The sequence below is a fragment of the Robinsoniella peoriensis genome (assembly GCF_000797495.1).
GTDB classification, from domain to species: domain Bacteria; phylum Bacillota; class Clostridia; order Lachnospirales; family Lachnospiraceae; genus Robinsoniella; species Robinsoniella peoriensis.
In genome coordinates this window covers 461,038-518,708 of the sequence record NZ_JTGN01000004.1, presented here as the reverse complement: position 1 = coordinate 518,708, position 57,671 = coordinate 461,038, and the positions used below count along the sequence as shown (strand labels likewise).

49 protein-coding genes (2 of these 49 only partly in view) are annotated in these 57,671 nt (G+C 40.6%); 12 read left to right on the top strand and 37 right to left on the bottom strand.

What is annotated here, in order from left to right; genetic code table 11:
- The 3 genes from QR40_RS10885 to QR40_RS10875 form a co-directional block, all read left to right on the top strand.
- Positions 1-367 carry the final stretch of a MerR family transcriptional regulator gene (locus QR40_RS10885; protein ID WP_242858485.1) on the top strand. 455 nt of this gene lie to the left of the window's left edge, so only the last 367 of its 822 coding nucleotides appear in the window; the start codon falls outside the window, past its left edge; the stop codon is at positions 365-367.
- Between the two features lie 74 nt (positions 368-441).
- A complete protein-coding gene (locus QR40_RS10880) occupies positions 442-1,773 on the top strand; it encodes an MATE family efflux transporter (protein WP_044294898.1) in 1,332 nt (443 codons plus the stop codon).
- A 173-nt stretch (positions 1,774-1,946) separates the two neighbouring features.
- Complete coding sequence (locus QR40_RS10875) at positions 1,947-2,441, top strand: DUF2798 domain-containing protein (RefSeq protein ID WP_044294896.1); 495 nt, start codon at positions 1,947-1,949, stop codon at positions 2,439-2,441.
- A gap of 180 nt (positions 2,442-2,621) precedes the next feature.
- On the opposite strand, the gene QR40_RS10870 is transcribed toward QR40_RS10875, so the two are convergent.
- From QR40_RS10870 to QR40_RS10815, 13 genes are all read right to left on the bottom strand, one after another.
- Positions 2,622-4,640, bottom strand: a complete 2,019-nt coding sequence (locus tag QR40_RS10870) for an ABC transporter permease (protein WP_044294894.1) — start codon at positions 4,638-4,640, stop codon at positions 2,622-2,624.
- Entirely contained in the window at positions 4,630-5,397 is a 768-nt protein-coding gene (locus QR40_RS10865) for an ABC transporter ATP-binding protein (RefSeq protein ID WP_027292900.1), read from the bottom strand. Before QR40_RS10865 ends, QR40_RS10870 begins: the two co-directional genes overlap by 11 nt.
- 91 nt (positions 5,398-5,488) lie before the next feature.
- Positions 5,489-6,487: a sensor histidine kinase gene (locus tag QR40_RS10860; protein ID WP_044294892.1), complete on the bottom strand. Its 999-nt coding sequence runs from the start codon at positions 6,485-6,487 to the stop codon at positions 5,489-5,491.
- Positions 6,484-7,149: a response regulator transcription factor gene (locus tag QR40_RS10855; protein WP_044294890.1), complete on the bottom strand. Its 666-nt coding sequence runs from the start codon at positions 7,147-7,149 to the stop codon at positions 6,484-6,486. The genes QR40_RS10860 and QR40_RS10855 overlap by 4 nt, the downstream gene beginning before the upstream one ends.
- Positions 7,150-7,154: 5 nt before the next feature.
- Positions 7,155-7,385, bottom strand: coding sequence for a DUF6783 domain-containing protein (locus QR40_RS33640; RefSeq protein WP_081998860.1), 231 nt, complete (start codon positions 7,383-7,385; stop codon positions 7,155-7,157).
- Positions 7,386-7,484: 99 nt separating this feature from the next.
- Complete coding sequence (locus QR40_RS10850; protein ID WP_242858483.1) at positions 7,485-8,753, bottom strand: alkaline ceramidase; 1,269 nt, start codon at positions 8,751-8,753, stop codon at positions 7,485-7,487.
- 309 nt (positions 8,754-9,062) lie between these two features.
- On the bottom strand, positions 9,063-9,656 hold the full coding sequence (locus tag QR40_RS10845; protein ID WP_044294885.1) for a uracil-DNA glycosylase family protein: 594 nt from the start codon (positions 9,654-9,656) through the stop codon (positions 9,063-9,065).
- Between the two features lie 3 nt (positions 9,657-9,659).
- The gene (locus tag QR40_RS10840) at positions 9,660-10,574 is read right to left on the bottom strand and encodes a helix-turn-helix transcriptional regulator (RefSeq protein ID WP_044294883.1); all 915 of its coding nucleotides are present in this window, start codon (positions 10,572-10,574) and stop codon (positions 9,660-9,662) included.
- 474 nt (positions 10,575-11,048) lie between these two features.
- On the bottom strand, positions 11,049-12,191 hold the full coding sequence (locus QR40_RS10835) for an aldo/keto reductase (protein WP_027292894.1): 1,143 nt from the start codon (positions 12,189-12,191) through the stop codon (positions 11,049-11,051).
- A gap of 228 nt (positions 12,192-12,419) precedes the next feature.
- Positions 12,420-13,463: an NAD(P)-dependent alcohol dehydrogenase gene (locus QR40_RS10830; RefSeq protein ID WP_044294877.1), complete on the bottom strand. Its 1,044-nt coding sequence runs from the start codon at positions 13,461-13,463 to the stop codon at positions 12,420-12,422.
- A 419-nt stretch (positions 13,464-13,882) separates the two neighbouring features.
- Positions 13,883-14,920, bottom strand: a complete 1,038-nt coding sequence (locus QR40_RS10825; RefSeq protein ID WP_044294875.1) for a LacI family DNA-binding transcriptional regulator — start codon at positions 14,918-14,920, stop codon at positions 13,883-13,885.
- 74 nt (positions 14,921-14,994) lie between these two features.
- On the bottom strand, positions 14,995-15,474 hold the full coding sequence (locus QR40_RS10820) for a helix-turn-helix domain-containing protein (RefSeq protein WP_044294873.1): 480 nt from the start codon (positions 15,472-15,474) through the stop codon (positions 14,995-14,997).
- 82 nt (positions 15,475-15,556) lie between these two features.
- Positions 15,557-16,357 carry a MerR family transcriptional regulator gene (locus QR40_RS10815; protein ID WP_044294871.1) on the bottom strand — a complete coding sequence of 267 codons (801 nt, stop codon included), beginning with the start codon at positions 16,355-16,357 and terminating at the stop codon, positions 15,557-15,559.
- Positions 16,358-16,572: 215 nt separating this feature from the next.
- On the opposite strand from QR40_RS10815, the gene QR40_RS10810 reads away from it, so the two are divergent.
- Positions 16,573-18,309, top strand: coding sequence for an ABC transporter ATP-binding protein (locus QR40_RS10810; protein WP_044294869.1), 1,737 nt, complete (start codon positions 16,573-16,575; stop codon positions 18,307-18,309).
- Positions 18,306-20,138 carry an ABC transporter ATP-binding protein gene (locus tag QR40_RS10805; RefSeq protein WP_027292888.1) on the top strand — a complete coding sequence of 611 codons (1,833 nt, stop codon included), beginning with the start codon at positions 18,306-18,308 and terminating at the stop codon, positions 20,136-20,138. The genes QR40_RS10810 and QR40_RS10805 overlap by 4 nt, the downstream gene beginning before the upstream one ends.
- Positions 20,139-20,229: 91 nt before the next feature.
- Here the strand turns inward: QR40_RS10805 and QR40_RS10800 are convergent, their stop codons facing one another.
- The 3 genes from QR40_RS10800 to QR40_RS10790 form a co-directional block, all read right to left on the bottom strand.
- Positions 20,230-20,919, bottom strand: a complete 690-nt coding sequence (locus QR40_RS10800) for an AlkZ-related protein (protein WP_044294868.1) — start codon at positions 20,917-20,919, stop codon at positions 20,230-20,232.
- A gap of 223 nt (positions 20,920-21,142) precedes the next feature.
- Positions 21,143-23,518: a glycosyl hydrolase gene (locus QR40_RS10795; RefSeq protein ID WP_044294867.1), complete on the bottom strand. Its 2,376-nt coding sequence runs from the start codon at positions 23,516-23,518 to the stop codon at positions 21,143-21,145.
- A gap of 200 nt (positions 23,519-23,718) precedes the next feature.
- Positions 23,719-26,526: a glycoside hydrolase family 3 protein gene (locus QR40_RS10790; protein ID WP_044294866.1), complete on the bottom strand. Its 2,808-nt coding sequence runs from the start codon at positions 26,524-26,526 to the stop codon at positions 23,719-23,721.
- Between the two features lie 153 nt (positions 26,527-26,679).
- Here QR40_RS10790 and QR40_RS10785 point away from each other — a divergent pair, with 153 nt between their 5' ends.
- A complete protein-coding gene (locus QR40_RS10785; protein WP_138003843.1) occupies positions 26,680-27,567 on the top strand; it encodes an AraC family transcriptional regulator in 888 nt (295 codons plus the stop codon).
- Positions 27,568-27,845: 278 nt separating this feature from the next.
- Here the strand turns inward: QR40_RS10785 and QR40_RS10780 are convergent, their stop codons facing one another.
- Positions 27,846-29,633, bottom strand: coding sequence for an ABC transporter ATP-binding protein (locus tag QR40_RS10780; RefSeq protein ID WP_044294864.1), 1,788 nt, complete (start codon positions 29,631-29,633; stop codon positions 27,846-27,848).
- Positions 29,630-31,369, bottom strand: coding sequence for an ABC transporter ATP-binding protein (locus tag QR40_RS10775; protein ID WP_044294862.1), 1,740 nt, complete (start codon positions 31,367-31,369; stop codon positions 29,630-29,632). The genes QR40_RS10780 and QR40_RS10775 overlap by 4 nt, the downstream gene beginning before the upstream one ends.
- Before the next feature lie 311 nt (positions 31,370-31,680).
- On the opposite strand from QR40_RS10775, the gene QR40_RS10770 reads away from it, so the two are divergent.
- The 4 genes from QR40_RS10770 to QR40_RS33635 all read left to right on the top strand — a co-directional run bounded on the left by QR40_RS10770 (position 31,681) and on the right by QR40_RS33635 (position 33,231).
- Positions 31,681-32,007, top strand: coding sequence for a hypothetical protein (locus QR40_RS10770; protein ID WP_044294861.1), 327 nt, complete (start codon positions 31,681-31,683; stop codon positions 32,005-32,007).
- 109 nt (positions 32,008-32,116) lie between these two features.
- Positions 32,117-32,311 (top strand): hypothetical protein, encoded by a 195-nt coding sequence (locus QR40_RS10765; RefSeq protein WP_044294859.1) that lies wholly within the window; start codon positions 32,117-32,119, stop codon positions 32,309-32,311.
- Between the two features lie 170 nt (positions 32,312-32,481).
- Entirely contained in the window at positions 32,482-33,093 is a 612-nt protein-coding gene (locus tag QR40_RS10760) for a TetR/AcrR family transcriptional regulator (protein ID WP_044294857.1), read from the top strand.
- Between the two features lie 48 nt (positions 33,094-33,141).
- Positions 33,142-33,231, top strand: a complete 90-nt coding sequence (locus QR40_RS33635) for an FMN-binding protein (RefSeq protein WP_081998859.1) — start codon at positions 33,142-33,144, stop codon at positions 33,229-33,231.
- Positions 33,232-33,376: 145 nt separating this feature from the next.
- On the opposite strand, the gene QR40_RS10755 is transcribed toward QR40_RS33635, so the two are convergent.
- From QR40_RS10755 to QR40_RS10730, 6 genes are all read right to left on the bottom strand, one after another.
- Complete coding sequence (locus QR40_RS10755; protein ID WP_081998858.1) at positions 33,377-34,933, bottom strand: alpha-L-fucosidase; 1,557 nt, start codon at positions 34,931-34,933, stop codon at positions 33,377-33,379.
- 188 nt (positions 34,934-35,121) lie between these two features.
- Positions 35,122-36,192, bottom strand: a complete 1,071-nt coding sequence (locus QR40_RS29745) for a response regulator transcription factor (RefSeq protein ID WP_052430795.1) — start codon at positions 36,190-36,192, stop codon at positions 35,122-35,124.
- 74 nt (positions 36,193-36,266) lie between these two features.
- The gene (locus QR40_RS10745; RefSeq protein WP_044294855.1) at positions 36,267-38,057 is read right to left on the bottom strand and encodes a sensor histidine kinase; all 1,791 of its coding nucleotides are present in this window, start codon (positions 38,055-38,057) and stop codon (positions 36,267-36,269) included.
- A gap of 40 nt (positions 38,058-38,097) precedes the next feature.
- Positions 38,098-38,922, bottom strand: coding sequence for a carbohydrate ABC transporter permease (locus tag QR40_RS10740; protein WP_052377697.1), 825 nt, complete (start codon positions 38,920-38,922; stop codon positions 38,098-38,100).
- A gap of 13 nt (positions 38,923-38,935) precedes the next feature.
- Positions 38,936-39,808: a carbohydrate ABC transporter permease gene (locus tag QR40_RS10735; protein ID WP_160295798.1), complete on the bottom strand. Its 873-nt coding sequence runs from the start codon at positions 39,806-39,808 to the stop codon at positions 38,936-38,938.
- Between the two features lie 56 nt (positions 39,809-39,864).
- A complete protein-coding gene (locus QR40_RS10730; protein ID WP_027292876.1) occupies positions 39,865-41,274 on the bottom strand; it encodes an ABC transporter substrate-binding protein in 1,410 nt (469 codons plus the stop codon).
- 426 nt (positions 41,275-41,700) lie between these two features.
- On the opposite strand from QR40_RS10730, the gene QR40_RS10725 reads away from it, so the two are divergent.
- Positions 41,701-42,453, top strand: a complete 753-nt coding sequence (locus QR40_RS10725; protein ID WP_027292875.1) for an AraC family transcriptional regulator — start codon at positions 41,701-41,703, stop codon at positions 42,451-42,453.
- A gap of 75 nt (positions 42,454-42,528) precedes the next feature.
- Complete coding sequence (locus QR40_RS10720) at positions 42,529-43,821, top strand: hypothetical protein (protein WP_052377695.1); 1,293 nt, start codon at positions 42,529-42,531, stop codon at positions 43,819-43,821.
- Between the two features lie 60 nt (positions 43,822-43,881).
- Here the strand turns inward: QR40_RS10720 and QR40_RS10715 are convergent, their stop codons facing one another.
- The 13 genes from QR40_RS10715 to QR40_RS10655 form a co-directional block, all read right to left on the bottom strand.
- Positions 43,882-45,384 (bottom strand): sulfatase family protein, encoded by a 1,503-nt coding sequence (locus tag QR40_RS10715; protein ID WP_052430793.1) that lies wholly within the window; start codon positions 45,382-45,384, stop codon positions 43,882-43,884.
- Positions 45,385-45,415: 31 nt separating this feature from the next.
- Complete coding sequence (locus tag QR40_RS10710) at positions 45,416-46,942, bottom strand: ABC transporter substrate-binding protein (RefSeq protein ID WP_044294852.1); 1,527 nt, start codon at positions 46,940-46,942, stop codon at positions 45,416-45,418.
- Between the two features lie 101 nt (positions 46,943-47,043).
- A complete protein-coding gene (locus QR40_RS10705; RefSeq protein ID WP_044294850.1) occupies positions 47,044-47,859 on the bottom strand; it encodes a carbohydrate ABC transporter permease in 816 nt (271 codons plus the stop codon).
- 12 nt (positions 47,860-47,871) lie between these two features.
- Positions 47,872-48,780 carry a carbohydrate ABC transporter permease gene (locus QR40_RS10700; protein WP_027292871.1) on the bottom strand — a complete coding sequence of 303 codons (909 nt, stop codon included), beginning with the start codon at positions 48,778-48,780 and terminating at the stop codon, positions 47,872-47,874.
- 180 nt (positions 48,781-48,960) lie between these two features.
- Positions 48,961-50,775 (bottom strand): sensor histidine kinase, encoded by a 1,815-nt coding sequence (locus QR40_RS10695; protein ID WP_044294848.1) that lies wholly within the window; start codon positions 50,773-50,775, stop codon positions 48,961-48,963.
- Entirely contained in the window at positions 50,768-51,571 is an 804-nt protein-coding gene (locus QR40_RS10690) for a response regulator transcription factor (protein WP_044294847.1), read from the bottom strand. Before QR40_RS10690 ends, QR40_RS10695 begins: the two co-directional genes overlap by 8 nt.
- A gap of 154 nt (positions 51,572-51,725) precedes the next feature.
- Positions 51,726-52,283: a GNAT family N-acetyltransferase gene (locus QR40_RS10685; RefSeq protein WP_044294846.1), complete on the bottom strand. Its 558-nt coding sequence runs from the start codon at positions 52,281-52,283 to the stop codon at positions 51,726-51,728.
- A gap of 333 nt (positions 52,284-52,616) precedes the next feature.
- Positions 52,617-53,675 carry a GGDEF domain-containing protein gene (locus QR40_RS10680; RefSeq protein ID WP_044294845.1) on the bottom strand — a complete coding sequence of 353 codons (1,059 nt, stop codon included), beginning with the start codon at positions 53,673-53,675 and terminating at the stop codon, positions 52,617-52,619.
- 164 nt (positions 53,676-53,839) lie between these two features.
- Entirely contained in the window at positions 53,840-54,589 is a 750-nt protein-coding gene (locus QR40_RS10675; protein WP_044294844.1) for an ABC transporter permease, read from the bottom strand.
- On the bottom strand, positions 54,583-55,542 hold the full coding sequence (locus QR40_RS10670) for an ABC transporter ATP-binding protein (protein WP_044294842.1): 960 nt from the start codon (positions 55,540-55,542) through the stop codon (positions 54,583-54,585). Before QR40_RS10670 ends, QR40_RS10675 begins: the two co-directional genes overlap by 7 nt.
- A 1-nt stretch (position 55,543) precedes the next feature.
- Positions 55,544-56,002, bottom strand: a complete 459-nt coding sequence (locus QR40_RS10665) for a GyrI-like domain-containing protein (protein WP_044294841.1) — start codon at positions 56,000-56,002, stop codon at positions 55,544-55,546.
- The gene (locus QR40_RS10660; protein WP_027292863.1) at positions 55,999-56,883 is read right to left on the bottom strand and encodes an AraC family transcriptional regulator; all 885 of its coding nucleotides are present in this window, start codon (positions 56,881-56,883) and stop codon (positions 55,999-56,001) included. The genes QR40_RS10665 and QR40_RS10660 overlap by 4 nt, the downstream gene beginning before the upstream one ends.
- A 164-nt stretch (positions 56,884-57,047) precedes the next feature.
- Positions 57,048-57,671, bottom strand: the 3' portion of a protein-coding gene (locus QR40_RS10655) for an ABC transporter ATP-binding protein (RefSeq protein WP_044294840.1). The gene runs 144 nt beyond the window's last position; 624 of the gene's 768 nt are visible here — the last part of the coding sequence; its start codon lies off the right edge, out of view; its stop codon occupies positions 57,048-57,050.

Genomic DNA, 57,671 nt, shown 5'->3' with positions numbered 1-57,671 from the left:
TCTGCAGGAAGCCGCCAAAGATGAGCTGCAGTATGTAAGTACCATTCAGAGAAAATATGGCTATCTCATTGACCAGGATCAAATGGTAGATGGGAGGGTATGTAAGTACAGGGAATATTTAAAGATTGCGGATTCCGGTTATGCACATGTCCAATCCGAAAATCTCTATGTGCTGCCCGCGGGATACTATGCGGTCTGTATTGTGCGTATCATAAAGGATACTGCAGATTTCCAGCCGCTGATACAATGGATGAATGTCAATGGATACACAACAGACGAAGTATACGCAGAAGAATTGGGGCTGCAGTTATTCGATTACATAGACGATTACTACTGCGAAATAAAAGCCCATTTAGTAAAAAAATAACATAAAAAAAAATACTTGACAATGTAGTTACTCCATCCTTTATCCTTTGCAAAAAAGAAAGAGGATGAGTTACTATGAAACAGACACCCATATGGAAAATATTATTAAAATTGTGCCCACCGGTTATGCTTGCCTTATTGATTCAGTCTGTCTACAATATTGTGGACAGTTATTTTGTAGCACAGCATTCAGCGGAAGGATTGACAGCGCTATCGATCATCTTTCCGATCCAGCTTTTGATGACCGCCATTGCAACGGGTACCGGAACCGGCATTAACATTCTGATATCCAGAATGGACGGAGCAGGTGATTTGAAATACCAGAATAATATTATTAAGAGCGGATTATTTTTAGGACTATTTAACTTTCTGGTATTTACTATACTAGGATTATTATGCATGAATACCTATTGTCAATTTTCTTCAGATCAGCTTATTGTTCGGGAATTGGGAATTCAGTACTGCCAAATTATCTTTGCTTTTTCCCTGGGAATGTTTGTAGAAGCTAACTGCACGAAGATACTGCAGGCAAAAGGAAATATGCTTCTCCCTATGTATGCCCAAATTGTCGGAGCCTTTATCAACGTGGTTTTAGATCCCCTTTTAATTTTCGGGCGTTTGGGGTTTCCGGAAATGGGGATACAGGGGGCTGCCATCGCAACGGTCATTGGACAATGGTGTGCCATGATGATTGTTCTTATTTCAGTAATGCATAAATGTTCGTTAAAGGGAAAATTAAGTCTGCAAAACTGTATTTTAATATATAAAACAGGACTTCCTTCGATCATTATGCAATCCCTGTACACACTTTATATAGTGGGGCTGAATCTGATATTAAAACAATTTACGGAAAGTGCCGTGACGGTGCTGGGAATTTATTATAAATTGCAGACATTCTTTTTTATTCCTCTTATGGGATTACAGCAGGTAATCCTGCCTATAATCAGTTTCAACTATGGAGCAAAAGATCATGACCGTGTGAAGCAGACGCTTCGCTGTTCTATCGTTGTTTCATGCATCGTGATGCTGGCAGGATGTATTATATTTATAACCGTGCCAGAACAGCTGATACTGATTTTTTCTAATAACAAAGAGATTTTGGAAATCGGGCGTTCAGCACTTCGTATTATCTCTGTAAGTTTTATTCCGGCTGCCTTTGTAATCATGTTTACCGTTTACTTCCAGGGGGTCAATAAAGGAAATGCCAGTATCAGTGTTACGATTCTCCGCCAGATTATTCTTCTGGTACCGTTGGCTTGGCTGTTTCATTTTAAAGGTCTTTTCTTTGTATGGTTCACTTTTCCGGTTACTGAGATTCTGGCACTGCTATTTTGCACATGGCTCTATAAGAGAGGGCCCGCCGATGTAAAAGTACATCACGAGTCTTTTGAACTTCCATTAATTTAAAAAAATACTTACAAAAATCTAATTTGTATGTTATACTTACTTCCGTTAAAAATTCATATGACAAAAATACTTTGGTTTTAATTGGAAACGATACATGTGTGCATTACGCTCGCCTGATTAACGAACAACACACGTGTATTTTTGCACCCATTTTTAGAAAAGGAGATTCAAAAATGCCAAAAACCAAAGCACAAAATATTATTTTCACAATTCTCATGGCCTTCGCCATGGTCTATGCTATGATCTGTTATAACATAGCAATCAATCGGGGGGGAATGACAAACGAGGTATTCCTTCTGGCGTTTCATGAACTGGTCATTATGTGGCCGCTTGCATTTATACTGGAATTTTTTGCAGTCGAAAAACTGTCCCACATGCTTGCATTTCGTATTGTAACCCCAAAAGACCGCCCGATTTTTATATTGCTGGCAATTTCCTCCATGATCGTATGCCTGATGTGCCCCCTTATGAGTCTGGCAGCAACCATTCTATTTAAAAATCCCGGCAAAGATATTGTTGCAGTCTGGTTTCAGACAACAGCCATGAACTTTCCAATGGCACTGTGCTGGCAGATTTTCTTTGCAGGTCCGCTTGTGAGACTGGTTTTCCGGTCTTTATTCAAAAAGCAGCTTGAAAATTTCGTACCACAAACGGAACCTGAATGTTAATTCAAAGTGAATGATATCTTTTTTATACCACTGCCGGTACCGGCACCAACAATCCCCTGCTGGAACAACGCAAGGGGATGATGTGCCCTGTACAAGTTTCTATCGGGCATCTGCCTTGTACAGCGTAAAACACTCATATTGATGATTCGAGGGATCAGCACTGAAGGTTAAAGTATTATACTATAATAAATTCCGCAGATGCAGCTTCTTCTGCTGCTGCAAGACATTTTTCTGGTATTGCAGACAAGTGATGATAAAATAACAGCCATATATAAACAGGAAGATTCCATTTGCCCCGGCAAATGATAATAGCAGTGTTTTGCTTACTACAGGGCTGAAGTAACTGATCCCCGCTACATATATAATTACAAAAAGAAACGGGAGCATGATTGGAACTGCAAAATAGACAAGAGTCTGTTTCCAAATCAGCCTGCGTATTTCCACGTCACCCGCACCCATTCGCTGGAGCTGCTCATACTGGTAGCGGTACTTTTTACTGCTGCTCAGAAGCTGGACGGCAAGAATCGTCGCACAGATAAAAATACAGATAAAAGCTGCATAACAACAGATAAATGCCAGCATCATATAGATTGCCTGAAGTTCTGATTTTTCTCCTGCATAAGTGTATACTGCAATAAAACTGGCACCTTCACTTACTTTCTTTTCCTCTAAAAATTGCCTGAGTTCATATTTGTATTCCGTTTGTTCACGATCTGCTGTCATGGCAAAATAGCACTGCCGTTCTCCGGTCAGTGTATTGAGTGTTTCATCCGGCAAAACTAAGATAGAACCCGTGTTAGTACCGCTTTCATTAATCATATTTTGTGCAAAATCACTCTTCTGAACAGCCTTCAATTTATACTCTTTTCCTTCGGTTATCAGAGTAGGAAGTGCTTTTTCAAATTTTCCTGCATAATATTCTTCATCTGTCTGAATGTAATATTCATCTGTTTTCAAAGAAACTGTTTCCCTGCCCAGCATTTTCAGCAGTGCATTATAGTCAGAAAGCCGTATGGCACGGTCTTTATTCTGGCTGTCTGCCAAATCTTCAAATTCATTTTCTTCGGACCGTTTCTTTTTCAGAAGCGTAGCGATAATTTCACTGTCATTTAACCGATAGATATGATAAGAATGCTCTGTTGTTACCGTACTTCGCTGTCTGACAAAATCTCTGCAGGATTCTATATCCAAAGTCCCGTAGCGTTCGGAAACCTCTATATCGAAAGGGACTGATTTTGCCAGACTAGTCTCATACGAATTTGCCATAAAGGCAGCTCCCCCAAGTCCCAGCAGGGTCAGAAGTAACAGAATGGAAATGACGCCCATCTGTTTTCCGTTCGTCTTCAGCCTTCCGGTTAGCTGTCTGTAAAAAAAGATATTAAGATGATGCAGGCGGCGTTTTTCATTTTTCTTATAGCGAATCAGAATATTTTCAGACAGGTGCCTGTAAAATAGCAGCAGGCTGATGCCTTGCAGGAGTACACCCGAAACCATTAAAAAGATTCCGAAAAAGCCGGATAACTTCTGGACAAATGCAGTACCAAGGCATAGGATTCCAAAAATACCTGACAAAACTGCGAGAATAAGCTTTGCTTTTATATGTTTCCCTTTATTTGTAGAGGATTTTTCATTTTTCCTTTCATAATGCATCAGTTCTTTAATACGAATCTTCTTTAAGATTTTGTTCTGACGCAGCAGTGAAAGGGCAAACATAATAAAAAAGCAGAGAACGGTCAAGCCAACAGCCGGTAATTGAAACGATAAATCCATATAATAACTCTTATCAAACATCCGGAAAATCACCTGGCTTAAAACAAGATAAAAGAAATTACCCAATACAATTCCAACAAACAGAGTGGAAATACCGATTATCAGCTGTTCCGTCAGAAAAAGACGGCTCATGGTTCTGCGTTCCATTCCCATTGTCATATAGCAGGCAAATTCCCGGCTGCGCTGTTCAAAAATAAAACGGGTTATGTAGGAAATCAGCCACCCCAGAATTAGTACAACCATTATCGTTACGCATAACAGGATACTCATCATTTGCCCCATCAGTTTGTTAAATGAAGCTATTGCATCGGAAAACAGCAGGGAATTGTATGCGAATATTAACGTAATGCTTAAAATAAGTGTAAGAACATAAACGGCATAATCACCCAGGCTTCTTTTTACATTACGCAAGGCAAGTTTAGCGTACATGAGCAACATCACCGCCTAACATGGACATCACATCCAGGATTTCCTGGAAGAACTTCTTTCTGTCTTTATTTCCTCTGAGCATTTCCGTAAAGATTTTGCCGTCACGCAGAAACAGGATCCGGCTGCAGTGGCTGGCGGTAAAAGCGTCATGGGTAACCATTAGAATTGTAATCCCAAGAGATTTATTCAGATCCTTCATAGCATCCAAGAGCATGGCACTGGATGCGGAGTCCAGTGCGCCGGTAGGTTCATCGGCAAGCAGCAGGTCCGGTTCATTCACCAGCGCTCTTGCACAGGCACAGCGCTGTTTCTGCCCTCCGGATACTTCGTATGGAAATTTATGAAGTTCACTACGAATGCCCAGCTTTTCCGCAATGGCATTTACCTTTGGCGTTATTTCCTCCTGGGGCAGTTTGCGTATGGTAAGAGCCAGTTCAATATTTTCTCCCAGGGTAAGGGTATCGAGCAGATTATATTCCTGAAAGACAAATCCCAGATGCTCACTCCGGAAACGTGCAATCTCCTGTTCCGTCAGCTGTGTGATCTCCCGATCCCTTAAAAATATTTTCCCTGCGGAGGGATCATCCAAAGTAGAAACACACTGAAGCAGCGTTGTTTTCCCGGAACCGCTGGCACCCATAATTCCCACAAATTCTCCTCCTTCGACCGAAAAGTCCACATCATTCAGAGCCTTTGTTACATTTGCATTTTCTCCATAATATTTAGAGATATGTTCTATTTTTAATAAAGTTTTCATGTTTATCACCTCAGATATAGCATACCGCCTGTGCACTTTGGAACATAGCATATTTTCTTACAGAAATCTTTCCTTTTCGTAAGAATTGTCTCTACAGGCGCAAAGGTAATGCCATGCAGACTTCCGTATAGATATTTTCCTCTGACTTTATGCTTAATCCAATGCCCATATCCTCTGCATGCTTTTTACAGAGATAGAGCCCCATTCCGGTAGAACACAGATTTTTTCTGCCATTCTTTCCGGTGAAACCTTTTTCGAAAACTCTCGGTAAATCTTCCGCTGTAATGCCGCATCCATTATCCCGTATGAAAAAATGCAGAATATCCATTTGAATGCTATAAGTAAACTGAATGACCGGATCCTGGTCTCTCCGATAAACAGCGGCATTATATACCAGCTGGTTCAGTAAAAATAAAATACCTTTCTCGTCTCCATATACTTCCGGAAAAAACTCCGGGATTTCTATCCGCACCCGGTTTTGAATCAACATTTGCTTATTCATGGATAAACACTCATTTAAAACATCCAGGAAATTCACCTTTTTAAATATAAAATCGGTATGGGGACTTTCGCTTCTCCCATAGTAGAGAACCTGTTCTAAATGGTGGTTCATGGTTTCCAACTCCAACAGAATATCCCTGCTGTCTTCGGTCCGCATCCGTTCTGCAATTAATTTAATAGCGGAGATGGGCTGCTTCATATCATGAACATAAGTTTCCAGCCATTCCTGATAATCCCTGCCCTCACGCCTACTAAGCTCTATCTGCTCCAGCATAGATTTTGTACATTCCCGAAGCAGGCACAGATAACCCGTTTCTTCATAGGATTTCGCATCTTTCCATATCTGGGGGAAGAGGTACTTTTCATCCAGCTGGTCAACCAAAACTGCCATTTTACGAAAATATGCCCGCTGTTTCCGGTAACGCAGCAGATTATAACAGAAAATCACCGCCAGACATACAAAAAACAGCGGCAAAATCTGCCACCATCCCCGCTTCAACGCTCTTAAGTAGATACATGCACCAGACAGACCGATCAGCTGAATCAGAATATAGGTCAGACGCTGCTGCCAGTATAACCGCCCGTTCAAAGCTGATACCCCTGACCGTATCGTGTCTGGATGAGATCACCGGCATCCAGCTCTTTTAACTTACTTCTGAGCCGCGTCATATGGACGCTTAAGGTATTGTCATCTATATACACCTGATTATCCCAGAGTTCCTCTATCAAATCCACTCTTTTAACAATTTCCTGTGGATGGGAAAACAGATACGACAAAAGGAGGGTTTCCTGCCTGGTGAGGATAATTTCGCGCTCCCCTCTGCACAGCTTCCCTTTGGACGGCCACAGGGTAAAATCCTCCCAGAGCAGCCTGCGGTCCTCAGATAACCCAAAACCGCTTCTGCGGAGCAATGCCGCAATGCGTGCCAGCAGGATCGGCATATTGTAAGGTTTGCGGATAAAGTCGTCTCCTCCAAGAGTCATCCCGTACAACTCATCCATGTCAGAATCCCTGCTGGTCAGAAACATAATAGGGATTTTTGAAAAATGGCGGATGCTTCTGCAGATTTCATAGCCATCCCTGCCAGGAAGGGATATATCCAGCAGTATAAGCTTAAAATCACCTTTTTTCACTAAATCCTCTATCCGGTCATAATCATCTGCCAGTTTAACTTCATACCCATTGCTGCCCAGTTCCCGCGCAAGCTCCCGGCACAGGATCCGGTCATCTTCTATTAATAACAATTTCATATGTATTAGCTCCTATCACATGCTCTAGAGCGTTTTTTAAAATTGCTTTCTGGCAGCTGTGCGTCACAGTTTGTGGGAGATTTGTCCCGGATGAAGGGCGCGTAGCGGGCTACGTAACCTGAATTCGGGGCAAATCTGCCGCAAAGTGGGGCGTACAGATGGCAGGAATGAATTTTCAAACACGCTCTAGTATTTTTTTGCGGCACGCGGGCATTCGCTGCGAAATCCTGATGCATTTCGCAGCTCTCCAAAAAGTTTGAGATATAAGTATTTATCGGTAATTCAAGCTTTATGGAATACTACTCTTCTGTAATGATAGTATCATAATGAAAACTTTATGACAATGGGAATTTTATACCTCTGGCATTATCAGCAATAAATCGGATTAATTCTGCTGCGGAGTTCCGCTGCAGCGGAAAGACACGGCCATGGTACCTAAAATAAAAAAGCATGGACCAATAAACTTCATAACCGCCCTTATCGAATTCTTCTTCCGTTGGGAAATAGCCGGTGCACCCATTGGTATATCCGCCAAAATAGAAGTACTCATTTAGAAGCATTTCGGAAACTCGCAGTGCAAATTCACACATAATTTCATTCGCCACACCACAAAGGCAAAATGTGTCCAGGAAAAAATACTGAACTTCTATTTCCTCCTCCTGTACAGTAATCTGGTTTTGTAAAAGACGCTCTACTTCCATAAGCCATGCTGTTCCATCTATGCCACAGGCTTTTGCTGCTTCTTTTGCAATTGCAAGTGCCCGGTCATAGGATGGAACATCTGAAAAAAGAGTGATTTTTTCGGAATACATGGAGATAGATTCCAAATTCCTGGGAATGAGAGATGCTATGACCGGTTCTGTTTCCTGAAGCACAGTCTGCGCCATCTCGTTTAATGCCGCATCAGAGCGGATAAATCGGCTGTCATTGGCATCCGGAGGCAGAATCTTTGATTTAAAATACTTTGGCGCCACATTTCCGGAAGCACCCTGAGTTACCATGACCGGGCACCCGTATTGGGACTGTAATTCATCCCGGACAGTTCCGAAAAAGTCCGGTGAAATCAGATAATTATCAGCTTTCAGCACATTATTGTGAACGGTAAGGCGAAGAAGAATTAATTTCAATGCCCCTTCTTTTGCATCACAGATTTTTAAAATACCAATTCTTCTGTCTAATGCCTCACAACTGCTGCGTCGGTTCACACCAATGTCCGTATAAGCGTTGCCCCAGGCAGCATATACAGGTGTCAAATCCCGGATTGCCTCTGATACTCCGGATTTTACCTGTTTGCAGAGGAATTTAAAATATTCCGGAGCACTGCTATCGTTAGGAGCTGCATGCGTATGGGAAAAGCAAAGCATTACCTTTTCTCTGGAAACAGATAATAGATTCCCAATTTCATCCCGCAAAAAGTCGGCATGCTGTTTTGAAAAACCGATATGGTCGATCGCGGCAAGGCAGCATATTCCGTTATCTGATTCCCAGATAGTGATCTGTGCATACAGTGGCTGTAAAATACCTTTTGACCATTCATCCGTTCGTCCAAATCCAACGGTTTGAATCGAATTTGAAGGGGTGATGTTTTTTTGTGAAAAGCCCATTTTTATGGTGTGCATTTTGGATACCTCGTGTCTTTCTATGCTTTTAGTATTATGTTTTTGGATAATATATGATTTTTTTGTACTGATTCTTTCGTACTGTATCTATTAATTTTAGTATTCTTCAGCACATTACCAATTGATTTTTATTATACCGTTAAGAAACGTTGATGTGCAATACACAGAATATTTAGGTAATGTTTTTTATCATTCCAAGCCTGCTTTATAATGTTTATTATCCTATTTTTTTGAGGAAAGAGTTTTTTCGTTTCGCTGTGATCCTGTTCAAATGGCTTTATTTATATTAAATTATTACCGAATCATTTGAATCATGTTTCCAATATCTTCTGCTGCCATCTGAAATTTAGACTTTTCTATCAAAATATTCTGTCCGGTCATGATATAGGATGGCATTAAACGGATCCCTTTGTAGAAGAATTCACTATTTCGCATTTTATAAGTGGAGATAGCAGGAATTGCATTTTTCCCTGTCTCCTTTTTACTTATTAGATTGAATGCTTTTTTTGCAACATCCCCCATAAGCATAATTACTTTTACATTAGGAAAGAATGATAGTTCTTTTTCCAGAAACGGAAGGCTTTTTTCGATATCTTCCCGGCTGACTGCGTATTCTGATTTTGGGATTTTCACTGCATTGGTGATATAAACCCCCAAATCAACAATATCGTCTATGTTGTGTACATCAGCACCTGCCTTCTGGAATAAGGGGATTGCCGTTTCCAAATAAGCGGTTATCCCACCGCCATAAAAATCCTGTCCGGGATCGGCAGGAACCACTTCATTAATCATAATCGCCCTTATTTTTTCAGGCTGAATATCAGCATTACTAAACTGCATATTTACACTTTTACCCGGCAAACGTTCCAATTCATTTTTTATATTCATGTATTATAGCTCCTTCCTGTGATGCTGTAATGCATTTGCACAGCGCTTTATGATGTTTTCTCTTAACTGTCTCGGTGATACGATATCCACTTTGTCCCCGAAAGACATAATAAACTCATACAGCCATTGGGTCTCCGGCACGGCGGCCGTCACCTTATATCCGCTTTTAAGCTTTGTAATATCCTGATCATCAAAAATATCATAGATACGGTAAGCCATTTCATCCGGAAAATGCAATTCTATTTCCATAACCTGCCCCATAACTGCCGACTTGGGGAATACCGGATCATCGGTTCCAATCTTCCTGCAGAACTGCTCTTTTGTAAGTGTGATTTTCTTCATTCTGGAAACCCGAAAAAGCCTCTTCTCTAACCGATAGCGGCAAAATGCATAAATATACCAGGCTTTATCTTTATAGACTAGTTTCAATGGCTCGGCTTCTCTTTGCAGGTGTTCGCCGGAGGAAGCATAATAAGTAAATGAAAGAACTCTGCTTTCCAAAATAGACTGTTTTAAAATACTAAATATTTTTTGTTCATTTTCTCTGGAAATTCCCCAACGTGAGAAATCTGCCTCGATCCATTTTGTCTGAGCCGTCTGGAAAACAGCACCCATTTTTGTCAGAATATCTTCCGCGTCCTGATATTGTATTGCACAAAGGCTTTGCAGTCCCATCAGAATTTCCTGTTTTTCCCTATCAGATAAAATAGATTTATTCAGGACAAAATGATCCATCAACTGAATGCCGCCCTTTCTGCCTTTTGTGACATAAACAGGTATTCCGGCACTGCTGAGCATGTCCACATCCCGGTAAATAGTCCGAATGGACACTTCATACTTTTCGGCAAGTTCCGGAGCAGTTGCCCGCCCTTTCTCTAAAAGATAATAGATAATTTTAAATAAACGGCCCTCGGACATCCAATTCACCTCTTTCGTTATAGATAAGTTCTATCATATCATGAAAACCCTGACGATGTGTGTCAATATTTACTGTAAACTTTTTGCAAATTTTTCCTTCGAAAAGTGATTTGATATTATTATTCTAAAATCACCTTGGAAGTCGCAGTTCTGATCTACGCTTCAGACGTCCATGCAATTACTCCACACCTCATCTTTCCAATACTCATTTTCCGATACAAAACTGTATTTATCTTTATCAGAATGGTGGAACCCGGGAGTTATGGTTAATCGTACTGTGATGAGGATTCAAACTTTCCATACATATCAAAAAAGAACAGCATCACAATCTGTAATTGTAAGCTGTTCTTTTGAAACGTAGTTCTTAAAAAAATTCAAATAAATTAATATCCATCTCAACATCTGAAATAACTGCCGACAGCGTACAGCCTGGCGTCCTTTCTCATCTAAACCCAAATATTAGACAGCATCAATTTAATGAAATAATAATTTTGCCTCTTCCATATGTTTGATAACCGGAACACCAAATGGACATCGTTCTTCACAACCGCCACAGGCAATACAGTCCTCTGCATTTGCAGATAAACCGAAATAGTGAGCTTTTATGGTATCCGGAAGTTCTTTTTGCATTTCAGCTAAATCATAAAGCTTATGTACCATTGCGATATCAATGCCGCTAGGACATGGCAAACAGTGACCGCAATAGGTACATTGTCCGGAATATGCATGGCTTGGTGCCCCTGCAAGAACGGTTGCATAGTCTTTTTCTTCTTCTGAAGCTGTCTCATAAGCTACTGCCTGGTCTACGTGGTCAGTAGTATCATATCCAACGAGTACACTGGCTACAGCCGGTCTGGTTAATGCATAATGCAGACACTGGACCGGTGTAAGTGCTACACCAAAAGGTGAAGCTTCTGCCGAAAACAGCCTTCCTCCCGCATAACCTTTCATGACATTGATGCCAACATTTTCACGCTCACAGATCTGATATAACTCTGCACGCTCGGGAGCTATTCCTCCTAATTCATCTGCATATGACTCACTGAAATACTGTGTCATATCCTCTGTGGCGGGGAGCATATCAAATGCGGGATTGATACTAAATAATATCATCTCAATTTCGCCTTGTAATGCAGCAAGTTTTGCAACATCCGGATTGTGAGTGCTCAACCCAATATGGTGTATGACGCCCTGATCCCGCAGTTCCCTGACATACTCCATAAACTCACCTTGTACAATTTGATGAAACTCAGCCGTTTCATCTACAAAATGGATCATTCCCAGATCAATATAACTTGTGTCAAGTCTGATCAGTAAATCCTGAAAAGCTTCTTTTACTTTTGCCATATCCCGTGTTCTGAGATATTGGCCGTCCTGCCACGTAGAGCCCAGATGTCCTTGAATAATCCAGTTGTCACGATGGCCTTTGATCGCGGTTCCTATATTGGAACGTACATTTGGTTCCGCCATCCAGCAGTCTAAAATATTGATACCGCTCTCTTCACATCGCTTGATAACTTCCTTAATTTCTTCTAACGTATGCCGCTCTAACCATTCTGCACCCAGACCAATTTCACTGACACGAAGACCTGTTTTTCCCAAAGTTCTGTATTGCATTTTTTAACCTCACTTTCCTGTATTACCGTATTTTTATTTTAAGTCCAGTATAGCATAAAAACGAGCTTTTTCATATCATTTATATAGGCAGTTCTGTTGATTAATTTTAAATTTTGCACTGGTGATTATTATGTGGTGTTCTAACATAAGTCTACAAAGCGACTTACCGGATATGGTTCTCAAGATATAAAACAGCAGATAAGATCGAATGATCTCACCTGCTGTTTGTTACATTTTTATCACTGCTTTTATCACATCGTCTTTGTGATTCAGATTATAATCAACACCTTTTATAACGTCTTTAAAGTCATATGTATGGGATACAATCGCTTTTAGAGGTATGAGTCCATTGCTCACTGCGCTAATTGCAGCGGGATAAAGATTCCGGTAACGATATACTGAATAAATGGTGCCTTCCATTGCATTTAAAGTGGCAATATCCAGTTCCAGCACAGGTTCCGGAGACACACCTACTAAGGTTACTTTCCCCGCTCTTTTAATCAAACGGCATGTTTGAAGGGTTGTAATCCTGTTTCCGGCACATTCATATACCTGATCCACCCCTCCGCCTGGAAGAGTCTTTACGAACTCTTCGATATTTTCTGTCTTGCTGTTAAATACTCTGGACGCCCCAAGTTCTTTTGCTTTAGACAGACGTTTATCCAGAATATCCGCTACATAAATTTCACTGACCCCCCTGGCTTTTAAAGACATCAGTGTAACCAATCCAATACAGCCTGCACCCAGTACTACCGCTGTCTCACCCAGCTTTGCATTGGAAAGTCCACAGGCGTGCATTCCAACCGCCAGCGGTTCCATCAGCGCTCCTTCTAATGTTGATACATGGTCAGGCAGTTTAAAGGTCATGCTTGCAGAATGTGTACAATATTCGGAAAAGACTCCGTCTTTTTCTTTAGGTATAGCCATAAATTTTACTTCTTTGCATAGATTATAATGTCCCTTCAGGCAGTCTTCGCAATGACCGCAGGGAACCCCCGGTTCTAATGCAACCCGGTCTCCCACCATAAATCCGGTAACCCCTTCCCCTATTGCAGTTACTACTCCTCCTGGTTCATGTCCTAAAACCAATGGTCCATCAGGTACCCAGTTCGCAAGCCTTCCTTCAGAGTAAAAATGCAGATCCGACCCGCATACGCCCACATATTCTAACTTAATCTGCAGTTCTCCCCTTTTCGGCTGAGGAATAGGTCTTTCCTCCCATTCCATTTGTAACGGACCGGTCATAACTGCTACTTTCATTGTTCCTTCCATTTTAAACCCCTTCTTTCTGGATGTGATAGTATTTCTTTACATAAATACCTATTTGCAGGATGTGAATGTATTTTTTTACATATATACTAATTTACTAAATTTAATTAAGTATTGTTTGATTTACAAAAAAGTAATATAGATACTATATGTTTAATCTGCTGGCCATGTTTATTAAAAGTATTATAGCAATGTATATTTTATCTGTCAAGAATATGTTTTAATTTAATTAAGTAAAATTTATTAATAAATATCTTTTTTGCTCTTATTTAGTAAATAATATTTAGCAAAGATTGTTTAGCAAAGAATAGTTACAGCACTACAGTCAATTAAGTTTATGGCCAGCGGACGGAGTCCATACTGTGAACAGGCATAAAAAAAGAAGCAGATGTTTACATCTCCATCTGCCTCTTGCCAGGTATCTATTCTGTTTTCTCCTCCGGATGGTTTTCTAACTTTTTTACACTTTCCCTTATAATTAAATTGGTTCCGACTTCAATTTTTATAGATTGTTCCCTTGCTTTTTCCATCTTCGATATAAGCAGATCTACAGCAGCAGGTCCAAATATATTTTTAGGAACATTAATTGTGGTGAGTCCGGGTTTCACTACTTCACTGATGGGACGGTCATCGAAACCGACAACCGATATATCATCCGGCACGCTGAGTCCTGCTTCCTGAATGCCATGGATTGCACTGCAGCCTATCAGATCGTTTTCAGCAAAAAATGCAGTCGGATGCTTCGAATTACTTTTGAGATAATTTAATATTCCCTGCTTTACTTCATTTTCCGAGTACCCTACATCTACGACATATTCTCGGTTAAATGCCAGTCCCAGCCGTTTTAACTGGTTCTTATATACCATATACCGTTCATCAAAACTGTTGATCCGCACCTTGCTGCGAAGATAGCCGATATCCCTGTGCCCCATTTCATAGAGGTGCAAAAGTGCCTTACTCGTACCCTGGGTATTGTTAATTGCTACGGCATCTATATCATTTTCCTGAAAAGAATTATCCAGTACCACAAAGGGCAGCCCGGATTCTTTGAAAACCGCAAGATCTTCATATTGCATTTCCACTGCAAATATAATCAGCCCTTTACAATGAGCATTCCCCAGTAAGCATTCCTGTTCTTCTGCGGACATTTTTTTATCCAGATAAATAAAATTTAAGTGATAGCCGTATTTACTGACACTATAATTTATTCCTTCCAGAATACAGGTAAAAAATGGAGATTCATTGACGATATTCCCTCTTCTTTTATACACTACAAAGCCAATACTCCCGCTATTCACCACATTTTCTTTCAACATGTATTCACAGCCGAGTTCTTTTATTTTCCGGATAATTTCCTGTCGCCGCAGCTCTCCCACACCAGGTTTATTATTCAGGACAAGAGAAACCGTTGCCGTAGAAACTCCGATCATCTCAGCAATATCTTTTGCTTTTAGTGCCATAATTCACCTCCATTGCAATTTAATTAATATTACTAAATATTTTACTAAATTGCAAGAGGGAATGTTTCGTTTTTTTATTCTTTATTCGTTTTTCCCATCTGCACTAAAGCATAGGCAAACCATCCGAGACCTATCAGAGTTATCCCAACTGACAGCCCAACCGAAAGGCCCGCAAAAAATCGCTGCACATCGCCTGCGTTATTTCCTGCTTCAAAAACCGGTATACGCCCAACCATTACAAGAAATAAACCGATAAATAAATTTTTTTGTGAATTAAGCTTTTCTAATAATTTTAAAAGTTTTAATGCATTTTCATCTGCTATATGGTTCAGATTTTCTTCATTGATTGCTTCTCCGGATAGCAATTCATTCATGGAAATATTCAGTATTTCACACAAGCGCATATGTAAAGACCAGTCCGGCATGCACTTTCCCGTTTCCCATTTGGAAACAGACTTATTGGATACGCCTAACATCTCAGCAAGTTTTTCTTGTGTGAGATTTTGTTCCTTTCTTTTGGCAGAAATAAATTTTCCGATTTTTAACTGCTCCATTTAAACACCGCCTTTCCATATAAATATATCCCTTATTTGCTAAAATTCCAATCCCCTGGAGGTAGAATTCAGGTGGAATCAGCTATTTTCCCACCAAAATTTCTACTTTCACAAGATATTCTTCTTCGTCCTGCATAGCTATTTCATTTAGCGGATATTCTTCATAAGCATCTCCGTAAATCTCTATATTTTCACTTTTCAGATATTGAAATAACCTTTCGTAAACCTTATGTGATTGTCCGTAACTGCAGCGGCCATAAGCGGTAGCATATAAGCCTGCGGGTTTGTAGCCGTTGGCGCCCTGCGTTACTTTCAGATAATACCGGTAGACCGGGTCGATGGATCTATTTTCCAGAATGTGTTTTGCAATCACCACCCCTATCGGATATCCCAGCTCCATCCCGTGCTCTTCAGCATAGTTATAGAAAGATATCATTTCCTCATCCCCAATCTGGCTCTTTTCAATCGGACACCCCAGAAAAACAGGTTCCCTCTTCTTCTTCAGAATCACAATCTGATCAGTATCTACGGAAAGTGCTTCGTTTGCCATGTTCGTATATAATCTCATGATTTCCTGCATCCGGCTGAGTTTTGTGATTTCTGCCTGAATTTTTTCTTCCTGTGCCTGAAACAAATTTATCATCTGCTCGGGTGTCCGCCCTCTGGCGTAATGTTTGATTTCCTCAATTCCAATTCCCAGTTCCCGAAGGGCTGCGATCAGGTAAGCAGAACCCAGCTGACGACGGGTATAATACCGGTATTCATTCATTCCACGGTGTTCGGGAATTAACAGGCCAATCTTATCGTAGAAAATCAGATTCGCACGTTTTATTCCCGTAAGACGTGCAAATTCACTGATCGTCATATATTGTTTATTCTTCATTTTTATACCCCTTAATAGCGCATGCTGGCTTGTGCCATCCCTGAATTAGTAGTTATGTTTTTTCATTCTTTCTCTCTGGATCCAGTCCAAATAAAAATATTGACCTCTTCTAAAAAAACTTCAAAAAAAATACTTGACTGTAAAGTAACTTCATAGTTTATAGTACCATTTAGTGGCAAAATTAGCAACTTATTTATTACATGATGGAGGTATTTATGACATTTTTAAAATCTTTTTTTCTAAAAAACAAAGGAAAATCAGCCATTATGCTGCTCCTTCTTCTGGGGCAGGTGGCAGGCACTCTGTATATACCGTTTTTAATCGCAGGAATCGTAGATAAAGGCATTATGAAGGAAGATATGAATGCCATTCTATCAATAGGCATACAGATGCTGATCGCTGCAGTTATAACTACAGCGGTTGCGGTACTTGGCAGCTTTTATTCTGCAGATCTGGCGGCTGCTTTTGGCAGGGATATGCGAAATGCCGTTTTTTGCAAAAGCCAGGAGCTGTCTCTTCGGGAATTTGACAGTATCGGTGTTTCTTCTATGATTACACGAACAACATCTGACATTTCCGTTTTACAGCAAAGCCTAGGGATGATCTTCCAGCTGGTTGTTCCGGCTCCTCTTATGGTTATTGCATCTGTTATTATGACTGCAAAGGTAAATTTGTCCCTTACTTTGATTCCGGTGCTCTGCATTGTGTTTTTCTTAATACTTGCATGGATAATTCTGAAAAAATCAGGTCCTCTTTCCGCACAGATTCAGCTGAGAATGGACAATATTAATCAGGTTGTACGGGAATCCATTACCGGAATCCGTGTTATACGTGCTTTTGACAATGGTACTTATGAACAGCACCGCTGTGACAAGGCTTTTTCCAGATATGCGGATAATATGATTAAACTGAATAAACTGTTTGCGCTCCTCAATCCCACCGTTTGGCTTGTGATGGGACTTTCTATGGCTGCGATTGTTTGGTTTGGCGGCTTAATGTCTCTGAAAGGAACCATGCAGATCGGGGAAATTACCGCAGTAACCGAATATACGATTATGACGTTGGGATATCTGATTATGGCTGCATTATCCAGTGTGACCCTTCCAAAAATGAAGTCCTGCCTTGACCGCCTGGAAGAGGTGCTCCACATGACGCCTGAGATTAAAGATGCTCAGATGAAAAACAGCTCTTCCCTGCAAAACGGACCGGCGGTTCAATTTGAACACGTGACGTTTTCTTACCACGGTGCAGAGGAACCGGTCTTACAGGATCTGTCCTTTTCCTGTTATGCCGGAAAGACGACTGCAATCATTGGAGGCACCGGATCCGGAAAGAGCACCATTGCCAATCTCATGCTTCGTCTGCATGATATAAATTCCGGGAAAATTAGTTTAAACGGAACTGATATACGTACAATGTCACAGGAAAAACTGCGGAAAAACATTGGATATGTGCCGCAAAAAGCTTTCTTATTCAGTGGTACTATTGCCGATAATCTGCGCATGGGATGTAAAACAGCCACAAAAATGCAGATGCGAAAAGCTCTTCGTATTTCCCAGGCCGAACATTTCGTAGACGGTCTGCACAATGGATTGAATGCCCCGGTATCCCAAAGCGGTTCCAATTTCTCCGGCGGACAGAAGCAAAGACTGTCAATTGCCCGTGCACTGATCAAAGAATCACCGGTTCTGATCTTCGACGACAGCTTTTCCGCTTTGGATTTTAAAACAGATGCGGCTCTGCGAAGAGCATTAAAAAAGGAAACACCACAGACAGCAAAGTTAATTATCGCCCAGAGAATCAGTACCATTATGGATGCTGACCAGATTATTGTACTGGACGAAGGCAAAATCGCAGGAATCGGAAAGCATACAGCATTAATGCAAAACTGTCAGGTCTATCAGGCGATTGCAAAAAGCCAGTTATCATCAGAGGAGGTTACAGCAGTATGAAACAAAATAAATTTACAAAAAAGAAACCCGTTGTTGACATAGAGGTTTCGGATATACCACAAAATACAAAAGCAACGGTAAAACGCCTGCTGAAACGTCTGTCAAACCAAAAAGGAAAACTGATTTTAGTTCTGCTTACGGCATTATTAAGCAGCGCAGCCTATGCATTAATGCCACTTATGGTAGGTGCCGGGATAGACAATCTCTTAAAGGCTTTAAAAGCTTATAAAAAAGGATCTGACATTTTATTCTTAGTTAGCGATGCGCTCCTGGTTCCGGTTCTGATGATTGGTGCTGCTGCATTGGCAACCTGGATCCTTTCTTATATACAGCAATATATAATAGCCAGTGTTGGAGAAAAATTTACGTTATCACTTCGGCAGGACATCAGTGCAAAAATCACGAAACTGCCGCTGCGCTATTTTGATTCCCATAAAACCGGAGATATAATGAGCCGCATTACCAATGATCTGGAAAAGGTTTCGGAGGTCCTACAGGTGGGATTGATGCAGTTTATATCCTCAGTCTTTACCATTCTGATTACTGCAGTGGCGATGCTGTTATTAAGTCCAGGTCTATCCCTTCTGGTCCTTGTCTCAGTAGCTGCCAGTACGGTGGCAACCAAATTTGTCTCGGATCTGAGTCAGCGCTATTTTGCACAGAATCAGGCGGCAGTTGGTGAGCTAAATGGCAAGGTGGAAGAACTCTATACCGGAAACCGCATAATTAAAGTATTTAACCAGCAGTCAGAAGCGATTGATGAAGTCCTGGCACTGAGCAATCAACAGTTTGAGGCTAACCGGAAAGCCCAGTTTGCAAATTTTGCCATTTATCCGGCAATCCGTATTATTAATCAGCTGGGATTCGTGGCAACCGCCCTGGTGGGAGGATATCTGGTTCTGCAGGGACAGATTTCCCTGGGAATCATCCAGGCATTCCTGCAATATGAAAACCAAATTTCAGAACCTGTCACTCAGGCATCTTATGTCATTACTTCTCTTCAGGCAGCAATTGCAGGTGCAGAACGTGTGTTTACCATTCTGGATGAAGAGGAAGAACCGGCAGATGCAGCTAATGGCTATTTACCTCCATCCAATGGCCATGTAAGTTTTAATCAAGTAAAATTCGGATACTCTCCGGAGAAAATATTAATGCACAATCTGAATCTGGAAGTGCATCCAAATGAAATGATCGCTATTGTAGGTCCTACCGGTGGCGGAAAAACGACACTTATTAATCTGCTTATGCGTTTTTATGATCTGAATGGCGGCAGCATCTCCGTAGACGGTGTGGATATTTCAGCCATGCCCCGTGGAGAACTGCGCCGCCGCATTGGGATGGTTCTGCAGGATACCTGGCTGTTTGAAGGTACCATTGCAGAAAATATAGCCTATGGAAAAATGGACGCTACACCGGAAGAAATTAAAAGAGCTGCCCGTGCTGCTCGCTGTGACCATTTTATACGTACGCTGCCAAATGGTTATGATACCGTGATATCCAGCGAGGCATCCAACATCTCACAGGGGCAGATGCAGCTTTTAACAATCGCGCGTGCGATGCTGACCAACCCTTCCTTTATGATATTAGACGAAGCGACTTCCAGCGTAGATACCAGAACCGAGGTCGAGATTCAGAAAGCCATGGCTGATCTGATGAAAGATAAAACAAGCTTTGTCATTGCACACCGTCTTTCTACTATAAAAAATGCAGACTTAATCTTAGTGGTAAAGGATGGGGATATTATAGAACGCGGTACGCACAATGACCTGATAATGCAGGATGGATTTTATGCTTCTCTTTATAACAGTCAGTTTGAGGCATCTGCATAGAATTATCAGATATATTCTATTTTTTGTTCCTGATAAAAAGGCGTAAATGGAGGAATACAATCCTTCACTTACGCCCTACATACACACAACATTATCCCAAAACAAATTTTTTTATCCTCTTGGAATCTGCCTTTGGATTATAACGCATGATCTGGTCTGAAATTCGCTGTAATGCATCTTCGCCTTTTATATGTCCGGCTTCTTCTAACATATCATCCGGAAAGAAGTCTTCCACGAGACAGAATACAGTAGATGACCACCCATACTCCTCTCCTTTTTCCGATAGTTTCTTCTTCTGTCCGCACATGGTAATATACATTTTCATCTGCAGTTCTGTTAAACCACGTTCAAATGCAGCTTTATCTTCTTTCGAGAATCCGCCTGCCTGTTTCAGCAGATGCAGGGGCATCCTTCTCTGCTCTTTTAATATTTCATAAATTATTTTGGCTGGATGGCTGATCTTTCCCTGGGCATACGCTTCTTCAAAACTGGTTTTGTCACGGCGTGCGGCGTAAAAATAGGGATACCATTCTTTTGTAATGAATCCACTCTTTTTAAAAAACAGCTTTCCATAGGCAATATCATCCCGTTCATTTAAGACCCTCATACGCCATTCCCAGGGATCAGTATCTGCTTTTTCCGTATGCCACTCAATTTCCTCACCAAAATAATTGCACAGGGAAAAGATTTGTTCATCATTCGTTCCACCCATACTCATTCCGGTTATTAAAAGTGATTTTATAAAATCGTTGTAACACTTGATTGTTTTTATTTCATCCATTGTTTTTATCCTTTCATTTACAGAATACCGGTATCATGCACCGGAAATAATTTTTCTTTATTATATCACAGGAAACAGGACAACTGTATGTCATGTTGCGATTTCAAAACCACTACAAAAATCCACTGCCGCTGTTTCCCAAAGAAGACCATACCGGTTAATGGCATGGTCTTTGCATGGTGAATTTGATTAATTGCTATTCTAGTTAATACGCATATAAATATTATCCGGCTTCAGGAGTATAGATTACACTATTCCCATTCTGCTTCATCAACACAGAATGCGCAGGTATATTTTGATTTTCATATTGAAAATCTGCATCTGTAAAATTAACCACTGCCGTTAATTGTTCTCCATAATTTGTCATCTGCACCAGTCCATCATCAGTAAGGTATTCAAAATCCGTCATTTCTTCCTGTACGGCTTCTTTACTAAATTGTGACCAGGCAGCAGTATGGCTTGTAATTGCTGTTTTATATTTTTCCCATTCTGTGCTGTCCAGATGATAGAGCGGCGGTACATTGTAGAGAACTTCTCTAAGCATACGGTCTTCCACTTTATCTTTAATTTTAAATGTTGACCAGTCCCAGTGATATGTGGTAATTACAGAATCATTGTAAACCAGTTTATACAGCGGAACATCATACCTGGGATTCAGGAATATCTGTGCATATTGCTCTTTCACAGGAACTTGCCGTGTAAAACGTTCTGCGGCCCCGCCCTTTGGATTATAATATTTGCCTATATAGTATTCGCTGTCTTTATTGTTCTTCATATCCTCATCCATCCAGGAAAAGCTCTGCAGTTCTATTCCATGGGCAAATGCTATGGTAGAAGCGGCAAAATCGCTGCCTCCTTCCGAACCGATTACTTTATTGCTGTCCCGTATCATTGACATCCGTTCCAGTCTTGCCTGCAGATCCTCCTGCTGGGTTGTCAAATGTTCCGGTGTATAATCATCATATATTTCTCCTGTTGCATCACAATCGATAAACCAGGAGTTAAATCCCACTCCATTCCCTTCGATGCTCTGCAGGCGCTGCTCTACGGCGGGTATGGATAATGTCGGATTCAGTTTTCGTCCTACATTCTGAAATCCTGTGATTTTTTCCCCATTCTTATCTTCAATTACCGCATTTTCATAGAGGGACGTATCCTGGAATGCAGCCGTAATCCATTGTTCTTCACCTGGTTTGTGGATGGAATGGTAGGAGTCATACGGTCCAATTAAATAGTCCTTAGAAACTGCAGTTTCTACCAGCTCCGGCTTGGCATATGCCTGTTCCCAGCTGTTTAACCCGATCCAGGCATGGTCTATCCCGTTTTCTTTCAACTCCCGGACAAGATTTACCGTTTCCTGATTCATCCAATTATCCACTTCTAAAAATACCTCAGGTAAATTAGCAGCCAGAGCATGTTTATGAAATTGCAGCTGCTCTGATTCACTAAGGTTATCCAATCCTTTCTTAATGCAGCTTTGCATAAATGGATCCTGGATGTCTAAAGCTTCCTCCTGATAAAAATCATCCTGTTTCAAAATTTCACTCAAAGCCCGGCAGACAATATCCTTTTGGTATTCACCTACATAATCCTGAGACTTTATTTCATCTAGGGCATTGATTGCTTCATCACCCGATTCTAATTGTGCAATACGCGTTTTTAACCACTCCATCACACTGCTGTCAATGGAGCCGCGAAATGCCTGCCAATTCACATCTTCCGAGGAAATGATTAACTCCCCCCAAAGATAAATGTGGGGTGCACCATAAAGTTTTTGGATATCTTGATTTTGTGCTTCCTTTTCTTTTAAAGTTACAAACTGTCCCTTTTCCATGACGTAACTGCGATAGATTTTAGCCGCTGCAACCGGGTCATTTTCTGTTAAGTAAAACCGGAATCGCTGTTCTTTTTCCGGATCGATTTCCGGGTATTCGTGTTTTAGGGTAAAAATATTCTCGCTGGTTTCTGAAAACATAAGCTCGCTGCGATATGGATTTTCTAAAACCGTAACTACGGCGTTTTCTCCCTGTGCCGCAGCCCAAAATGGCATAGAAAGCTGCTCCATAACGGAAACGGATGTTCCTTTCAGATAGTTGTTCCAGACGGGATCATCTTTTGGTACTCTTTTTCCTTCCCCCAAAGGAAGATAATACATATCTCCGGAAATAACAGGCCAGTTAAATTCATTATCCATTTCTTCTTCTGAACGTACGGATACCTCCAGATAATCTTCAGCAGGAGTTATGGTTACTGCTATTTTCTCCTTGGGATATAACCAACTGGTCACACCTTTTTCCTGTGTGAAATTTTCTACCAGACGCTGTTCACCGGGTTGGGAAACAACCACGGTTTCCTTACCCTTCTTTACCTCCAAAGTAAAAGTTTCCGGATTCACTTCATAGGCTGGCGATAATGTATTAACATTTTCATCCCCTGGCTCATTAAACTTTGTACTTTTGGACTGCACGTTATCATTTGTTTCTTGAAGCTGAACTTTATCATTTGTTTCATCTGTTGAAATTTTTGAAGCACATCCGGTTAAAACCCCCATGATGACCCCAATTCCAACACATAGGTTCAAAAGCTTTCTTTTTGTCATTTATTAACCCTCCTTTAAATTTGTACATTACATACCATAAAGGATTCATGTGACAGGCATTTGACAAAAGAAAAAATAAAAATTGAAAAACTCCAGGCAAATCCATTCGGCTAAGCAGAAAGCTTATACCGGATGAATTTCCCAGGAGTTTCCCTGAAAGTACTATAATTGTAAAATTATATATGAATATTTATTGTTTTTTACCCTCTGAATTCAATCCAGCCAATTGTCATATCCGGCTTTACCAAATCCAGACGCAGTTCATAATAACCGGGTTCCAGTTCAACCTTGATGAGCTTCTGCGTGATTTTATTTCCGTCGGTACCGTTGAGTTGGACCGTGGTCATGACTTCCCCATTTAAAATCATATTTACAGTTGCCTGTGCCTGATTTGTTCCCTGTGAAGAAAGTTCGCCTACAATGCTGTATATTCCAGGATTTTCTACTTTCAGACATACGGTTTCCCCATATTGCGGTGTGATCTTCGGTAGTTCAGACAGTAAATAACAGGTTTGGTCTGCTGTTATGCTTTCTGTTATACCTTCTGCAGCGGATTTTTTTGCCGCAAATTTTTGAATTCTGGCTGCTTCTTCCGGTTTTCTTTCAAAGGCAGGAACCTGCATCAGGAACTCGCATATATTTTTTGCACATCTCTGAAGTTCGCCTATCGTAAGACATCCTTTTTCCAGATATTCCAGTGTATTATCGTTCATGGCATTTACTTCTGCACCATTATTATTGACAACCATGTAAATATCGTTTTGTGCCCGTACCATGAATGCAGTGTTTTTCTTATCTGCAGGTCCGCCATTTACGTTATCATTCATCATTGCCCACCAATCGGTCATGACGATTCCATGGTATCCCCATTCACCCCTTAGTATAGTGGTATTTAAGTCATAATTAGAAGCTGACCAATGACCATTTACCGGATTGTAAGAAGTCATGATGGATGTTGCCTGACCTTCTTTCACTGCTATTTCAAAAGCTTTCAAATAAATTTCACGAAGTGCCCGTTCTGAAATAATAGAGTCTGCATGGAAACGAGCTGTTTCCTGATTATTTCCTGCGAAATGCTTCACTGTACCCACACAACCTGATTTGCGTATTCCTTTTACTGCCGCGCAGGCAAAACATCCGGTCAGATAAGGATCTTCCGAGTAATATTCGAAATTACGTCCGTTCAGCGGGTTTCTGTGTATATTCACGCCCGGCCCCAGCAAGGTATCAATTTCGTTATTCCGTAATTCTTTTCCTTCTAATTCATACAGTTCTTCCATCATCGGAATATTCCAGGACGAAGCCAGCAAGGTTCCGATGGGCATCTGCGTAGCTTTTAATCCGCTTTCCATCCGAATTCCGGAAGGACCATCCGCCGCACAGGCGATGGGGATTCCATATGCTACTAATGCATCACCTACACCGCCAAAAGCTGCTGCCGTCCCGGGAGTTACTTTTGGGCTGCTCATCCCTTCACCGCGCACAATGCAAGCCAGCTCATCTGTGTTTAACTGGGCAATAAAAGCATCAATATCTGATTTTCCCTCCGCTACATCCTTGAGCTTAATTCCTTTGTCACCGGTCTGCTGCATTGTTTCCGGCAAACGCTCCGTAATTCTGTCCTGCAGTAAAATTGTCTGCAGCGGGGTCTCTTCCTGTGCAATTTGATAAATTCCTTTGCTATCGGTTTTGCCCGGTTTTATTCTCTGGAAGGCCCTTACAGGTGCCATTGCCTCTTCCAGAGTCTCAGATACGGTCAGAGAATCGATGATATATGCACCTTTTTGATCTACATCTGCTTTCACTAAGTCACGCACACTGTTGCCCACAAAGATTTCATAAGCACCTGCTTCCAGTACATAACAGGATTTATTTCCGGTAATGCCGCTGTCATCATAGGAAGCCATAGCTGCAACCGGAAAACTAATAAGCAATGTTGCTTCTTCATTTGGCTGTAACTTTTCAGTCTTGGCAAATGCACGCAGTTCTTTTACAGGTTTTCCCAGTACTCCCTGGGGTTCTCCGCTGTAAACCTGAATGACTTCTTTTCCAGCATAGGCACCTGTATTTTTAACGTGGACTGCAAGATCTATTTTGGCATCAACACCATCACCTGTGGACTTTGCTTCTGCCACTTCTATATCAAAATTTGTATAAGATAATCCAAATCCAAAAGGATACTGCACTTTTTCCGGGGCAAAGGTTTCGAAATAACGATATCCTACATAGATATCTTCCTGATAAAAATTCTGTTCTTTACTTCCGAAATTACTGGTAGAAGGATAGTCTTCCAGCCTGTAGGCAATAGTATCCGGCAGTTTTCCACTGGGATTTACTTCTGCTGATAAGACATCTGCAACGGCAAGACCGCCGGTCATACCTCCCTGCCAGATGTATAGGATCGCCTTGATATGATCCTGATAAGCAGAATCTTCTGCCCAGCTCATATCTATAATATTTGCAACATTCAATAAAACTGCAACTTGTTCAAAGTGACGTGTCAGAACTTCAAGGTTTGATTTTTCCTCCTGAGTCAGACGGTATCCGCCTTCTGCATCTGCATTATCCTGATCTTCTCCTGCAGTACGGCCTATGATAAAAATCGCCTTTTCAGATTTTTCCCGGGCATTTTTTGCAAGATCGTCCGTGATCAGCATTTCTTTTTGATGCCACGGCTCCGCTGCCCATCCGCCGCCTCCGTCGTCAGCAGGATTTTTGGCTATCCACTCTTCATACAGCTTTACTAGTTCATCATTGAGTTTCATTTTTTTGTTCTGGCGGATTCCATCAATAATATTGCATACATATTCTACATTCACCGCACCACCTGATCCGGTACCGCTTCTATAATAATCAAATTGGCATCTTCCGAATACAGAAACCACCTCGTCTTCTAAAACCGGCAGCATGTTGTTTTCATTTTTCAATAACACTGCTCCTTCTGCGGCTGCAATTCTGCTGTAATCGGCCAGCTCCGGCAACGGAACTCCTATTGTATTCTTACTCATATCTTTACCTCCGGGATATTTTTTACATCTTTTGTAAAATCAGTATATCCCATTTTTTTGTTATATGATATAATAATTCCATTCAAAAATAGTAAAATTTTGTCATACAGCCTTTGTGTATGCTTTATAAATCTAAAAAAGGAAGGAACAAATATGATCCATTATTGGAAAGAAGAAAATGTATATATAGACGGTGTTCCGTGCCAGTTTTTGTGCCATCTGGAAACCAGGAATTGTGCCGGAATCGTCTATCCTGCGCACTACCATGATTATATAGAAATGCTTTATGGCCTTTCGGGTACATTTAAAGTATATCTAAACGGTTCCTATCACTCCTTTACCGGGGGCGATCTGGTTTTAATTAACTCTCATGAAGTGCATCAGATTGACTCCCTGTCTGAAAATGGAGGCGAGTATATAGTTGTGCGGTTCATGCCGGATTTGATTTACAACCGCATGTCCCAAAACCACTTTGAGCTGGAATACATCCTACCATTTATCACCGAAGATGCCAGACATGAAAAAGTAATTCCGTATTCGGAGATCCGGGACACCATGCTTCCTACGTTATTTCACAATATTATGACAGAAAATCATGAAAGAGACTACGGATATGAGCTCGCCATTAAGAACCATATCGGAAGCATTTTCTTATGGATACTGCGCTATTGGCACCGGTCGGGAAAACATCCGGATAATTACAGACAACCGGACCGGCAGCTGTACGAAATGTTAAACCCGGCTTTTAATTATCTGTCGGTCAATTATGAAAAACCGGTAAAGGCTTCTGAAATGGCAGAATTATGCAGCCTTAGCTCCAGTTATTTTTCACGTTCTTTTAATCGGCTTATGGGAATGAGCTTTAATGAATACCTGAACTACATCCGTGTAAGCGAAGCTGAAAAATTATTAATTTCCACCCCTCTGAGCATCACAGAAATAGCGGTAACCGTTGGATTTAGTACATCCAGTTATTTCATTAAAATATTTAAGATATATAAGAATCTATCGCCGAAGCAATTCCGGATGACTTTGCTTTAGTCAGATGTGGATTTTATGTATATATTTACTTGTTTAAGGTTTTAATGAAGAAACGGTCAGCGAAAAAGTAAATCACTTGGTAAACATGATAAGTTTAATCATACTATCATATTTTATCAGTTTTATATTTTGATTACCCTCCAGAGTTCGTTCGCTTATGATTTAATATCATGGCGAACTACTCCTGAGTAACCGGGAAGAACCTGGTAGTCCTTAGCGCTTAATCCTATGAACTGCCAGGCCCCTTTTATATTTATATAACATCTGATTAGTCTATCTTAACCTGCATTATTTTGTGCAAACTGGCTATTATACAATTTTTCATATAATCCTTTTTTACGGATTAATTCCTCATGAGTTCCAACTTCTTTAATATCACCCTCCTGCATATATAAGATCATATCGGCATCTCGGATTGTGGAAAGCCGATGGGCAATCACAAAACTGGTTCTGTTCTTCATGAGTCTTGCCATGGCTTTCTGGATCAGTACTTCTGTCCTGGTGTCAACAGAGCTGGTTGCCTCATCCAGTATCATAATCGGTGAATCAGACAAAATTGCACGGGCAATGGTAAGCAGCTGGCGTTCTCCCTGAGCCAGGTTTGCAGCGCCTTCAGCCAGAACCATCTGGAATCCTCCGGGAAGCGCTTTTATAAAATGATCTGCATGCGCTGCTTTTGCGGCATCCACAACTTCCTGATCGTCAGCATCCAGCCTTCCATACCGGATATTTTCCATAACTGTTCCCTGGAAAAGCCAGGTGTCCTGCAAAACCATTCCAAAAATGCTACGAAGAGACTCCCGTCCCATTTTTTGAATATCAATGCCGTCAATTAAAATGTTTCCACTGTTGATGTCGTAAAAACGGAGCAGCAAATTTACCAGCGTAGTTTTTCCGGCACCGGTAGGTCCCACGATAGCGACTTTGCTTCCAGGTCTCACTTCCAGCGATACATCTTTAATCAGCGTTTTATGCGGAAGATACCCAAAGCTTACATGGCTAAAGGTAACTTCTCCAGAAACTTTTTCCGGAAAAACTGGATTGGTTTCTTCCGGTATTTCTTCTTTCTCGTCCAAAAATTCAAATACGCGGTTAGCTGCTGCTGCTGTAGACTGCAAAATATTCGTAATCTGAACTGTCTGGGTAATCGGCTGTGAAAATTGACGCAAATATTGAATAAATGATTGTATCATGCCAATTGTCAAAGCACCCTTTATGCATAAAAATCCACTGATCACCGCAACCAGTACATAACCAAGATTCGTCATTGCCTGGGTAATCGGCTGCAAAAGACTCGATAAAAATTGTGCTTTCCATCCAACTGCGTAAAGTGTCTCATTCGTCTCTTCAAAATCACGGATAATATCCGGTTCTTTTCCATAAGCGCTGATTACCGTATGTCCCGTATACATTTCCTCAACATATCCATTTAATTTTCCCACTGTCCCCTGTTGTTCCTGGAACAAAAACTGGGATTTGTGGGCTATTTTCATGGAAATAATCAGTGCCAGCGGTACCGTTATTATTCCGATCAGAGTCAAAGCAGGGCTGACCACCAGCATCATTATTAATATAAAAACAGCAGTGGAAATAGAGGTCAGTATCTGATCAATGGACTGCTGCAAAGAAGTGGAAACCGTATCGATATCATTGGTTACCCGACTCAAAATATCTCCGTATGGGTTTGTATCAAAGTAATTAAGTGGAAGCTGCTTTAATTTGCCATCCACTTTATTTCTAAGATCAAATATTGTTTTTTCAGACACACCTACAATGATAAAAGTACTCAGATACTTGAAGATGCAATACAATAAATAAATCACACCCAGCACGATTAAGATTGTTATAAATTTCCGGATACCAGTGGATACAGGAACGCCGTTAACTACAATTCCCGCTAATGCATCCGTCGCCTTTCCCAGTATAAACGGTCCGAGGCTGTTAAAGACAGAAGCCACAATAATAGACACAATAGCAAAATAGAGACCTCGCCGGTAGGGCTTCATAAAAGAGAACAGTCTCCTGAAAATCTTCATTATATTAATCGTCTTCGTCTGTTCAATCATGCTCCCGCCTCCTCTTCACTTAACTGGGAATGTACAATTTCTTTATAAACTTCGCATGAATTCAGCAGTTCTTTATGCGTACCCATTCCTACACAATAACCATCTTCCAGAACCAATATACGGTCTGCATTCATAATGGTACTGATTCTCTGGGCTACGATGATCACTGCCGCATCTTTGGTCTCCTCCTCTAATGCCTGTCTCAAAGCCAGATCCGTCTTAAAATCCAATGCTGAAAAACTGTCATCAAATATATAAATTTCCGGCTTTCGGACAATAGCCCGTGCTATAGCCAGCCTCTGCCTCTGTCCGCCAGAAACATTGCTGCCCCCCTGGGTTATATCGGTATCAAATCCTTCCTCTTTCGCAGTAATAAATTCATATGCCTGGGCAATCTTAGCTGCATCCTCGATCCGGTCCTCCGATGCCAGCTCATCACCAAATTGAATATTGCTCTCAATCGTTCCTTTAAACAGAAAAGATTTCTGGGGAACATACCCGATTTTTCGTCGTAATTCCTTTAAATCATAGTCTTTTACATCCATCCCGTTCACCATTATCCTGCCTTCCTGGGCATCATAAAACCGCAGAATCAAATTAATTAAAGAAGATTTTCCACTTCCAGTAGAACCAATAATTGCTGTAGTTTCTCCCGGTTTCGTTTCAAAGGAAATATCGTGTATAACCGGTTCTTCAGAATCAGGATAAGAAAAAGTGACATGTTCAAATGACAAGAATCCCCTTTTATCTGCTGCTCCTTCTTTTGGATTTATTGTCGTAATAGTTGCTTCAGTATCAAGTACCTCATTGACTCTGGATGCAGAAACAGAAGCTCTTGGATACATGACAAAAATCAAAGCCAGCATCATTACAGACATCATGATCTGCATAACATATTGAATCACGGCAATTACATCTCCGGTCAGAAGCGGCATGCCATTCACCCGTGTAAGCTGATATCCGCCAAATGCCAGCAGGGCTACATTGGTACCATAGAGAACCAGACTAAGTACAGGCGTCAGGGTTCCCATGATTCGCTGCATCCGCATAGAATTCTTCATAAAGCTTTCATTTACGTCATAAAAACGTCCGGACTCATGTTCTGTTGTTCCAAATGCCCTGATCACACGGATTCCTGTGAGTTTTTCTCTCATGACCAGATTGATTTGATCAATCTTGGATTGCATGATTTTCGATAATGGTATTGACCTCAGTGCGATCACAAGTACCGCTGCTATCATAACCGGCATAGAAATAAACAGCACCATAGACATAGAAGGGCTTTTTAAATATGCCAGGATGACACCTCCGACACACATCACCGGAGCCATCAATACTATGCGCAGGAACATATTCATGAAATTTTGCACCTGGGTAATGTCATTATTGGTCCTGGTGATAAGAGAAGACGTAGAAAAACGGTCAAACTCTGCCCTGGAAAAATACTGAACTTTCGTAAACACCGCACTTCTCAACCGCCTGCCAATCCCCATAGAAACCCGTGCCGAAAAGAAACCCGTTGCAATATTGCACAATGCCCCCACGATCGTGAGAATAAGCATAGCGCCTCCGGTACGGATAATAAATGCCGCATCACCTGTTGGTATTCCTTTATTAATAATGTCTGACAGATAAGCAGGCAGCCCCAGATTACAAAGTACACCCCCAATTACCGTCAGAGCAATGAAGAAAACCGCCGCTTTAAACTTACCCAACTCTTTAAATACCTTTTTCATAGGCATGATTCTCCTTCTACAAAAATCTAAAGTTTCAACTTTTAAATATCATCTATTCCTACCTGTAGTATTGCTTAAAATTGAAAAAATATCTATTCAAGTTATATTTCGAAAATATTATCTTGATATTTGCAATCTGATATTGTATAATAATAAAAACGCAATGCATAGTCACTGTTTAAATATAAAATTCTCTTTTTCTCTAAAGACATCTATTTTTCTATTGTACAATTTCCGTACCTATTCCCTTTAGTGCAGAATCATGAATATTTCCAAGTGTCCGTGTATTGCCTATTCAAGAGGAGGATAACATGACACAAGAAAAAGACTTATTCATCAATCAATATCTGGAAAACCCTGAACATTTTGCAGATATTTATAACGGAACTGTATTCCGTGGTAAACAAATCATAAAGCCGGAGGATCTTTCCCCTGCGGAATGCAATCAATCCATTCTCCTGCCGGATAAATCCGGAAGAAAAAAAGCAGTTAGACGCTACCGCGATGTGGTCAAGAAAACTCATTTGGGAGCTCAGTTTGCTATTCTTGCATGCGAAAATCAAACTGACGTAAATTATGCAATGGTAATACGTTCCATGCTGTACGATGCGTTGAATTATACCAGACCGGTACAGTAAACTTGATCTTCAGACTTTTGAGCTGATTCACCTGCTTCTGGGTGAAACAGACAAACTGGATACTTTAAAGAACACAGCCACAACAGACACGAAAGGAGTTGTTTTTAATATGTGTAAAGCTTTTGATGATATCAGAGAAGAAGAACGTTCCATAGGAGAAAAAGAAGGACTCATAAAAGGAGAAAACAGATTTGCCGCTCTTTCCCGTTATTTACTTCAGGAAAACCGGATTAAGGATTTAATGCAGGCTACTACGGATCTGGCGGTGAGGAACAGGTTGTATCAGCAGTATCGATTGTATTGATATTCTGTAATAATACATGCAAGCATCGTGATCACCGACGCTGAAAGCAAAAAGTGCCCATAACTGATAGTCATTTAATGTCTTTTTATTTGTGTTGACAAATTTGGTGATATTACATACAATTACATTATCAAAAATATTAACACCGTTAATCACAGGAGAATTTACATATGGGAATAAAAGAAAGACGAGAAAATGAAAAAAAGCAGATGTGCAGAAAAATAATGGATGCTGCAACCGAAATTATCAATCAAGAAGGCTATGAGGCCTTGTCCATTCGAAAGCTTGCCGCTAAAATTGAGTATTCCCCCACAACAATTTACCTCTATTATAAAGACAAGTCACAAATCATAGATGATATTGCTGCTATGCTTTATACTAAGGTAGAAAAAAATGCCGCTCAATTTCTGACAGAGCATCAGACCTGTCCGATTGACCAGCAAGTCCGGGGACTTATGGTTCTTGTAATAAAAATCCTGTCAGAAGAAGCGGAAATGACAAAATCCGTTATGTACAGCGGAAAAAATGTTATTTTTGCGTCTGAAAATGGGTCAATACCTGACAATGAAGGCATCCGAATGATGGACAGCCTTTTGGAAGAAGGAATACGTCAAAAAATATTTAAAGAAAATGCCGCTCATACATCCTGGATGATCGTTACTGCCCTGCTGGGTTTTGTTATGTGTGCATCCGAAAACTGTCTATATAAATTGGATAATTTCAATGAACTTAGCGTAAACTTTGCAGGAATTTTATTAGGGGGGATTTTAGATGAATGCTAAAAATAATTTTCTTTTTACTAATCGCTTTTAGCCGAACATTCTCTTCAGGTGGATGCCATCTCATCAGCCACTTACAGCAGCGATACCATTCGTAAGGCTGTTGATAATGCTTTGCTAAATGGGAAATCGTCAGGGTAGCCCGCTGCGCCTCCTGTTATTTGATTGATTTCGTCAGAACAAATAAATGTGTATATAAAATTTGGCAGATGCACTAAAAAAGTGTACTCCCGTGCATCCGCCATCATTTTATTTTCAATTTATATTATTATCCCGTCCTCACTAACTAGTCAATCTGTATTTTCAGGCAAACAGGGTAAGGTGTCTCTATCTTTTCTTCCACCTTTACATGCATTCCTGTATCATCCCTTGTAAATGAAACCGCTGCATCATAGCCCAATACGGCAACGCCTTTTACATCAAACGTACTGGTAGAAACACTGCAGACTTTTGGAATGCCGCAGGCTTTAATAGTTACCTGCCCATCCTCAGGAAACTTCATCACAAATGCATATAATACACCTGCTTTATACGTAAAGCGAATATCCTCCGGGGTAAATGGGGCTCTGTCCACATCCGTAAAATATCCGCCGGCAACCTTGGTAGGTCCCTCTCCAAATATCTGCCAGAATGTGGTGCCATAAATTCCTTCCCCATTTTTCTTCAGCCAGTTTCCTATTTCAAGCAGTACATTTCTGTCTTCTTCCGTAAATGTACCATCCGCTTTTGGTCCTACATTCAGCAACAGGCAGCCATTTTTACTGACAATGTCCACCAGATCCCCAACCAGGTCTACCGGTGATTTAAAATCATTTCCATGGGTGTAACACCAGGAATTTTTTGCAATTGCAGTATCTGTCTGCCAAAGCTGGGGACGGATGGCATCCAGTTGTCCTCTTTCCAGATCAAATACCGCACTTCCATAAGCATAAGCATCGTATTTATAATTAATTGCCACTTCTATTCCCCATTCAGCTGCACGATTATAATAAAATGCTGCAAATTTCTTCAGGTAAGGCTTAAATGCAACATTCTGAATCCACCAGTCAAACCAGACAATCTGAGGACGATAGTTGTCCACCAGCTCACACATTCTGGCGAGCCAGTCATCCATATGTTCCTTACCGGGAGCAACCGAATATATATCATGTGTCACACTTCCATCCAGATCTCCTCCATCCTGCTGCTTCCAGTAGAAGTCTTCAAAAGCAGGATCATTGATATCTGAAGCAAACTCCCTTCCTCCATTGAAAAACCAGCAGTGTTCTGCCCGGTGGTCAGAGACAGTAAATGTAATATCACGTTTCCCCGCTTCTTCTTTTAACTCTTTGATTATGTCTCTTTTGGGTCCCATGTTCTTGGCATTCCATTTAGACAGTTCACTCTCATACATCTGAAAACCATCATGATGTTCTGCAACCGGCATGATAAATCTGGCCCCCGACTGTTCAAAGAGATCCAGCCATTCATCAGCCCTGAAATGTTCTGCCTGGAACATAGGTATAAAATCTTTATAGCCAAACTGGTCATGAGGACCATAAGTCTTTAAATGATGCTCATATTCCGGGGTTCCTTTCAGATACATATTCCTGGGATACCACTCACTTCCGAATGCCGGAACCGCATAAACACCCCAATGGATAAATATCCCGAATTTTGCATCCTGATACCATTTTGGAATTTCATATGTGCATAAAGATTCCCAGGTGTCCTGAAATGGCCCCTGTGCAATTACACGCTCCACTTCATACAGTCTCTCCCTGACTTTTTCTTGAACTTTTCCTTTGCCTTCTTCTTGAACTTTTCCTTTGCCTTCTTCTTGAACTTTTTGTTGTACACCCATCTTACTTTCACCTATCTTTCTTATTTTTTTTCTTATTTTTTTTCCTTATTTTTTCTTCCTTATTTTAAATTTCTTATTTTAAATTCCTTATTTTAAATTCCTTAAATTCCTTATATTCCTTCTACATATCTAAGCCCTGGAAATACATCAGCTTCTTATACTCACTTTAATACCAGATATACCAGATGCTACCCCAAAGAACTATGCCCCATATTATGCTCTTTCACCTGTTCCATTTTTTTAATATACTCCGAGGGACGCATACCGAATTTCTCTTTAAAACAGGTGCTAAAATAACCTGCATTCTGAAAACCATTTTTAGCAGCCAGCAAATCTATACAGCTGACACCGTCCATTATCATCCGGACAGCATTTGCAAGGCGCAGTTCTTTTATATAAGATGGAATTGAAGTGCCTGTCATTTGATTGAATATCCGGCTTAAATAGGATGGATTCACATAGCATGAGTTTGAGATCACAGTCAAAGAAAGCTGTGCTTCCTGATAGTGAAGGTCTATGTATTGCTTGGCAAGCTCAATGATAATTTCTGTACCCGAATTTCTCTCTTCTCCCTGCTGACAGAGTTTTTCCAGAAACAACTTAATTAAAAATTCTTTATATGGGGTAAAGTGCGGTATCTCCTGGGCCTTCTCTTTCTGTCTCTCCGATTTACCGCAGAATTCATTTAGCGCATCCATTAAGCTTTGGGATAAACTGTTAAACTCTTCCGGCTTTGTGTAATGTTCCTGGGCATATGCAAAGATTTCCGAAAGCTGCCTGCTCACTTCTTCCTGCCTCCCCTCATACATTTTATCCAGCAAATCTTCTTTCATTTTCTTGTAGTACATTTCTCCCAGAATCGCCCTCTGACTCACCTGCTGTTCCCCATCCAGTATTTCGTTTATTTTTTCCAGAACCTTTTTTAGTTCCTGTTCTTCCACAGGTTTTAGCAAATACTCTTTTACGCCATAATGGATGGCATTCTGGGCATAAGAAAAATCATCGTACCCCGTCAGGAATATAATTTTTACCGTACTGTTTTGTTCGTATAATTTTCTTGACAGTTCTATCCCATTGATAATCGGCATCTCAATATCTGCAATCATTAAATCGATCTTTTTCTCCGACAATATTTGCAGAGCTTCTTCTCCGTCTTCGGCTTCTTCGGCAATGGTGAATCCATACTTTTCCCATTCTATGCAGCTTTTCAATCTTTGTCTGGCATAGAATTCATCCTCTACAATTAAGATCTGATACATGTCAGCCTCACTTCTTTCCTGTTATATAACGTCTTTACGTTAAAATAATTCGCTCATCTTAATAAAAGCAATGTTTAAACACACTCTGGAGCGTGGTCTATGGTATTGTATGGAAAGACAAAATATACTTTTGTAAATTTGCCCAGTTCACTTTCTATGTGAATACCGTAATCCATTCCATAACACAATTTTATCCTTTCATCAGTTGCCTTAATGCCAAAATTGACTTTCTCTTTATCCCATTCATCCTGGTTAAAAACATCTTTGATTTTTTCGCTGTCCATTCCTATGCCGCTGTCATAGACACAGAGTATTACCCGCTCATTCTCTATATAAACCTGTACTTTTATATTCCAGTCATTCTTTTTTCCCCTGAGACCGTGCAGCACTGCATTTTCTACAATTGGCTGAAGGCACAGCTTTAAAATAGAACAGTTTTCTGCTTCTTTTTGACAATCAATTTCGTAATTCAGTTTATTGGGATAACGGTATTTTAAGATATTAAAATATCGTTCGATAATATTTAACTCTGTCTTCACGGGTATGACTTTATTTCCCTTGCTCAAAACTCCCCGGTAAAAAAATGCCAGTTCTTTAACCACAAAAATAATGTCATCCGTCTTGTTCAAAGACGCCATACCACAGATACATTCCAGTGTATTATACAAAAAGTGGGGATTTAACTGGGATTGGATCAGGGCTAACTCATACTCCTTTTTCCGATTCTGTTCTTCTAAAAGGTTTTTCATCAAATCATCGTTTTTTTCTATCATCCTGCTAAAAGCGATAAACAGCTCTCCAATTTCATCTGACCGATCCTGGCTGATCTTTATATCCCGTCTGCCTTCCCCGATCTGAATAATAATTTTCTTCAGACGGATAATTGGATCCGATACATATTTTGCAAGAAAAGATCCCATGAATACCGTGAGAACGATAAAAAAACCACCCAGAAAAAGCAAAAACAACTGAAGCCGCCGGCTGTCCTTAACCACTTCCGCAACCGGAACAATACCTACAATATTCCAGCCCAGCTTTTTATACATTTTATTGGTGACCAGGTACTCCTGGTTCCCCATAGTAATTTTATGGTTTCCTTCCGACTGGCTGATAGCATTATAATATTCCTTATCCGAATAATCTTTCCCCAGTTCTCCCTTGTCTTTATAAGAAACTACTTTTCCGGAATGGTCCAGAATCACATAGTGTCCTGTATCGGCCAGACGAATATTCTCGTACAATTCTGTAATTACCGATTCATCCACCATCAGTTCTACGCATCCGACTACTTCAACCGTGTTTTCGTTATAAATTTTCCTGTAATATGACATTACACATTTTCCGGCTGAAAGAGGCATGGATGTAAAATAATAATTTTCATTGAGTTTCCATAAATAGCTTTCCTGCATGCCATAAAACTGCCTTACAAAATCAGTATCTTCTATTTTCCTGTCGGGATCAATAAACTTATTGACAGAAAAGGCTTCTCCTGTATCGTGATAAGTATGGATAATCAGATTACTGATACAATTAGACTTGATGATATTTAACAGATATGCAAATACATCCTGTTTCACAGAATAATTGGCATTTTTCTGTCCTTCCAGCCATTTTTGCACATCTTTATTGGTCAATACCAATACGGAATAGCTCTCTATATTCTGGGTCAGTAAATCTAATTTTTCTGAGATTACATTCAGGTTCTGATATGAATTGTCAATCATTTTCTCTACCAGCATATTGTTGGAATACACCCCTGCAAGCAGCAGCATTATAAGAAGCATTCCCGCCATGCAAGGTACCAGCAATACGAATATTTTCTTTTTTAAAGAAATCCCATTAAATAGCTTCCTCAGTAATCTCATCCTCACTCTATACCCCTTCTGTACGCGCCTTTCTATATTCCTACCCTTTCACGGACCCTGCTGATAAACCTGCAATTACTTTTTCCTGGAAACACATAAAAATGATAATCATCGGAATAATTGCTACCACCATTGCCGCTAAAGTTGCTCCTACATCTGTATTATACTGCGCAGAAAAACTATTGACTACCTGTGTTATGGTTTGAAATTTGGGTTTTGATATAAACAGCGTCGCAAAGATGAGGTCGTTATAAATATTTACAAATGCCAGAATACCTGCTGTAGAGATTGCCGGAAGGGATAATGGCACAATCATCTTCCGGAAGATGCCAAAAGTCCCGCTTCCGTCTATGGTTGCCGCCTCATCAATTTCTTTGGAAATTCCCCTCATATACCCGGTTATCAGCAGGATGGACATGGGTAGATTGAACGTTACATATATAGTAATCATCGTAACGGGATTGTTCTGCATCCCCAGCTTCCCAATTGTCCCTACCAGTGGTATAAAAGTTGCCTGTACCGGAACTAAAATTCCCAATATGAAGTAAATATTCAGCCCATCAATCAGCTTTCCTTTGAACCTTGACAAAACAAATCCAGCCATCAGTGCAATGACCATAATCAGGATAACGGATATAATGGCATAGGTAAAAGAATTAAAAATGCCTTTTATAACCCCGGATCGCAGGATTGCTTTATCATAATTTTTAAAACTCCATATCTCTGGAAGTTTAAAGGGCCCCATATAGATTTCGTTGGTATTTTTAAAAGACCCCAGTATGACAACAATCAAAGGAATGATATTCATACATGCCCACAAAATCGCCAGTATATAGAGAATTTTCTTTTTGATTTTTACTTTCATTATCTCGCCTCCTCTACTCTTTTGCAACCAGATACTTATTTGCAATCAGACTTCCAATTAACCCCACCACCAGAATAAATGTAGCAATCGTGGCACCATAGCCAAATTTTCCATAGGAGAACGTCTGCAGGTACATATTAACTGCCGGCACTTGCGTGGCTTCATTTGGACCTCCCTTTGTCATAACAAATACCAGGTCGAAGGTCTTCAGGGTTCCGGTAATCATAAGAATGACATATACTTTTAAACTTTCTTTCATCATGGGCAGTGTAATATAGAGAATTTTTTTTATTCCGGTTGCTCCATCCAGTTCGCCCGATTCATATAATTCTTCAGGTATAGCTGTCATACCAGCTGAAAAAATAACCATATTTAAGCCGATATATACCCATGCACTTACCAGTACTACCGAATACATTGCGATATCGGGATTGCCCAAAAAGTCCATGTTAAAATCAGGATTAAAAAATCGTATCATATCATTAATTAAACCCCAGTTTGGATTTAAAATAAATTTCCACATAATTGCTACCGCTGTCATCGGAATAATAACCGGAAGGAAGAATGCAAATTTAAATGCACGCAGCCCCCGTATTTTTTTTGAGATAAACATAGCCAGTAAAAATGCAATCGGACCCTGAATTAAAACACCCTGTGCCAGATAAATAAACATATTCCGGATACAGATCCAGAATACACGGTCGCTGAACATGCGTTTATAATTACTGAATCCTACAAATTCTTTCGGCGTCTGCCAGATGCCATTCCATTCCACAAATGACAGATAGACAGTCTGAATGATTGGTGTGAAAAACATAAATGCGATTAATAGAAATGCCGGAAGAATCATGAAAAACGGCACATAATATTTTTTTATCCATTTCACGGAAAGTCCCCCCTTTATATACACGGACAGGCTTCTCCCCTGTCCGCGCATCATTTTTAATTATGGCTGTCTATTTCGTCCTGAACCTCTTTCATTGCAGCTTCCGGAGAATTACCTGCTACCATGCCCGCAAGGGAATTTCTCAGTCTGTCCTGTAAAGAAGCAATTGTGCTGTACTGGTCAATTTCCTGCATTAAGCCAGTTGCCGTATTATTTATCAGGTCAATACATTCTTTTGTTAAATAATTCATCTCTTCCGGCGGTGTTGCACTCTTAACTGCGAAGATCTGAGTGGGATCTGCTTTCCATATCTCGGTAACGACTTCCGGTGAAGTAAGGTATTTTACCAGCTTTACGGTTGCTGCGGTAGTTGCCTCATCTTTCTTAGCTATAGACAGACCTTCATTTGGACCTCCCATTGAGCCTCCTTTTAAATCCATCTTGTCATCAAATGCAGGGAACCAGATTACATCTACTCCTTTTCTATCCAGAAATTCCGGATTGTTTTCCAGAATATTGGTCGGCTGCCAGGTTCCGATTGCAATCATCGGGGATTTCTCCGTTGAGAAAAGTGCCTGCTCTGTTGCAGAATCCAGGGATGCAATGTTTTCGCCAAAATACCCTTTGTCCTGCCAGGATTTCATAAGATTTACTAACTCCAGCATCTTGTCGCCGGTGTACTTTTCTTTTCCATTTGCCAGGTCATAAATATAATCCTCGCCATATTTTCTCATAACCAGACCGGAAAGGAGATGTGCAAAACGCCATCCTTCTCCTGACATTGGAACCGGTGTAATACCTTCTTCCAGGAACTTATCGCAGACTGCTTCAAATTCTGAAATCGTCTCCGGATATTTCAGTCCTCTGGATTCGAACATATCCTTGTTACAATAGAGAACGGTAGCAAAGTCAGTAAATGGAACCCCATATACACCTTCTTTTGCCTGATATTCCCACATACTGAACAGATCTAAAAAGTTATCTTTCCACTCCTTATCCTTTTCAAACTCAGAGGTAAGGTCATACAGAACATCACTTTCCACGTAGGAATAGATGGTACTGCCGCCATAATTCTGGAACAATTCATACATATCGCCTGTAGCTGCCGCTGTTTTCATTTTTTCATAAAACTGCGTATCGTCCGCCCCTGCTACGGCATCATATTCAATCTCAACATTCGGATTTTTTTCCATAAAATCCTGACAGGCTTTATATATAGCGGCTCCCAGAACCGTATCTTCCGCCCAGCGGTTCAAGAATTTGATTTTGACCGGTTCGCCCTCTCCTGCCGTCTGCTCTTCACCTGTCTCCTTTTCTGAATCCGCTCCTGCAGCTGTTGTCTCCTGGGTTCCCTTCTTATTGCCGGTGGTCTTTTCCCCGGAATCCGCTGAATTTCCTGCACATCCTGCAAGTGTTGCAGACAACATCGTAACCGCCAATAAAATACTTATGATTCTCTTTTTCATCTTAAATCCTCCTATTTCGGTTCTTCGTATATTTTTTTCACATTAGCGCTAACTGATAATGCTATTTTAGCAATTATGTATAATGTCGTCTATAAAATATATTTACCTCACCGTTAATATTTTTACTTTTTTGATGTTTAAGTCAATATACTTTGTATGTTTTTATATATTTTCTCACATACTAACTAATCGACTCATTCTGATTAACTACAAATCTCCGCCTTACAGTTTGGTCCTCCCTGTGTCTTTTTTTGCGAATTCAAACAGGATACAGCAATCAGATACTAAAAAGAAAGTGACTTTACTTTTGCGAAATGCTAAACTATAAACAACAAAATATTAAATATCTACAAAACCTTAAACTGTAAAGAAAGAAACAGCAAAGTAATAAGGTACAAAAGAGATTTGTAAAGGAGGCTGCTTTTTATGAATCATGAATTTACCCTGCTGCAGAGTGATTATACGGTCTGTTCGGAAGACTGGGGTATGACAGATGAAAATGCTTTATTTTACCGCATGTACTATATCCTCGGTGGTGAAGCATATCTCAAAAAAGGGGATCAGAAGATCCGACTGGAACCGGGATTTTTCTATATTCTGCCTTTAATGAAACCGTATACACTCTGGCATATTAAAGAAGATCCCCTGCAGGTACTCTGGTTTCACATTCAGATAAAGATGGATTTTTATATTGATCTGGGAATTGTAAAAATAATAGAAAATACCCCGATGTATTATATCCTTCAAAGTCTGCGTTCATTTATGGGACAATCCAGATATCAGAGAGAAACAGAACAGCTTTTTGATATATTCCTGACACTGCTTAATGAGGATCTTCCCCTGCAAAAAACCGATCATCCTGCTATGAAAAGCGTACTGGATTATATCGATACACATTTAGCGGACCGCATTACAGTGCGTGATCTGGCAGCATATGTGGGAATGGAGCGATCCTACTTTTCACGTAAATTCAAAGCTACTTTTCAAATGTCACCCAACCAGTATCTCTATTCCGCACGTTTGAACCGGGCAGCCATTGCCCTGGCACAGGGAGCTACTGTGTCAGAAGCCTGTCAGATCGCAGACTATGCAGATGAAAAATCTTTCTCCAGAGCCTTTCACAGCTACATGGACATTTCGCCCAGCACCTACCGCAAAAGTCACATCGTGCAACCTTAAAGTCACACCACAGTGTTGTGGCTTTTTTCTATTCATGATACCCTTTAGAAAAGAACAACACCGGGAGGTAGGTATATGTTACAAGAAGAAAAGAGTGCAAAAATTAATATGATCCGTTTTACAGACTCGGACAAAGATATTCTGCGCACCCTGGGGTATCGAATCGCAGAAATATCTGACGACAGCAGAAACGCATTACGTGCAAAGAACTGGGCTTTATTAAATGACAAAAAATCCGTAAAACCAATGGTCTGGATCAATGAAGTTCCATGGCATGAATTGAATGTGGATGATGAATTAACGTTGAGATGCCGGCAGCCCTGGGCCAGAAAGTTAGAGGATAGCCTGCGAAAAACAATCTACCAGTGGAATCATTTCCCTGGAGATATGGTCGTTAATCCTTATATGGAATCTCCACTTGCTATTTCGTCTACCGGTTTTGGAATTGAAGAAGATGTGACCTGCGTATCTACTGATCAGGATAACGACGTAGTATCCAGGCATTTTAAAATCCAGATCTCGGAACCGGAAGATATCGAAAAGATTAAAATGCCTGTTGTTACACATGACATTAAAGAAACCGAAGAAACATTTGCCGCCATGAATGAAATATTTGCGGATATTCTTCCCGTGAAAAAGGTGGGAAGAAAGCACATCTGGTATACACCCTGGGACTACCTGGTACGATGGTGGGGTGTACAGGAGGCAATTATGGATCTGATTCTCCGCCCAGATATGGTGCATGACATTTACGAACGCATGGTACAGGCATGGATGAAGGAAATGGACCAGCTGGAAGCCATGAACCTGCTTTCACTGGATAATAACAATACCAGAATCGGTTCCGGAGGATATGGCTATACGACAGAACTTCCCGGAGCTGACTATGATTCTTCCCATGTGATGGCGAAAAACATGTGGGGCTGTTCCAACGCACAGATTTTCTCTACCGTCTCTCCCGAGATGCATTGGGAATTTGCCGTAGAACACGACTTGAAATGGCTGGAACGCTTTGGCTTGACCTATTATGGCTGTTGTGAACCGCTGGATATTAAAATGGATATACTGCGTCGTATCCCCAACCTTAGAAAGGTATCAGCATCTCCCTGGAACAACAGTGAAAAAATAATAGATGCAATTGGTTCCGATTACGTAATCAGCCGAAAGCCTAATCCGGTAATTGTAGCAGGAAATACCTTTGATTCCAATCAGGCTGAAAAAGATCTGCGGGACTTTATGGCCCTTACGGATAGCGGATGCCATGTGGAACTTATTTTCAAGGACATCTCCACGGTGAGATATGACCCGAAAAGACTCTGGGAATGGGAAAAAATTGCTATGCGCGTTGCAGATGATTATGCAGGGTAAAACTAAAATAACAGGAATTTGTAATTTTACCCAATTACAAATCCCTGTTATGGTATGCATTTATCGATACATTTTTAGCTGTATATCATCTGGTTCTGTCATCCAGAGTATAGTCTCCCATACCTCCTGTCCGTCATTTTTCTGTCGTGGTCCCGGAGTACTTCTGCCATTCAAAATATATTCTTTTAACTGATGACGCAGTTCCTTTGCCAGTTCTGGATACTGCTCTATCACATTTACACGTTCTCCAATATCCTGTGATAAATCATACAGCTGGAACCTGGGAAGATTTTGATCCTCCTCTCCCGGTTTGGGATCTGACCAACCGCCGGAGCCGGGACACATTTCCAGTTTCATCATCCCTTTTCGGATAGAAAGGGAACCATCGATACTCTGGTGTACCACATCTCTGCGGACCTCCGGTCCTTTCGCATCTTTCCAAAGCGGCAGATTGCTGACACTGTCTTCTCCTGCATTTTCCGGCAATGGATAATCAAAATAATCAGCCAGTGTGGCCATCAGATCACAAAGGCAGACCACCCGGTCACATACGCCTCCTGCCGGGATCAATTCCGGCCAGTGCATAATCAGCGGAACTCTGTGCCCACCTTCATAGATATCTGCCTTTGTACCCCGGAATACATAGCTGGGATTGTGTCCCGCTGCATTTAACTCTTCGTAATCCGCCATTGGGGAACACCCGTTATCCGAGGTGTATAGAATAACCGTATTTTCTAAAAGCCCCAGTTCTTCCAGCTTTTTCGTAATTCTTCCGGCTGCGTCATCACAGTGCAATACAAAATCTCCATAAGTATTCGTTCCCGATTTGCCCAGGAACCGTTTTGCCGGGAGAATCGGTGTATGGGGCGCAGGCATGGGAAAATAAATAAAAAAGGGATTTTCTTTATACTCTTCTATCTTATCCAGTACCCTGTCTGTGAGTTCATCCAGAACATTTTCATGTACGAACCCCGCTGCTGCAGGACCTTTCCTCCAAAATTTCTTGCCTGTATTCTGGGTCTCATGATCCGGCTTTGCCGTAAAATGATCATTCTCGATATAGACATAGGGAGGCATATCCAGAGATCCGCTGATTCCGAAGTAATAATCAAAACCATGTTCCACCGGAGATCCTTTTATTTTTCCTGCGTAATCCACTCCGTCGCTTGCCCCAAATTCTTCCGCTTCCCGGAAATCTTCGAATTTGGCAAAATCCATTCCAAGATGCCATTTTCCGATCATTGCCGTTTGGTATCCCTGTTCTTTTAAAAGATTCGCCACAGTCATACGGCCCGGCTCCAGAAGGGGGGCTGAATATCCTCCCACAACATATGATTTCAGCCGGGAACGCCAGTTATAGCGTCCCGTCAAAATACTGTATCTGGATGGAGTGCAGACTGCGGAAGATGCATGAGCATCCGTAAAACGTATGCCGTTTTCGCACAATCTGTCCAAATTAGGAGTCTGAAAAGGACAATTTTCGTTGTAAGCCGAGATATCTCCATAACCCATATCATCAGCCAGAATATAAATCAAGTTTGGGCGTTTCTTTGGTTTTCCCATCCTGTTCTCTCCTTTCCCGATTAAATTACGGTTATTCCTTTACGATTCCATAATTATTTTCAGCCGACCAGCCATTTTCTGCCTTCACTTCGTCCAGTACCTCTTTATAAGAATCATTTACCATCTTTCCAAATTCTCCGGTTGATAATCCGCCCTCCAGATACTGCTGTCCTGCCCGATGGAAATAAGTACGCAGTTTTTCATTAATGCCTGTATAATAAGCCATGCGTAAGGGTTCTTCCGTAATAATAAATCCGCTTAAGCTGTCCGGAAGTTTTGTTGTATTTGCCAGCGGAATTCTACAGATGCCGTCAGCAAACTTTTTCTGGATGTCCGGTGAAGACATATACTGAACAAATTTAATTGCTGCTTCTAATCTGGCATTATCCCCTTCCAGGTTTTTATTGATTGCATAAATGATATCCGGCTGTCCGCCCAAAATTACAGATTTCCCCATTGCATATTCTGATGTATCTTTTGTAATGACCGGAACCGGCATTACTTCATAATTAAAGTCATCCCCTACGGCATCCTGAATCTGGCTGAGATTTGTTGAAAGTGCCTGTACCATTGCAACTTCGCCTCGCATGAACATATCCAGCGCTGATTTTTGATCCAGTCCATTGTAATCACTGGTCCAGTACTGTGAAAATTCCTTCATCATATCAAATCCTTTTTCCAGCTGCGGACTTGTAAAATCAATTTTTTCTTCATCGAATCCTTTTGCGATTTCTCCTAACTCAATATAGCCGTTACCGGACTCGTCCAGTTCTTTAACAAGCCCTTCATCCAGCTGACTGGAAACAGAGTTGTTAAACCAGAGCCAGGAAAGATCTCCAATTGTTGCATTGGGGAATCCAAATGGTATCGTTCCGGAATCTTTCAGTTTTTTACAGGCATCCATAAATTCCGCCCATGTCTCCGGTTTCTTCACACCTGCTTTTTCAAACAAATCCATGTTACAGAAAATACGAACCACACTGGTTGAAGATGGATAGCCCGGAACCACATTGTCCGGAAGTTCCATTCTTTCTAATATAGAATCCGGAAGAGTCTCTCTCCAAGGCTGTCCGGGATCATAAGCACTTTCTTTGTCATAGAGATCTTTAAAATTATACAGCCAGCCACTGTCATAATCCGAAGTGATATTATATAAAATATCTGTATACACATCCGGTCCTTCTCCCGCGGAAAACTGTGTTGTCAGCCAGGTTCGGTAATCTCCCGTGGGTATGGACTCAAACTCCACCTGAATTCCGGTATCATCTGTGAATGCTTCGATAATATCCTGGGTAAGCTGGTTAGCCTTTTCGTCCGTACCCAGATCCTGCACAAACTTTAGCGTCACATTTTCTCCACCGCCTGCTTTCTTTTCACCATCCGCCGACTCATCTTTTTTAGATTCCTCCCCCTGATTTGCCTCGCTTCCCGCCTGGGTATCTTTAGCCGCACCGGCTGCTTTACCGGTTTCTTTGTCACCGCCCGATGCTCCGCATCCTGCCAGCAATCCAACCGCCATAGCCCCGCTTAAGAGAACTGCAATTATTTTTTTCTTCATTTTAATTTCCTCCTTTTTATATAAAGTCCGGCCCACATGAACCGACCCTATTTCTGCTTTCATTAGTTTCTTTAACTATCCGCTCTTTTTTCTGGACGCGCTTATCCTTTCACGGATCCCTGGGTCAATCCTGCTACAAAAGATCTGCTTGCAAAACAGAACAGGATGATCAGCGGCAGGGAGGCAATAATGTATCCCGAAAACAACACACCATTTCCGTCATTCACTGAGGTTACCATTTTCGTCAAAGCTACTGCAATCTGCTGGGTTTTCTCTCCTGTCGCTGCTACCAGGGGCCAAAGATAGTTATTCCAGGCAGATAATCCTGTCATAATCGTCATCGTTGCTATGATGGGTTTTGAAAGAGGTGCTGCCACCTTCATTAGAATTGCCATATCTCCCGCCCCTTCTATTTCGGCTGCTTCAAACAGACTTTTCGGCAGTCCTTCCATCGAACCTCTGGTCAGAAATGTCCCCATCGCAACACTGTAGGCAGTAGGCGGTAAAATCAGCCCCCAGTACGTATTATATAACTTTAGTTCCGATATCTGGATGAACTGGGGAATCAGCATTACAAATCCCGGGATCATCAGCATTGCTATAATACCATAATATAATACCCTGGAACCTCTAAATGTAAATCGTACAAATGCATAAGCTGCCAATACCGAAAGTATAATAGTCAGAATAATCACTGCAAAAGTAACAACAAAAGAGTTCATCATTGGTCTTGCTACCTGGGATAATGCTTTTTCAAAATTTACGAACCTCCACTCCGCTGCAAACATAAAAGGATTCATAATTATTTCTTTCTGAGGCTTAAATGCATTGATTACTAACAGGTAAAACGGTGATAAAGTCAGGAGCAGTAATAGGCCAAGTACTACTCTGCCTGAGATTTTTGCAAATAATTTCATACGTCCCTCCTTCTATTCTGATAAGTCTTCACTCTTTAAGAATTTATTGTTTAAAACGGTTAGAATCATTATGATGATAAATAAAATGATACCAATAGCTGATGAATATCCCATCTTTTTGTATGTAAAGCCCTGTTCGTATAAATAAACTGCCGGAACCATGGTAGAAGTCACTGGTCCTCCCTTTGTCAGAATATAGATCGATTCAAAAATCTGCAGGGAATTGATGATAGCCAATGTAATCATAAGCTTCAGCTGTCCGGAAACTAACGGCAAATCCACTTTGATAAACCGCTGTAAAATATTTGCTCCATCGATTCTGGAAGCTTCAAATACATCCCTGGAGATTGATTGTAATGCTCCAAAGTAAATCAGGAACTGCATCCCTCCCAGCATAGACATTCCAAGCCAGGGAAAGCCGATTGCAATAATAGATCCAAGTGCTGTCTTCGTATCTCCAAGCCAGGGACTCGCCAGATTAGAAAGGCCGATGTTATGAAGCAGAATATTCAGAACTCCGTTATCTCCTGCCAGTATCCATTTCCATAACAAAATGATTACTACTCCGGGAATTACCATTGGAAAAGTAAATGCCGTCCGGATAACATATTGCTTTTTTGCCGATTTAATGGCAAACAACAACTCTGCAGCCAAAAGCGGAATTGACACAACGATTATGATATATGCGATCATTACTTTCAATACCGTTACTAATGATCCCAGGAATACGCTGTCTTTAAATGCTGCAGCATAATTATCCAGCCCCACAAACACATTCAGGTTACCTCCGTTCCAATTAAAAAAGGACTTTTCAATTGCCATTCCAAAGGGAATGTATTTAAATGTAACCAGAAAAATGTAGATTGGAATCAAAAACAAATAAGGTTTAATCATTTTAATCCAGTTTCTCTTTTTCTGCACTTCTCTTTCCTCCTTTTGTACATCTTGTACGTTAATTAAATTATATCAGTACTATTTTTATATATCTTTGTATTATTTTTCTGTGTTTGGTGTACTATTTTTATATGAAAACACAAAAAAAAGGTGTGTATGATAATTTTACACACCTTTTTGTCCATATCCAATTACCGTAATATTCGTTTATCTCTTAATGCATGATGTTTTGTCTTTTTGGGTAATAATAACGCGGCTGGCTATACCCTCTTCACTTTCAATCCGAATACCGCAGTCCTTCCCATAGAGAAGCTTAATTCTGTCGTTTACATTGATTAAAGCAATCCCGAACCCTTTATTCTCAGGCGTACGGATTTCTTTGGAAAATGAATTCAACGATTTATTCAACATATCCAACTGCTCTTTTGCAATTCCCCTGCCATCATCCGAGACAATAAGGTCCACATAATTCCCTCTTCTTACCACACTGATATCAATTATTCCCTTATGCCCGGGCTTTGGTAAAATTCCATGTACCCACGCATTTTCCACTACCGGCTGTATCAGCAGTTTTACCGTTTCCAGCATCTCATCTTCCTTGGTAACATGCACTTTCAACTGCACACAATGGTCATAACGCTCATTAATGATCGCCAGATAGGATCTCACGTGATTCAGTTCTGCTTCTAAAGTAGTCCTTGATTCCTTACAATTAATGCTGTAACGCATCATATTCGAAAGATTCTGGGTTAGATTCGCAATGGTATCAATCTCTTCGATCTGGGCAATACAGTAGATATTATCCAGTGTATTGTATAGAAAATGGGGATTAATCTGCGCCTGCAATGCACTGATCTGTGCCTGTTTTTCCCGCACTTCCGACAGGTATATCCTTGCCCCCATTTCCTGAATTCTTTTTTTCATTTTGTTAAACCGCTGTGCAATATGTCCGATCTCATCGTTAGAGGAAACTTTGATAAAGGCTTCCGGTTCCTCCTCCATCGTATCCATAAAGTCATTCAGTACCTTAACCGGCATCATCAGCCGTTTGGATAAATACACGGATACCAGTATCCCCAATATTGCGCAGGAAATAAAGATCAGATTAATGGTCTGTACTAGATGATGGACACTTTCAAACAGAACACTGTTAGAGTCCACTGTAGTTACCACCCACTTGTATCTTGGTATGTACATACTGGTAATAAAGGATTCTTTATCGGAAATGGTAGTATAATTCTGGTCCTTCACCTTTTCTTCCGGTTTTTCAATTCTTAGGGCAATTTTATGGGCACTCTCCTGGGCGATATGCTGACTGAAAATAACATCTCCCTCATAATCCGTAACCACAATTCCCCTGTCCTGTGAATCCAGCTGACGAAAAATACTGGAAATCTCCGAAAATTTTACGGATGCCATGATAAACGGAACATAATCATCCATCCCCTTTGAACTTCTTGGAATCCGCTTTAAATAAAGCAGAACTTCTGATTTACTTAGGCCCGCTGGTTTGTAGTCTTCTTTTACCGGACCATAGATAAAATCATTTTTATTCATTTGGGCAAACTGTTGGTACCAATCCGCTTCCTTAACGTCAAAACGGTTTAAGTACATTCCTTCTCCTACATAGACATGATGATCTTTATCATAATAAATCAAAACTCCATTTACCACATTTCCCAGATTATTAATATAGATATTGTCTTTTAAATCCATCTCAAAATCAACCTGGCTTTTTAGGGTCTGAAATGTATAAGGTTCTTCACCGGAAAAACAGATGCTCTCAAATAATTGCTGGTTATTACTGTTAGCCACATACTGAGCCACACGATTAAATATTGCATCCAGATCATAGGTGACTTTCGCCATTGCCTGTGAATTGTAATTAATAATCTGTGTTTTTACAAATTTAGTATTAAAATAATTAACCGCCGTAGAAATCCCAACCAGCATCACAAGGAGCAGAATGATATAGCTGGACATTACCTTCCAGTGCATTTTACTCTTTATCTTCTTAAACATGCTCTTCTCCATACAATTCCCTGTTCAGCTTTGTCTTATATTCTGTAGGACTTTCTCCTGTTACCTTTTTAAAAACCTTTGTAAAATAATGCTGATCCGGATACCCCACCTGCGCTGCTATATCCCAGATTTTCCCTTGAGTCGTCATCATTAATTCCTTCGCCCGTTCTACCTTAACCTGCATAATATAGGAGGTCAGGGAAATACCTGTTCTTTTCTTAAAGACTGTGGACAGATAGGCTTCACTTAAATGATATTTTAAAGCCAGACCGGAAAGAGTATATTTTTCACTGTAGTTTTTTCTGATCGTATCCTCAATATCCTTGATCACATCCTGAATATCTACAGATCTGGCTGCATCTCCCGCGGACTGTTCCCTATTCGCCGATTCTTTATGCCCTTCTTCCGTTATATGCAAATCTGCAGTTAATTCCTCTATACACCTTTGAATCGTATTATTCAATACCTGCTTATCCACCGGCTTTAAGAGATAGTCAACTGCCCGGTAGGCTAATGCCCGTTTCACGTACTCAAACTCATCATACCCGGAAATCATAATAATTCTCGTCTGCTTCTCTATGGCATAAATTCGTTCGCAAAGGGTACATCCATCTTCTGTGGGAAATTTCACATCTGAAATCACGATCTGGGGACGGTACTCTGCAAATAGTGTCAGGGCATCCTCTACCGTATCCGCCTCCATAACCTGTGTTTCTCCCACTAACCGGCTTTGGTCGATCATCTTTATAATACCCTTACGGATCCATCGCTCATCATCTGCTACCAGAATTATCATATGTATCTCTCCTTTAAACACTTTATACTAACTATATCCTGCTTTTTACCGAATGTCTACCGGTAACTCTGATTTTATAAACACGTTCTGGTGTTTCGCTGATTAAGGGACGCTTTGTAGATAGATGTAGTGCGCTGAGTCACTAAAACACGCTTTAACAATAACAAATAAAATAATCCTGATAAGAAATATTGCATTCCTCTTTTGCCGGTACAAAGAAAAGTTTCTGCAAAACAGCCTTGCGAGTTACTGCACTCTCCTGGGCTTTCATCAGAACAGACTTAACCTGATAATCGGTATATATATGCAGTAATATTTCACGCATAAGTTCCCCGAAAGGTTCTTCCTTTTCATATTCCGGAAGAATATCTATGCGCAATATTCCCATCCACTTATCATCCACGGAATATTTCTTTGAAGGACAGATTTCAATTGTCCCCACTGGCTTTTTCCTTTCCTTATCCACAATGGTTAGTCTCACAAAATCCTGAGCTTCATACCGGCTGTCCCAGTAATCCATACATTTTAAAAAGGATTCATAATCTGTATAGTAAAAATCATCATTGCAGCTGTCCCCGTTAAAATACCTTGCAGCCTCTTTGTTGGAATAGCATAAAAACAAATCTTCACTGTCTCTTATTTCCATCTTCCTCAGGAAAAAATGTTCTGTTTCATAAGACGGACATTCCGTAAAGACATTTTTCTTACTCATATTAAAACCACCCTTCCATTATTAAATATTCCAGTTGTACAACATTTAAATATTCTCGGATACTTATTCCAAGTATAACAGAACATCTGTTCGATGTAAAGACTATTTTTGATGTTGCATAATTTATTTACTGTCTTTTTCTTTTCTGCAAATGTATAATAAGGTAAAACAAAAGCTCAGGAGGAATTGCCGCTGATGTACTCAGATAGCAGCCTTCCTGTTCCAACCAGTAAATAATATACATCAGCATTTTTACGCAAAAATATAACCTCTGAGCTATCGCTTTATCACTATTTGTATAGCGTGCAATTATGCGATAGCTTAGAAGTTATATTATAATTCTGTTGCCCTCTTTTTATTTTCATACATTTTTTTATCTATTTCACGCAGGGCATCCTGGATATCATTGACTGCCCGATAATGAGTCATACCATAGGCAAAACTGATCTTGCGTTCTTTTAATTCTCTGATAGATTTTTCAATTGCGTCCAGTAACACTGTTTCATTTTCTTTTTTAGCCATCAGCATGAACTCATCGCCCCCGGTGCGGTAGACGGTAGCAATTTTCCTCATGTTTTTAATAATGACTTCCGAAAAAAATACTAAGGCTTTATCTCCTTCTTCGTGTCCGAATGTGTCATTGATATATTTAAAATTATTTATATCAATTAAGCATAACATGCAATCTTGTTTACTCTGGATTTTACTGACTGCCAGATTAAACATTTGACGGTTATATGCTCCTGTTAAGGAATCAACAGCAAAGAAGTTAATATTCTGCGATATGTAATAAATAATAATGCCTAAAGCAGAAAATCCATAATTCAAGCAATAGTATCCATAATTAACTTCTAAAAAAATACTTAGAATAATGGTTGCCATGATGGCTGCGATGGTTATCTGCTCCGTCTTCTTTCCTTGATCATATTTCTGTGCCGGAAAAAAAATCATCAGCATCAGATAAAATAAAGTGGTCGCAGCAGGCAGAAAAAATAATATTCCCCGGTCATAGCTGTTATCGGTGCTTATGTAAAATACGATGTTTACGAAGATACTGATAAAACAAATTCCTGCATTAATAAATAATGGTATATAATATATCTTTTTAAATTTGTCTTTATAAAAAATTCGCATCAGCAGCATGGGTATAATAGGACCGCATGAAAAGTTTAGAAATGATGTAATTCTTCGCAAATACCAGATAGAAAGATTGGCTTCCCATCTGAACATATAATCTAATGAGGTGATTACAATCAAACCCAGATTGATAATGACCGCACTCTTGAATAAACGGTTCTGTTCCTTACTAAATAAGTAATTAATGCTAATCAGATATAACAAGAACAACAAACCGGTCAGGGGAACGGCATACGAATATATAAGCGTACTCATAATACACCTGCTCTCTGGGCTTCTCATTTAAATCCGCCTCTGTATTTACCATATATTGGTCTTGATCATTATATCAAAATAAGATTCATCTGTCATCTAGTATTTATTGGGACGGTTAAATTTACTATTCTGTCATTCAATATTAAATGATCAATATTAAATGATCAGCTTGCCGTTTCCCTTTTCATCTTCCACATCGCAAGTAAAAAACTGCAGGCACATAATCCTGTAAAAAGCAGAATCACAGGCAGTATCCGCACAGCAGAAACTGTTTCCCCCATGATCAATCCACGGATTGCATTTATGACATGGGTAAATGGATTGATATTCACCAGGATCTTCAATCCACCCTTAAGATTTTCAGCCGGAAATAACGCTGAACTCAGGAAAAAGACCGGCAAAACAATAGCCGTCATTATAGTTTCATATATCACTTCATTTGGCAGGCACAGACTGATTGTATATGCAGCTCCCGCCAGAAAAAAAGCGGTCAGAAACACGAAAACTCCAATGAGCAATATTCCCGGAATCCCATTTTCGAAACGTACTGAAAAGAGGAGGCTGATCACGCATAAGATAAAAGTTTCCAAAAGTGATACGAATATCGCTTCCAGCATTTGTGCCAGTACAATGGAACTGCGCCTCACCGGTGAAATCAGGATTCGGTAAAAACTGCCGTTATTTTTCATGAGGAAATTCATGATTCCGCCGCTGCTGCATGATGAAAATGTTACCAGGAACATTACACCCGGCAATATAAACGCCGTATAGTTCTTGATGCCGGTTCCTCTCATCGTAGAATCGGCAACCACGCTGTATAAAACCAGCCATAACATTGGCTGAAGAATGGTAATAATTATGGTAAATCTGTTTTTAAATCTCCATTTTACATTTCTCCACAGTAGATTCAGCATAATAACCCCTCCTCACTGTTTTGGGAACCATTGAATGCCAGAAAAATATCTTCCATGCTTGGTTCTGCTATTTCAATTGCGTCAAATAAGATTTTCTCTTTTAATAGCCATTGACTTAGCGATGTAAATGCTTCCCTTTTATTGCTGACACTCAGGGTAACCATATGGCCTCTTCTGTCTGACGCGAAAGCGAAACCGGTTTCCATTAATAATGGCAGATGTTCTTTTGCTTCCTTTGAAGTTGGAAAGGTGATACGAATCAGGTTCTTGCGCAGATACTTTCTCAGACTGTCAGGTGTTCCCTGGATCAATTCTTTTCCCTCCCTGATAATGCAGATAGAATCACTGAGCTGCTCTGCCTCTTCTAAATAATGGGTTGTAAGGAAGATGGTAGTACCATATTTCTCACGGATAGCGAGGAGCATCTTCCACAGCGCATTTCTGGACATAACATCCATCCCTGTCGTAGGTTCATCTAAAAAAAGAATTCCGGGATTGGAAATCATATTCATTGCAATATCCAGCCTGCGCTTCACCCCTCCTGAATAAGAGGAAACCGGATAATTTTTATAGCCGGACAACTGGAATGTTTCTATCAGCTCTTCGATTCTCTTTTCGGCAGTTTTCTTTTCAACCCGATACAGCCTGCTCTGAAATATCATATTTTCCATTAAGGAAAGGTGCTCATCTACTGATATTTTCTGGGAAACGCAGGCAATCTGCGTCCTGATCCAGGCTGCCTCACTGCACAAATTTTTTCCAAATACCATTACCTTTCCTGAACTGGGCGTATAATATGTGGTGAGTATCTGGATGAGGGATGATTTCCCTGCACCATTTTCACCCAGCAGAGAAAAGATTTCACCGCTGTTTACGTTCATATTCAATCCATTTAAGGCACAGACACCGTTTTTGTACTTTTTGACCAAATCCCGGATTTCAATTGCAAACATACTATTCCTCCTCACCTAACGGAAAAATGATTTCCGTCACATACTTATCCGGATTTCCTTTTAATAACATTCCGGGACCTTTTATATAAACCTCCCGAAATGGCATTTGTATAGGCAAAGCGCGCTCTTTTGCATATTGTTCCATAGCAGCATATGCATTTCCCAATGTTTCATAAGGACCAAGATGGGTTGTGCAAAGTGCACGTATCCGGGGCATTTCTTTTATTTCAATCCCATTTCCTTTTGGTTGTTCATTCGTAGGAACACATAATTCCATCTCGGCATATTTTGTATTCGGGTCTATTTTATAAAAGCAGAAAAATGGAGCTCCATTGGACCTGCCGCTGATTGACTTGAACACATTGGGAAATACTTTATTCGCTTTATCTGACATACCTTTATAGCACATAAATGCAATGCGTATCGGTTCAAATTCCTTTATTTCTATGCTATAATTCATCTGTTATCCTCCGATTTTTCTTCGTCCGGCTTCGTTACTGCAATCCAGATCTCTGCTTTGCTGCTCATTTTGTTACCGGTCTGCATGGGATACACCTCGATATCCGGCAGGTGGGCATATTCGTAATTGGAAAATGGAAGCCATTCTGTCAGGAAGCGCCTAAATATTGATTGTATCGAATCCCGATATGGATCATTCCCTTCAAAAACTGCCCAGGTAGCTGCAGGAATCTCAAGCTCCGTCATGCCTTTTGGTACCACCCTGTCTGAGCGGGCCGCAATATAGTAATAGATATTCCTGGGATCTTCATAAGAAGAGATTCCAAAAATGTCAGAACCATTCTTTTCTGACAGACAACATATTTCCTGATATGCCGGACTATCCAGCATCTTTTTCCAAAACTTTGGTACCATATGAAAATTATATTCTGAATCTTCTTTTAAGGCTGTCCTTACTCCTATTACACGAAATGCTTCTTTTTGCTCTATACGGTACCTCATATTTTCACCTCCTGTTACTGTTATGGAAAAGCTAATCCGGGGATAAGCACTCAGCATTGTCCCTTTTACCCGGGCTGCCGTTGGTGCTGCACCGTGAACACTCTGAAATGCACGGTTAAAAGATGTGGGTGACTGATACCCATATTTCATCCCAACATCCATTACTTTAATATTGCTTGCCTGCAATTCAAATGCCGCCAGAGACATTCTCCGCCTGCGGATATACTCGGATAAACTAATTCCTGCTATGTAAGAAAACATGCGTTGGAAATAGTACGTGGAGCAACAGGCTAATTTTGCCGCCTCGTCATAAGATATCTCACCTTCCAGATTTTCCTCTATATAATCGATTGCCCTGCTGAGCTGCCGCAGCCATTCCATCTCACCGCCTCCTTTCTGTTTTACAGTTTAGCATAATATAATTTTTATATCCTCTCTTTTGATGTCATCTTCGGTAAGAATTAAATTAACGAAATCTGTCTTGCTTTACCCATAGAAAAAGCTGCCGGGTTCTATCTCCGGCAGCTTAATAGAATTCAGCTGCATTAAATCCCAATCCTCAGCATCTCCCCTGTCACTTCCTCCGTACGGCTTTCAAAATCTCTTCCGTCAAATTTGGGTAGCCGCAGTTCACTGTCTATTTTACCATCCTGCATAAACAGGACACGCTCTGTCCTGGCTGCTATTTTAGGGTCATGGGTTACCAGCATTACCGCCGTTCCTTCTCTATTGATTTTAGAAAAAATATCCATGATTTCCTGCGCCGCATTGGAATTAAGTGCACCTGTGGGCTCATCCCCAAAGATAATTTTGGGATCGCACATTAAGGCACGGCATATGCCGGCACGCTGAAGCTGTCCTCCGGATACCTGTGTGGTATCACGATTTTCCAATTTCCCGATTCCAGTCTTCTTCATGAGCATCCTGGCTTTTTCTGTAAGCTGTTTTACATTTTTTCTCCTGCCCGGCATGGATGGAAGCATAATATTATCCAGTATATTGAGGTTTTTCAGCAGAGTCGGTTGCTGAAATACAAATCCCATTTTGGTTCTGCGGATATCAGCCAGTTCCTCTTCCCGAAACCCAGCTAAATCTATCCCATCAAACAGAACCTTTCCGCTGTCGATTTCATCCATGCCGCTCATCGCAAACATCAGTGTAGATTTTCC

What these genes read in the sequence shown, in the direction of transcription:
- QR40_RS10880 (WP_044294898.1), top strand. Translation starts at nt 442, where the DNA reads ATGAAACAGACACCCATATGGAAAATATTATTAAAATTGTGCCCACCG.
- QR40_RS10875 (WP_044294896.1), top strand. Translation starts at nt 1,947, where the DNA reads ATGCCAAAAACCAAAGCACAAAATATTATTTTCACAATTCTCATGGCC.
- QR40_RS10870 (WP_044294894.1), bottom strand. Translation starts at nt 4,640, where the DNA reads ATGTACGCTAAACTTGCCTTGCGTAATGTAAAAAGAAGCCTGGGTGAT.
- QR40_RS10865 (WP_027292900.1), bottom strand. Translation starts at nt 5,397, where the DNA reads ATGAAAACTTTATTAAAAATAGAACATATCTCTAAATATTATGGAGAA.
- QR40_RS10855 (WP_044294890.1), bottom strand. Translation starts at nt 7,149, where the DNA reads ATGAAATTGTTATTAATAGAAGATGACCGGATCCTGTGCCGGGAGCTT.
- QR40_RS33640 (WP_081998860.1), bottom strand. Translation starts at nt 7,385, where the DNA reads ATGCATCAGGATTTCGCAGCGAATGCCCGCGTGCCGCAAAAAAATACT.
- QR40_RS10850 (WP_242858483.1), bottom strand. Translation starts at nt 8,753, where the DNA reads ATGGGCTTTTCACAAAAAAACATCACCCCTTCAAATTCGATTCAAACC.
- QR40_RS10845 (WP_044294885.1), bottom strand. Translation starts at nt 9,656, where the DNA reads ATGAATATAAAAAATGAATTGGAACGTTTGCCGGGTAAAAGTGTAAAT.
- QR40_RS10840 (WP_044294883.1), bottom strand. Translation starts at nt 10,574, where the DNA reads ATGTCCGAGGGCCGTTTATTTAAAATTATCTATTATCTTTTAGAGAAA.
- QR40_RS10835 (WP_027292894.1), bottom strand. Translation starts at nt 12,191, where the DNA reads ATGCAATACAGAACTTTGGGAAAAACAGGTCTTCGTGTCAGTGAAATT.
- QR40_RS10830 (WP_044294877.1), bottom strand. Translation starts at nt 13,463, where the DNA reads ATGGAAGGAACAATGAAAGTAGCAGTTATGACCGGTCCGTTACAAATG.
- QR40_RS10825 (WP_044294875.1), bottom strand. Translation starts at nt 14,920, where the DNA reads ATGGCACTAAAAGCAAAAGATATTGCTGAGATGATCGGAGTTTCTACG.
- QR40_RS10820 (WP_044294873.1), bottom strand. Translation starts at nt 15,474, where the DNA reads ATGGAGCAGTTAAAAATCGGAAAATTTATTTCTGCCAAAAGAAAGGAA.
- QR40_RS10815 (WP_044294871.1), bottom strand. Translation starts at nt 16,357, where the DNA reads ATGAAGAATAAACAATATATGACGATCAGTGAATTTGCACGTCTTACG.
- QR40_RS10810 (WP_044294869.1), top strand. Translation starts at nt 16,573, where the DNA reads ATGACATTTTTAAAATCTTTTTTTCTAAAAAACAAAGGAAAATCAGCC.
- QR40_RS10805 (WP_027292888.1), top strand. Translation starts at nt 18,306, where the DNA reads ATGAAACAAAATAAATTTACAAAAAAGAAACCCGTTGTTGACATAGAG.
- QR40_RS10800 (WP_044294868.1), bottom strand. Translation starts at nt 20,919, where the DNA reads ATGGATGAAATAAAAACAATCAAGTGTTACAACGATTTTATAAAATCA.
- QR40_RS10795 (WP_044294867.1), bottom strand. Translation starts at nt 23,518, where the DNA reads ATGACAAAAAGAAAGCTTTTGAACCTATGTGTTGGAATTGGGGTCATC.
- QR40_RS10790 (WP_044294866.1), bottom strand. Translation starts at nt 26,526, where the DNA reads ATGAGTAAGAATACAATAGGAGTTCCGTTGCCGGAGCTGGCCGATTAC.
- QR40_RS10785 (WP_138003843.1), top strand. Translation starts at nt 26,680, where the DNA reads ATGATCCATTATTGGAAAGAAGAAAATGTATATATAGACGGTGTTCCG.
- QR40_RS10780 (WP_044294864.1), bottom strand. Translation starts at nt 29,633, where the DNA reads ATGATTGAACAGACGAAGACGATTAATATAATGAAGATTTTCAGGAGA.
- QR40_RS10775 (WP_044294862.1), bottom strand. Translation starts at nt 31,369, where the DNA reads ATGAAAAAGGTATTTAAAGAGTTGGGTAAGTTTAAAGCGGCGGTTTTC.
- QR40_RS10770 (WP_044294861.1), top strand. Translation starts at nt 31,681, where the DNA reads ATGACACAAGAAAAAGACTTATTCATCAATCAATATCTGGAAAACCCT.
- QR40_RS10765 (WP_044294859.1), top strand. Translation starts at nt 32,117, where the DNA reads ATGTGTAAAGCTTTTGATGATATCAGAGAAGAAGAACGTTCCATAGGA.
- QR40_RS10760 (WP_044294857.1), top strand. Translation starts at nt 32,482, where the DNA reads ATGGGAATAAAAGAAAGACGAGAAAATGAAAAAAAGCAGATGTGCAGA.
- QR40_RS10755 (WP_081998858.1), bottom strand. Translation starts at nt 34,933, where the DNA reads ATGGGTGTACAACAAAAAGTTCAAGAAGAAGGCAAAGGAAAAGTTCAA.
- QR40_RS29745 (WP_052430795.1), bottom strand. Translation starts at nt 36,192, where the DNA reads ATGTATCAGATCTTAATTGTAGAGGATGAATTCTATGCCAGACAAAGA.
- QR40_RS10745 (WP_044294855.1), bottom strand. Translation starts at nt 38,057, where the DNA reads ATGAGATTACTGAGGAAGCTATTTAATGGGATTTCTTTAAAAAAGAAA.
- QR40_RS10740 (WP_052377697.1), bottom strand. Translation starts at nt 38,922, where the DNA reads ATGAAAGTAAAAATCAAAAAGAAAATTCTCTATATACTGGCGATTTTG.
- QR40_RS10730 (WP_027292876.1), bottom strand. Translation starts at nt 41,274, where the DNA reads ATGAAAAAGAGAATCATAAGTATTTTATTGGCGGTTACGATGTTGTCT.
- QR40_RS10725 (WP_027292875.1), top strand. Translation starts at nt 41,701, where the DNA reads ATGAATCATGAATTTACCCTGCTGCAGAGTGATTATACGGTCTGTTCG.
- QR40_RS10720 (WP_052377695.1), top strand. Translation starts at nt 42,529, where the DNA reads ATGTTACAAGAAGAAAAGAGTGCAAAAATTAATATGATCCGTTTTACA.
- QR40_RS10715 (WP_052430793.1), bottom strand. Translation starts at nt 45,384, where the DNA reads ATGGGAAAACCAAAGAAACGCCCAAACTTGATTTATATTCTGGCTGAT.
- QR40_RS10710 (WP_044294852.1), bottom strand. Translation starts at nt 46,942, where the DNA reads ATGAAGAAAAAAATAATTGCAGTTCTCTTAAGCGGGGCTATGGCGGTT.
- QR40_RS10705 (WP_044294850.1), bottom strand. Translation starts at nt 47,859, where the DNA reads ATGAAATTATTTGCAAAAATCTCAGGCAGAGTAGTACTTGGCCTATTA.
- QR40_RS10695 (WP_044294848.1), bottom strand. Translation starts at nt 50,775, where the DNA reads ATGTTTAAGAAGATAAAGAGTAAAATGCACTGGAAGGTAATGTCCAGC.
- QR40_RS10690 (WP_044294847.1), bottom strand. Translation starts at nt 51,571, where the DNA reads ATGATAATTCTGGTAGCAGATGATGAGCGATGGATCCGTAAGGGTATT.
- QR40_RS10685 (WP_044294846.1), bottom strand. Translation starts at nt 52,283, where the DNA reads ATGAGTAAGAAAAATGTCTTTACGGAATGTCCGTCTTATGAAACAGAA.
- QR40_RS10680 (WP_044294845.1), bottom strand. Translation starts at nt 53,675, where the DNA reads ATGAGTACGCTTATATATTCGTATGCCGTTCCCCTGACCGGTTTGTTG.
- QR40_RS10675 (WP_044294844.1), bottom strand. Translation starts at nt 54,589, where the DNA reads ATGCTGAATCTACTGTGGAGAAATGTAAAATGGAGATTTAAAAACAGA.
- QR40_RS10670 (WP_044294842.1), bottom strand. Translation starts at nt 55,542, where the DNA reads ATGTTTGCAATTGAAATCCGGGATTTGGTCAAAAAGTACAAAAACGGT.
- QR40_RS10665 (WP_044294841.1), bottom strand. Translation starts at nt 56,002, where the DNA reads ATGAATTATAGCATAGAAATAAAGGAATTTGAACCGATACGCATTGCA.
- QR40_RS10660 (WP_027292863.1), bottom strand. Translation starts at nt 56,883, where the DNA reads ATGGAATGGCTGCGGCAGCTCAGCAGGGCAATCGATTATATAGAGGAA.